Origin of the sequence: Arthrobacter sp. SO5 (assembly GCF_020532805.1) — a bacterium.
Lineage (GTDB): Bacteria > Actinomycetota > Actinomycetes > Actinomycetales > Micrococcaceae > Arthrobacter.
The window spans coordinates 1-57,178 of sequence record NZ_MQTQ01000041.1 but is presented as its reverse complement, the minus strand read 5'-3'; the positions used below and the strand labels follow the sequence as shown (position 1 = coordinate 57,178).

Genomic DNA, 57,178 nt, shown 5'->3' with positions numbered 1-57,178 from the left:
CGCCCGCGGGGGTTCCGACGTCGACGCCGGAGCTGCCGCCCGCGCTGCGGGCGACGCCGGAGCTGCCGCCCGCGCTGCGGGCGACGCCGGAGCTGCCGCCCGCACTGCGGGCGACGCCGCGCCGGGAACGGGGATTGTCGATCTCGACCGGGAATTCATCGAGGTGCTGGCCCGCCAGCGCGCCGGCGAAGACCGGGCGGCGGCGGACTTCGTCGCAACGCCCGGCCGGCACCGCAGGGACTAGCGCCACCGACGAACTGGCGGGACGAAAAGACCCCGCGGTTTGCCCGCTAAGGAGCCCGCGGTCCCTGGGCCGGCCCGAAGCGGGAAACGTACACCGTTTGGATGATCTTTGGTGCCGGTGTTCCGCGGGGGCGGTGGATTTCGTAGAGTTGGATGGCAATGGCTGTCAGTCCCCGCTGCTATGACTGGTGCATTGCTGGAAGTTCCCTTTCCAGCTGTCTCTTCCGCCTCAAATATTCGCTATTTCCCAAAGGACCCGTGGGCATGCTTGTCACCCTCATGCGGCGCTTCTCCAAGCCGTATCTGCCGTACATCACCGCAGTCATCATTTTCCAGTTGGCCTCGACGATCGCGGCGCTATACCTTCCCAGCCTCAATGCCCAGATCATCGACCAGGGCGTCAGCCGTGGGGACACGGACTATATCTGGCGCACCGGCGGGCTGATGCTCGGTGTGGCCCTGGTCCAGGTTGTTACCGCGATCGCCGGCGTCTACTTCGGTTCCAAAGCCGCGATGGCATTCGGCCGGGATCTGCGCAGGGGTGTTTTCCGCAAGGTCAGCAGCTTCTCCGCCCGGGATGTGAATGTCTTCGGCGCGCCGACGCTCATCACGCGCGGCACCAACGACGTCCAGCAGGTCCAGATGCTCATGCTGATGGCACTGAACTTCATGGTGGCCACGCCGATCATGTGCATCGGCGGGATCTTCATGGCCATCCGCGAGGACCTCAACCTCTCCTGGCTGGTGTGGGTTTCCGTACCCGTGCTGGTTGTCGTAGTGGGCTACCTCGTGGTCCGGCTGATGCCGCTGTTCCGTACCATGCAGACCAAGATCGACCGGCTAAACGGGATCCTGCGTGAGCAGATCATCGGCATCCGCGTGGTCCGGGCGTTCGTGCGAGAGCCCCACGAGGCCCAGCGCTTCGGTGCAGCCAACAAGGAACTCACCGACGTCTCCCTGAAGATCGGCGCCCTGTTTGTCCTGATGTTCCCCGCGATCGGCATGATCCTGCACGTCTCCACCGCCGCCGTGCTCTGGTTCGGCGGCCAGCGCGTCGACGCCGGCGAGATGCAGATAGGCTCGCTGACGGCCTTCCTGCAGTACCTGCTGCAGATCCTGATGGCCGTCATGATGGGGACTTTCATGGCGATGATGATCCCGCGCGCCTCGGTCTGCGCGGACCGCATCGGCGAGGTGCTCGACGTCGAACCGTCCATCCATGAGCCTGCCGCCCCGGTGGCTCCGGCTGAAAAGGCAGGCCGGGTGGAGTTCCGTGACGTGTCCTTCGCCTACCCGGGAGCCGAGGCGCCGGTGCTCAGCAACATCAGCTTCACGGCCGAACCCGGCCAGACCGTTGCGATCATCGGTTCCACCGGGGCCGGCAAGACCAGCCTGCTGGCCCTGCTGCCGCGCCTCTACGATGCCGAGTCGGGTGACGTGCTGCTCGACGGCGTCCCGGTCACCGAACTGGACCGGGCGGAGATCACCCAGCGCGTGGCCATGGTCCCTCAGCGGCCCTACCTGTTCTCCGGAACCATCGAGCACAACCTGCGATTCGGCAAGCCCGAGGCCACGGACGAGGAGTTGTGGGACGCGCTGACCGTGGCGCAGGCCGCGGACTTCGTGCGCGAGAAGAAGGACGGCCTCGGCGCACGGATCGCCCAGGGCGGCACCAACGTCTCGGGCGGGCAGCGCCAGCGGCTGTGCATCGCCAGGGCCCTCGTCACCACGCCGAAGGTGTTCCTGTTCGATGACTCGTTCTCGGCGCTGGACGTCGCCACCGACGCCAGGCTCCGCCGAGCACTCAAGGCGAAGACCGCCGATGCCACGGTGATCATCGTGGGCCAGCGCATTTCCACCATCGCCGACGCAGACCAGATCCTGGTGCTTGAGAAGGGCCGGATCGTGGACCGCGGCACCCACGAGGAGCTGCTGGAGCATTCCAGCACGTACCAGGAAATTGTCGAATCCCAGCTGACCGCGGAGGCCGTGGCGTGAGCACCAACGAAAAGACCATGCCGGCCGGTAAACCAGCGCACACCACGGCTGCGGACGCAACCCTTTCCAACGCGCCGGATACCGCAGGTGCGGATGGGCCGCCCGACGACGACTTCTACGAAGAGGAATTCACCCCCGGCGAGGCCGATGGCGGCATGTTCGGCGCCGTGCCCGCCAAGAAGGCCGAGCACTTCTGGCCCTCCGCGAAGCGGCTGATGGGGCTGCTGAAACCGGAGCGGGCCGGAATCATCGTGGTCCTCGCGATGGTGACTGTCGCCGTCGTCCTGAACGTCATCGCCCCGCGGATCCTGGGCCAGGCGATGGACGTGATCTTCGCGGGAGTGGTGGGCAAGCAGCTCCCGGCCGGGGCCACCAAGGACCAGTTCATCGCCGGCCTGCGCGCCCAGGGCCAGGACAACTTCGCGGACATGCTCGCCAGGATGGATGTGGTGCCCGGCGCGGGCGTCGACTTCCAGCAGCTCGCATACCTCATCAGCGTGGTGCTGGTGATGTACTTCGTCGCCAACATCTTCCTCTGGCTGCAGGGCTACGTGTTGAACATCCTCGTCATGCGGGTGGTCCGGAAGCTCCGTGATGACACCGAGAAGAAACTGAACAAGCTGCCGCTGAACTACTTCGACACGCGCCAGCGCGGCGACATCCTCTCCCGCGTCACGAATGACGTGGACAACATCCAGCAGGCCCTGCAGCAGGCCTTCGCCCAGCTCGTGAACTCTGCGCTGACGGTGATCGGCATCGTCATCATGATGTTCATCGTGTCGTGGCAGCTGGCACTTATCGCCCTGGTCGCGCTCCCGCTCTCGGCTCTCGCCGCCGGCATCATCGGCTCCCGCAGCCAGAAGCTCTTCGCCGCCCAGTGGAAGAATACGGGCGAGCTCAACGGCCAAATCGAAGAGTCTTTCTCGGGCCATGACATCGTCCGGGTCTTCGGCCGCGACGCCGACATGCTGGCCCGCTTCGACGAGCGGAACGAGGAACTCTACCGGGCCAGCTTCGGCGCCCAGTTCGTGTCCGGCATGATCATGCCGGTCATGCAGTTTGTCTCCTACCTCAGCTACGTGGGGATCGCGGTCGTCGGCGGCCTGCGCGTGGCCTCCGGCGGGATGAGCCTGGGCGACGCCACCGCGTTCATCCAGTACTCGCGCGAGTTCACCCAGCCGCTGGGCCAGATGGCCGGCATGGCCAACATGCTGCAGTCCGGCGTCGCCTCCGCCGAGCGGGTGTTCGAGTTCCTCGACGCGGAGGAGCAGAACGCCGAAACTGCCACCGAACACCTTCCGGCCAAGACCGACGGCCACGTGGATTTCCGGCGCGTCACCTTCAGCTACTCCCCGGACAAGCCACTGATCGAGGATCTGTCCTTCACCGCGGAGCCCGGAAACACGGTGGCGATCGTCGGTCCCACAGGTGCGGGCAAGACCACACTCGTGAACCTCGTGATGCGCTTCTACGAGCTCAACGGCGGCAGCATTACGCTCGACGGCGTCGACGTCACCCAACTAAGCCGTGCCGAACTGCGTTCCAAGGTGGGCATGGTGCTGCAGGACGCGTGGCTGTTCGGCGGCACCATCTACGACAACATCCGCTACGGCAAGCTGGACGCCACCGAGGAGCAGGTGCTGGAGGCAGCCCGGGCCACGTTCGTCGACCGCTTCGTCCGGGCACTCCCGGACGGCTACGACACGATCATCGACGAGGAAGGCAACAACGTCAGCGCTGGCGAGAAGCAGCTCATCACCATTGCCCGGGCCTTCGTGGCCAACCCTTCGCTGCTGATCCTCGACGAAGCGACGAGTTCGGTGGACACCCGCACCGAGGTGCTGGTGCAAAAAGCCATGGCGGCGCTGCGCACGGACCGCACGAGCTTCGTCATCGCTCACCGGCTCTCCACCATCCGCGACGCCGACACCATCCTGGTCATGGAGGCCGGCCGGATCGTGGAGCAGGGCCGGCACTCGGAACTCCTGGAACTGAAGGGCGCCTACTACCGCCTGTACATGTCGCAGTTCGCCGGCGAGGACGCCGAGGCGTTTGCCGAGGATCCGATGGCGGTGCGGAGCTGAACGCGGCGGCCGGGTCCGTTCCCGAGGCCCGCCGCATCGAGGTGCAGGTGCCGATGCGCTGGGGCGACATGGACGCCTACGGCCACATCAACAATGTCCAGATTGTTCGGATCCTGGAGGAAGCCCGCATCGCGGCCTTTGGGCCGCCCCGCGGCTCCGGGCTGCCGGGGATCGAGCCCTCCGTGCCGCTCTTCAACGAGGTGCCGGAAGGAACGCTGGCCCTCGTCGTGGAGCACAAGATCCGCTACGTCAAGACCCTCGAGTACCGCAACGTTCCCGCCGTCGTGCAGCTGTGGATCGGGGCTGTGAAGGGCGCGAGCTTCGACATCCACTACCTGGTGCAGGATCCCGCTACCAGGGAAGACTGCGTCCGGGCCACGAGCCACCTCGCCTTTGTGGATGAGGCCACCGGACGGGTGCTGCGGCTGACCCCGGAGCAGAAAGAAAAGCTCTCGCCATTTATGGCCGCCCAATAGGTCCGATGGACCCTACCCCGGGGTTCGGATGGAACCTTAGGATGAACTACCGCTGGAGCGACCTCCCAGAGCATCCCTCCGGAACTGGCCGGCCTGGAAGACAACCTGGAATATATAGGAGCACAGATCATGGTGAACAAGAGCAAGAAGAGGGCCCAGAAGAGGGCCCAGCAGAAGACCTGGAAGGAACTCTCGCCCATAGGGAAGGTCGGAACCATCACCGCGGCCGTCGTCCAGCTCTCGCTCCTGATCGCGGCCCAGAAGGACATTTCGCGCCGCCCGGCAGAGCAGATCCGTGGCAGCAAGGCCCTGTGGCGGATGGCCACCCTGGTCAACTTCGTCGGCCCCGGCAGCTACTTCACCTTCGGCATCAAGCGCACGCGTGCCGCCAAGTAGCCGGGAGCACTATCTACCGTTCAGTAACCTTGGGGCTGCCCGCGATGCGGTCGATCGGCTTTAGCCTGTAAATTGAACGTATGACCCCAGCCAAAAAACCTGCCATGCACCGCGCCCTCGGCATCTCCAGGGAGATCGAAGACGCGGCGTGGTTTGTTTTGGGTCCCGGGCTGCTGGGGAAACCCTCGGCCCTGGACGGGCGCACCAAAACATGGTCGGTGCAGGCCGCAGCGGAGCTGCTGGTGCGCCTGGAGCGCGGGGTGCCGGACTCCAAGGCGCCCATGATGACCAACCTGCGGCAGAACCTTGACGGCGCAACCCGCGGTGCCAAGCAGTTGGCCGTCGAACTGCTCTTCCTGCAGTCCCTGCCGCTGGCGCATGAAGTGAAATCACTCAAGGTCAAGCGCGCCCGGGTGGCGGAGGCCGCGTCCTGGCTGGAGCCGCCACTGGAACTCCCCAGTGAGCTCTACGCGGGGATGACGGACCACGGCGTGATCCGGGACCGGACAGCGGAATTCAACTGGACCATCTGGGACCAGCTCAAATGGCTGTGCCGCTTCGTGCAGCACGTTGCCCAGCGTCCCGCCGGCGTCGTCGCGGCTGCCGTCAAGGACCCGCTGGCGTTCCACCAGCTCGTGGCCGGCACACCGGATGATCAGCCGGCCATCCGGCGCAGCATCGAATTCCTGGTCTGGCCCAGCTACTTCGAACCCGTCGTGGCCGACGTTGAACGCCAGGAGATCCGGGACGCTTTTGCCTCGCTCGTGGGAGGCGCGAAGGGCGACAGCGACGAGGAGATTTCCGCGGACATCCAACGCATCCGCCTGCACCTCGACGAACAGGCAGGCCAGCGCATCGACTGGTACTCCCGCCAGCTGGTGAGCCAGTGGCGGAAGGTGGGCGACCCCGGCCGCCGGGCCTGGCTGCTGCGCACCCACCACGACAACACCGAACTGCTGAACGCCTGGCAAGGCGAGGAGACGCTGACACTCGACGTCGAGCACCTCCGCCTGCTGGACCCGGGCGTCACCGCCGGGCTGGTCCAGCATGCCGTGGACGAGGACTACAAGCACCTCGGCTATGTGGAGCGCGAGGACACCAAGACCGCCGTGTTCGCGTTTCTGACCGTAATGAAGCCAGGGGACCTGACCCTGTACCAGAGCTCCGGAACCGTCCGCGTGGGCGTGGTCCTCGGCGAGCCGGAGCACCACGAGGACAATCGCCGGCTGCACCGCAAGGTCCGCTGGTTCGACGAAACCCATGACATCGCCGAGCTGCCCCGGCACGTGCAGCGGCAGCTGGCCACCTCCGGCATCATCGTTGACATCACCCGCGTCATCCAGGCCCTCGAGGCGCTCCTGCCGGCCGAAGCGGAGGCGGAGCCTGGCGACGGCCCTACGCCGGACGCCGTCGTCGAACCCGCGTGTGAAGGTTTCCGCCCGCTGACGGAGGACTTCGCTGAATCCATGCACATGGACCTGGAGCCGCTGCAGGAAATCGCGGAACTGCTCGAAGAAAACCGGCAGCTGGTGCTCTACGGCCCGCCCGGCACCGGCAAGACCTTTCTCGCCAAGCAACTGGCCGCCCAGCTGGCCGGCGACGCTGCCGACGAGCGGGTCAAGTTGGTGCAGTTCCACCCCTCGTACGCCTATGAGGACTTCTTTGAGGGCTTCAGGCCGGACAAGACCGACGAGGGCCAGGTGTCCTTCAAGCTGGTCGCCGGGCCGCTGCGCCGGATCGCCGAAGAGGCCGCCAAACCCGGCAACGAGAGCAAACCGTACTTCCTGATCATCGATGAGATGAACCGGGCCAACCTCGCCAAGGTGTTTGGCGAGTTGTACTTCCTGCTGGAATACCGCGACGACCGGATCTACCTGCAGTACAGCCCCAACGAGCCGTTCACGCTGCCGGACAACCTGTACATCATCGGCACCATGAACACCGCGGACCGGTCCATCGCCATGATGGACGCAGCCATCCGGCGCCGTTTCTCCTTCATCGAGCTGCACCCGAAGACCGAGCCCGTGAAGGGAACCCTGCTGCGCTTCCTACAGGCCAGGGACCTGGATACGACGCCGGCCGTGCTGATGGACGCCCTCAACGACGCGATCGACGAGTGGGACCGGGACCTCATGATCGGGCCGTCCTACTTCATGAAGCCATCCGCGCAGACGCCCAAGGGCCTGCGTCGGATCTGGAAGTTCGAGCTGATGCCGCTGCTCGAGGAGCACTACCACGGCCAGCTCAACCGGGCACAGCTGGAGGAGCGGTTCGGGCTGGACCAACTGCTCGGACGCCTTGCGCGCGTCTAGCCTGGCCGCCTCGCCGCTCCGCCGGATCGTCCTTGATGAGCTCTCCTGCGGCATCGTGGACCGGATCGATCCGGGCAGCGCTGCCTACATCAACGGCAGCGGCCTGGCCAAGGTGTCACCCATGGGCATGGGCCTGTACCGGATTGAGCCGGTCGGAAAAGTCGGCTCCGTGCGCACCCCCACGGTGCAGCTCGAGGTGCGGCCGAAGGAGCGGCTGGGCCTGGGCAGGCTCCTGTTCCTGCTCGGCTACGCAGGAAACCAGGGCTTCCGTGACGATTCCGTCGCGGCGTCTGAGGAACCGGAGCTGTGGAGTGCACTGGCCGCGTCCCTGGCGCAGCTCGCAGAACGCGCGCTCAGCCGCGGCGTGCTGCAGGGCTACCTGAACGTGGAGGAATCGCTCAGGACGGTCAAGGGCAGGATCCGCATCTCGGACCAGATCTCCCGCCGGCCCGGAATGCTCGTGCCGCTGGAGGTGTCCTACGACGAGTTCACCGAGGACATCGCGGAGAACCGCATCCTGCGCGCCGCGCTTGAACGGATGTCCCGGGTGCCCGGTGTGCGCCCCGAAGTGCTGAGCCGCCTGCGCCGGCTCAACGGCAAGCTCGCCGCTGTCACCCGCCTGCAGTCCGGCGCACCCCTGCCGGTGTGGCGCGCCAGCCGGATGAACGCGCGGTACCACGAGGCGCTGAGGCTTGCCGAGGTGATCCTGCGCAACGCCTCGGCGGAGGCCGGCGACGGCAAGCAACAGTCGGCGTCGTTTGTGGTGGACATGTCCACGGTGTTCGAGGACTTTGTCGGGACGGCACTGCGGGAGGCCATGGCGGCCTATCCGGGGGAGATGCGGCTCCGGTACAACGCCCTGCTGAACGAGGCTGTCCGCGACACGGATCGGATCGTGGTGCAGCCCGGCGCCGTCCACCTGCTCGGTGGCCGGCCGGTGATGGTCTACGACGCCAAGTACCAGGCCGCGGCCGACGTCGGGGCGTCACTTTCGGCGGACCACTACCGGATGCTGGCCTACTGCACCTCGCTTCGGGTCCCGACGGCGTGGCTGATTTATCCGGGCGCCGGAGAAATCAAACTGCGCCGGATCCTCAATACCGATATTGATGTGGTGGAGTTCCCGCTGGACTTGTCCCTGCCCCCGGCCGAGATCCTGGCCTCAGTCGCGGATCTCGCGCAGCAGTCCTGGGGCGAAGTGGTGCGTCAGGCGACGATCAGCCGCTGAGGGCTTCTACTGACGGCGGCGGCTGACGGCGGCGGGCGGAGCCTGGCAGCTACCCTGCGGCATCCTGCGGGACCGACACGGACAGTAGGTGGCTCAGGAGGGCCTTCTCCGGCCGGCCCGGGTTGGCCGCGATATGCCAGCGAATTTTTTCGCGCACCTCCGCTTCCTCGGGCTTGGTGTCGGCGAGAACCGCGTCGATTATATCGGCTACCTGCCGACGCAGGGGTTCGAGATCAGGATCGACCCCGGGGAATGGTTGATGTTCCTGTATTCGGGAATTGGAGTGTGACTTGGCCGGCCAAGTTGTGCCTTTCAGCGACTCATTCGACATCAGCAAGTAAGGCATCTGGTGCTCTCCCGGGAGGTTAGGTAGGACGCATAAATCGGAACCGGATTCGGTCCAATTCCCCGGAGGTAAATTTAGCTCAGACAGCCTGGTCTGACTCGTTGAGCGATACAACAGATTTTCATGTCTCTTTCAGTGAATCGCGGGTCACCGTCGCTTATGCGTGCCGGGGCGCTAGGGTTCCGTGCCGGGCCCGGGCGCCGGGGCCCGAAGAAATGCGTCCAACTGCTGTTCCAGTGACGATGGCTCCTTGAGCTCGCATTCCCAGACAGTGAGGACCTCCCAGCCGGCGTTTTCCAGCTGATGGCGCTGGTCGTCGTCGCGGTTTCGGGTGCGGGTGCGCTTGGTTTCCCAGAACTCGGCGTTGGATTTGGGGGCATGCTGACCCACCCGACAATCGTGGAGGTGCCAGAAACACCCGTTGACGAAGATGACTTTGTGGCGGCCCGCGAACACCAGGTCCGGTTTACCCGGGAGCGGTCCGCCGTGCGCCGTGCCGTGGAGCCGGTAGCGGTAGCCCTTGGCGTGCAACAGACGCCGAACCAGCAGCTCGGGCTTGGTGTTCTTTCCCCGGATGCGGGACATGTTCCAGCTGCGCCGCTCCGGTGTCAGCTTGTCCGCCATGGTTTAAGTCTAGGCGGGCCGGCGGTGGCTAGATCTCCCGCTCGGCTAGAGCTCCCGCTCGGGGTGCTCGCCAAACTGGAAGTGCCGGCCCGTCAACTTCGTTGGCTCGATCTCAACGTAATAGTCCTTCACCGTGGGCACCCAGGGTTTGAGACCCAAGGCCTCCGCGACGGCGATCTCCGCGGACGTCTCCAGCACGCGGGCGGTACCGTGAAGGACCACGGACCAGGCCTCGTCGGACAGGATCCCGTCCGTTTCGAAAAGCACCTTGGAATTGATGGTCACTTCGGCCAGCTTGTTGCCGGGAGCCGTGCGGAGGTACAGCTTCCTGCCACCCACCGCGTAGTTCACTGGGAAAATGTCGGGCTCTCCGGCCACGGTGACCACCAGCCTGCCGTGCTTAGTGCCCTCGATCAACTTCCAGTTCTGCTCGTCAGTGAGGCTGAGGATGGGGTTTCCGTCTGCATGTTCGAACATCATGGCTACATTGTTCTGTCCCATTTAGAAAAAGGCTAGGGCCTTAAGGGAATACTGGCGTCCGAGGTGAGCGCAGTGGGTTCGTCCCTGTGGCGGGCACGGCACCCCCGGCTGGACCGCTGCTGGTGGCGCGTGTGCGGTGCGACTCCCCTCGGGTGGGAGCTGTGGATAACTTTGACGACCAAAATGTGACGTCAGTTACTCTTAAGCCAGTGTTTGGATTCAGGCGTCTTGATTTTCTATCGGGGGAGTAGCTGACCATGACATCTCGCACTTCGATCTCCGGCCGCCGGCGTTCCTGCGCCGCAGCGTTGCTTGGATTGTCCCTGGTGATGGTTGCTGGCTGCAGCGGCGGCGGAACAACGCCCGGAGCAACCGCAGCGCCCGCGCCTCCGAGCGCATCGGCGTCGCCGTCGGCGAGTCCGAGCGCCAGCCCCACCCCCACTGCCGCGTATAAACCGGCGGACGCCTCCGGCAAAGCCCAGAACGTCCCCGTGCCCGAGTTGCCGGAAGCAGCCAAGGCGGAGACGAAGGAAGGTGCCATAGCATTCACAAAGCACTGGTACACGCTTCTCAACTACGCATATCAAACCGGAGACTTCGGACCCATGGATGAAGTCACGAGCGCCTCGTGCAGAATGTGCGCGAAAGTTCGCCCAGGGATTCTTGAATGGAATGCGGACAATCGCTGGATTGCAGGAGGGCTCGTCAATCCGAAGGGAGCCTACACACAATTTGTAAAGACAATTGAAGGCAACTACCAAGTAACCACTCAACTGGAGCAATCATCCGGGTTTCTCCATCGTGCTGACGGCAGCATCGAAAAGTCAGTACCTGCATCACAGGTGCTAGCGGACATTTTGATACTCCGATTTGACGAAGACCACTGGACAGCGCTGGACGTTGACCGGCTCGGTGCATGATTCGGTATCAGAACCTATTTCGAAGGACATATGTCGCTTCGAAAATTCTCGCTGCCGCTCTTGTGATTTTCGTGTGGACAAGCTCGGCCGCTCATGCCGATATGTCGGACGTTTTTTGGAATTCCGGCGGCGTAGGGGTGTGGCGATATGACGCCGCCTCGGGGGTCTGGGTGGACGCGCCGAGCGCTGTTCCAGAGAGCCCCTATGAGTACAGGTTCGATTATCTCTGTCTGGTGAACAACAACGACTTTGACGTTTCCTGCCTAGCAGCCGCGACTGAGTGTCGTGCGGGTCTGAATGGTCGACCTGTTCGATGGTGGTGGAAACTTGTCGTCGCGGGGCCAAACGACTGGAGCCGCATCGTGCCAGACAGTTGCGTGTATCGGGAAAACCCCGAAGATGTCCTGGGCAAGATCGCAGCCCAGATACAGGAAAAGTTCCAGCAGCTTCCTGTCAGCGCTGGCCAGTCGGTTATGCAACCGAGTCCCCATACGTTGAAGGGCGCAGAGACAAACTTCTATGCCGAAGCCAGTGAGCAAGCGTTCACCGTCGACATGCTCGGCCAGAGTGTTGCCGTCGTCGCCAAGCCGGTCCAATATACGTGGAGCTATGGCGACGGCACGTCCCTCGGGCCCCAGACGGCGGCCGGCGGCCCGTTGCCCCAGGACCGCTGGGGCGAAAAGACGGCAACCAGCCACGTCTACCCGCAGACCGGCGACTTCTCGGTGGTGCTGACCACCCATTTCCAGGGAACGTACTCCGTCAACGGTGGCCCACCGCTGCCCATCCCCGGCCAAGGCCGGTTCAGCTCACCGCCGCAGACCGTCAGTGTCTGGCGCTCTATCACCCGGAATTACGCTGATGATTGCCTCCGGAATCCCCAAGGCCAAGGCTGTCCCGGCGTCGCATCGCCTGCTCCCTAGGCGCTCCGCAGGCCCTAGGACCGCAGTTCCCGGTCGACCCGCTCCATCCGTGCACTCACCAGTCGGCTGCGCGGATCAAGCGGCCCAAGGATCGTCGCTGCCGCGGACGCAGTGGCAGTGTCGGTCGAGCCCATATCGCTCGTGCACCACTGCAGCATCAACCGGGCATCACCGCTGGCGCGCACGGACGCCCCGAGGGCAACATTGAGCTCGTCGCGCAGGAGCCCGATGGACAGGTTCCCCGAACGGCTTAGGAGCTCCGCAGGATAGGCGGCAAGCGCCTCTGGAACCCTGCCCTCCCGCAAATGGGCGGCCACAACGGACGCATCCGTTACTACGCTGACCGTTGACGAGAAATGGTAGGGGTTGGCCTCGACCACATTGCCAAGGATGCTCCGTATCCGGTGCATCTCCGTCCGGATCGCGGCAGCGGTGCCGAAGTCGCCGTGAATTTCGTAAGCCAGTTCATCGGCGCTCCACCCCCGGTCGCGCGAGGCCAACAACGCCAGAATCTCTGCACGGCGGAGCGTCAGAGGGCGCGTCGCGCCGCCGTCGATCGACGCCGTAGGCGCGTCCCCCAACAGTCGCAGCATGAGCCGAGACCCGGTGCCGGCGTCGCGCAGTGCCCGGTCATCTCGTCCGTGCTGTAGACGCCGGCTGCCCGTGCCGCCGTCGAGAACCGCAGCCGATTTCAGCAACTCCTCGGCCAGGCGCACCCCGCAGCGCACCAGCCGCAGGCTGTCCGGCGTGACGGACTCGAACGGGCCTGACACGTCCAGGACACCAATGACCTCGCCCGTAAAGGGATCGCGAATCGGTGCGGCGCTGCAGGCCCAATCGTGATGGGTCCGCACCAGGTGCTCGGCTGAGAAGAGCTGTGCCGGGGCGCCGGTGATCAGCGCCTCACTGATGGCGTTGGTGCCGACACCGGATTCGGACCAATCGGCACCCTCCACGAACTCCAAGGAGTCGGCGAGCTTCAGCGACTGCCTGCTGCCAACGCGCCACAGCACCTCGCCGTGATGATCCGTCACGATCAGCAAATGCCGTCCGGTGGCTGTTTCGTCGGCCAACAGTTGCGACAGCGCGGGCATGACCGCGGCCAGTCGATGGCCCGTGCTGAGGGAGCGCGCTTCGGAAACTTCATGACGATGCAGGGGCAGGTGCTGGTCCGGATTGATGCCGAGTGCAAACGAGCGCTGCCAGGATTTGACGAGCGACGGCGACAGGAGCGGATTCGGGGTGCCGGCAATGGTGGCCTCGTGCGCCGCCCGGAGAGTACGGGCGTACTCAGCCGGCGCGGAAAACCTGAGGTCTGAGCGCTGCGCGATGGAGCGGGTGCCCTGGCGCATGCTCATTCTCCCAACTCGCCCTCGAATTCTCGCGGGCCGCTGCACTAGACCTGCCTCAGTGCCCGGCCAACAACGTGAGAGCTCCGTGTAACCCGATTGTAACCCCCCGCGGTCTTTACTTGTGATGCGAGTCACTGCGTGGACCAAGCGTCCCGCATCGGGAGCGGCCCGCCATGAGCAAAGGAAAGAGGAATCATGCCTGAGACACCAAACGGCGTCGTCGGGGCGTGGCTGGCGCAGTTCGATGACGCGCTGCGCAGCCGCAACACGGACGCCGCACTGGAGCTATTCGACGACGATTCGTACTGGCGCGACTTCGTCTCCTTCACCTGGAACCTCAAGACCCTTGAGGGCAAGGAAGACATCCGGCGCATGCTCGATGCGACGCTGGACGACGTGCAGCCAAGCAACTGGACCCTGGCCGAAGACGCCACCGGGGACGCGGACACCGCGGAAGCCTGGGTGAACTTCGAGACTGCCCAGGCCCGGGGTTACGCCCACCTGCGCCTGCGCAACGGCAAATGCTGGACCCTGCTCACTACCATGCAGGAGCTCAAGGGCTTCGAGGAAAAGAAGGGCGCCCGCCGGGAGAAGGGCGTAGCCCACGAGATCACTAAGGGCCGCAAGTCCTGGTTGGAACTGAAGGAAGAACAGGAATCCCGTCTCGGCTACGAAGACCAGCCGTACACCGTCATCATCGGCGGCGGCCAGGGCGGAATCGGGCTGGGCGCGCGGCTCCGCAGGCTCGGCGTGCCCACCATCATCATCGAAAAGAACGAGCGTGCAGGCGACTCCTGGCGGAACCGCTACAAGTCCCTCCACCTCCACGACCCCGTTTGGTATGACCACCTGCCCTACATCAAGTTCCCCGACGACTGGCCGGTCTTCGCGGCCAAGGACAAGATCGGCGACTGGCTGGAAAACTACACCCGGATCATGGAGCTGAACTACTGGTCCAAGACCGAATGCACCAACGCACGCTTCGATGAGTCCACGCAGGAATGGGTGGTTGAGGTGGTCCGCGACGGCGAACCGGTCACCCTGCGCCCCAAGCAGCTTGTCTTCGCCTTGGGCGTTTCGGGCTACCCCAGCGTCCCCGCGTTCGACGGCGCCGAATCCTTCCTCGGGGAGCAGTACCACTCGTCCAAGCACCCGGGCGGCGGAGACTGGACCGGGAAGAAAGCCGTGGTGATCGGCTCCAACAACTCGGCCCACGATATCTGCGCCGACCTCTGGGAGCACGGCGCGGACGTCACCATGGTCCAGCGGTCCTCCACCCACATCGCCCGGAGCGAATCCCTCATGGACCTCGCCCTCGGGGGTCTGTACTCCGAAAAGGCACTGGCCAACGGAGTCACCACGGAGAAAGCCGATCTGCTGTTTGCCTCGTTGCCCTACCGGATCCTGCCCCAGGCCCAGATCCCGGTCTACGCGGAGATGGCCGAGCGGGACGCGGAGTTCTACTCGCAGCTGGAGGCTGCCGGGTTCGACCTTGACTTCGGCGTCGACGGCTCCGGCCTGTTCCTCAAGTACCTGAGGCGCGGCTCCGGTTACTACATCGACGTCGGCGCCTCGCAGCTGATCATCGACGGCCGGGTCAAGCTCGCCAACTGCGAGGTCGGCAAGATTACCGGGAACGCCGTCGTGCTGGCCAACGGGGCGGAACTGGATGCCGACGCCATCATCTACGCCACCGGCTACGGGTCAATGAACGGCTGGCTGGCCGATCTGGTCTCACCCGAAGTGGCCGACGCCGTCGGCAAGTGCTGGGGATTTGGTTCGGAGACACCCAAGGATCCGGGGCCGTGGGAGGGGGAGTTGCGCAACATGTGGAAGCCCACCAACGTGGAAAATCTGTGGATCCACGGCGGCAACCTCCACCAGAGCCGCCACTACTCCAACTATCTGGCGCTGCAGCTCAAAGCCAGGATGGAGGGGCTGCCGACGCCGGTCTTCGAGTTGCAGCCCACGCACCACACGCGCTGACCCGGGCACGCCGTGACAATCACCGGCGCGGCACCCAGACTGGGGCTACGGCCCTGCTATGAAAATCCAACGACGTGCCGTGGATGCGCCCGATCGGGCGCATCCACGGCCTGGAATGCGAAGGCGACACCATGAAAGCAGCACGATTCCATGCCCGCGAGGATCTCCGGATCGAAGACATTCCCGAGCCGGAACTGCGCCCGGGAACGGTGAAGATCGCCGTGGCCTGGTGCGGTATCTGCGGCACCGACCTCCACGAATTCCTCGAAGGGCCCATTTTCACGCCGCCGCCCGGCCACCCCCACCCGATTTCCCACGAGGAAGCCCCGGTCACCCTGGGGCACGAGTTCTCCGGCACCATCGAGGAACTGGGGGAGGGTGTGACCGGGCTCGCCGTCGGAGACAGCGTGGTGGTGGAACCATATATCGTCTGCAACGAATGCGGCCCGTGCCTCAGCGGCCACTACAACCTGTGCACCAAACTCGGCTTCATCGGCTTGGCGGGCGGCGGCGGGGGCCTGAGTGAGAAGGTCGTCGTCGACACTCGGTGGGTCCACCCCGTCGGCGACATCCCGCTGGACGAAGCCGCCCTCATCGAACCCCTCGCGGTGGCCTATCACGCCGTCGGCAGGGGCGACGTCAAGGCCGGGGACGTCGCCGTCGTCGGCGGTGCGGGCCCGATTGGCCTGCTGACCGCAGCGGTCCTCAAGGGCCTGGGCGTCACAACGATCGTCACCGAGCTGTCGGCGGCCCGGAAGGAAAAAGCGATGTCCTCGGGAGTCGCGGACCATGTGCTGGACCCGAGCTCCGATGACGTCAAGGCGCGGGTGCTGGAACTGACGGCCGGTGCGGGGGCGGACGCAGCCTTTGAATGTGCCGGCGTGAATGCCGTGCTGGACACCATGCTCGACGTCGTGAAGCCGGCCGGCGTCGTGGTGAACGTCTCGATCTGGGGACGTCCGGCCACCGTGGACATGCAGAAGGTCGTCCTGAAGGAAATCGACCTCCGCGGCACCATCGCCTACTGCGGCGATCATGAGGCCGCGATCAAGCTCGTCCAGGAGGGAAAGGTTGACCTGAAACCCTTCATCACGGGACGAATCGCCCTGGATGATCTCGTGGACAAGGGCTTCGACACCTTGATCCACCACAACGACACCGCGGTCAAGATCATCGTCCACCCGCAGTGATCCGGGTCCCACCCGGAATAGTTGCAGGCGCCGCGCAGTTGCCGTCAGTGAACCCAATCCCTGGTGAAAGGAACTGCGCATGCTGTTTTCCCCGATGACTCTCGGCGAGCTGGAACTGCCCAACCGACTTGTGATGGCGCCGCTGACCCGCGTCCGCTCCGGTAAGGAAGGCATTCCCGGCCCGCTGGTTGTCGAGCACTACCGGCAGCGGGCATCCCTCGGCCTGATCGTCAGCGAGGGCACGTATCCCAGCCGCGCCGGCCGGGGATTCCCGGGCCAGCCGGGCCTGGTGACCGAGGAACAGCTTAAGGGCTGGGCCAACGTCACCTCCGCCGTGCACGCCGAGGGCGGCCGCATCTTCGCCCAGGTCATGCATGCCGGGCGCGTCACCCATGAGGACACCAACGGTGGCCACCAGGTGGTTGCGCCCAGCGCCATCGCGATCGACGGCGAGACCCGCACCTATGAGGGCAAGAAGTCCTTCCCGGTTCCGCACGCCTTGGGCACCGACGAACTCCCGGGCATTGTCCAGGAATTCGTGACGGCGTCCCGCAACGCGATCGATGCAGGGTTCGACGGCGTCGAGCTGCACTCCGCCAACGGGTACCTGCTGCACGAATTCCTGGCCCCGTCCGCCAACCAGCGCGACGACATCTACGGCGGGACCGCGGAAAACCGTGCGCGGTTCGTCATCGAAGTGGCCCAGGCTGTGGTCGATGCCATCGGCGCAGACCGTGTGGGCATCCGCATTTCGCCGGAGCATAACGTCCAGGGCGCCGTCGAGCTCGACGCGGCAGACGTCCGCGCAACCTACGGCATCCTGGTGGATGCCTTGGCGCCGCTCAAGCTCGCCTACCTGAGCGTCCTGCACAAGGAGCCCGCCAGCGAACTGGTGCAGGATCTGCGCACCCGCTTCGGCGGAACGTTCCTGCTGAACACAGGTTTCGGCGTCGTCACGACCCGCGAGGAAGCCACGGCGCTGGTCGCTGATGGCCACGCTGACGCCGTCGTCGTCGGGCGCCCCGCCATCGCCAACCCGGACCTCGTCCGGCGCTGGCGTGAGGGGCTCCCGGTCAACGAGCCGGACCAGTCCACGTTCTACGGCGAAGGCGCAGAGGGCTACACCGACTACCCGGCCTACCAGAACTAGGCTCCCGGGCAGCAACTCCAGCACCGAGGGACATGTCCATTCGCGGCGACGGTCACCGCGGGACATGTCCACTCGCGGCGACGGTCACCGCTGAACACGTCCAGCCGCGGCCACAAACAGTGGGCAGAACGCCGTTCTGCCCACTGTTTGCATTTAACAATGAGCATGTCCCTTGGTCACGGACGTGAAGACTGAGCATGTCCCGTGGGGTGGGGCGAAGACTGAGCATGTCCCCTGTCAGATGGCAGTGACCGACCGCTGGCACAGGCCGATGAATCCGCCCAGTTGCTCCAGGCCTTCGGGATGCGCGGGGAGATAATTCGTCAGTTTGGGGGCGCGGATGATGACGGCGCGCCACTGCCCCCGCGACACCGCCACGTTGATCCGGTTTCGCGAGAGCAGGAATTCCATGCCGCGCGGAGCTTCGGCCACCGCCGAACACGCCATGGATACAATCACGACGGCGGCCTCCTGGCCCTGGAACTTGTCCACCGTGCCCACCCGGGTCCCGGACAGGCCAGCGCCGTCCAACGCATCGCGGATCACGTTGACCTGGGCGTTGTAGGCGGCCACCACCAGGATGTCGGCAGCGTCGAGGGGCCGGGTGCCATCCTCAGAGTGCCAGGCCAGACCCACGTGACGCCGCACCTGCCGGACCACTTCCGCGGCCTCCTCGGGCGAGGACGTGATGTTGCCGCTGTGCTCCACCAGCACGGTCTCGATCCCGGCAGGGACTCCCTCGAGCCGCCGGAGGTCCGCGGCCGGGGCCGAGCGGAGCTTGCCCTCGTAGGAGAGTTCGGAAACGGCCCGGCACAGCTCAGAGGTCATCCGCCACGAGTCGGCCAGGAAATAGCCGAGTTCCGGCGGCAGTGTGGCATGACCGGCGGACACCCAGCCCAGAGCGGACTCGTCCACGGGCTCGGGATGGGAGCCCTGGCTGACCTGCGGCAACTGCTGCGGATCGCCGAGCAGCAGCAGCCGGCTGCTGGCCTGCGCCACGGCCAGGGTGTTGGCCAGGGAGAACTGGCCGGCCTCGTCGATCACCAGCAGGTCCAGCGAGCCAGCCGGGACGTTGGCTCCTGTCATGGTCCAGGCTGTCCCTCCGATGAGTGCCCCGCCCGGGGAGGCGAGAAGCCGCTCCACATCCGACGCCGAGCGCTGCCCCCAGGGAAGTGATTCCCCGTGCTTCACGTCTTTGGCAACGCGGAGCGGATCGACGCCGGCCTTGGTCACGGCTGTGTTGAGCAGGTTTTCCACCACAGCGTGGGACTGTCCGACCACGCCGACTTTCCAGCCGCGGGCCACTAGCCGGGCGATGACATGGGACCCCACATGGGTCTTGCCGGTTCCGGGCGGACCCTGGACCGCGACATAGGAGTGGTCCAGGGCTCCGACCGCCTCCGTGATCGCGTCGACGAACCGGTCCGGGCCTTCGCCTGGCGCGGGCAGCGGGGCACCGGAGGCCAGTCGTGGCGGAACCCGGCGGACGAGATCCAGCGCCGGATGGCGCGGGAAACCGGACTGCCCGGCCTGCAATGCTCCGGCGACGTCGTCGGCCAGGGCCGCCAGCGCGTCCTCGAGGCTCTTGGTCTGGATCGGCTGGTCCTCGGTCAGCGCGATCGGGACCTGGCTGTACGGTTCGATGGTCTTGCGGAGCTTGTCCCGGATGACCACGGTGTCCTTGCCGTCCTCGTGGCCCAGTTCCAGGATCTCGGTCCCGAACCAGCCGTTGCGGCCGGTACCGTCGATCCCCGTGCCCGCCAGCCCGGCCGGAAGCGGTGGCTCGTACATGCGGAACCACGTGCTGCCTTCCCGGAGGTCCGAGCCCGGGCTGACGGTGCCAATCAACTTCACCCGGCGCTCGGGAAGCTTGGCGCCGTCCTTCCACCAGTCCTCGAGCACTTCGGCGTCCTCGACCAGGAAGACGTTTCGGTCCTGCTGGTGATGGGTGTCCGGGCCGTTCTCGCAACGGTCGAAATGCGCCCACCAGAACGCCTTGCGTTCGCGCCGGTGATAGCTGACGGCTGCAGCCAGCATCGCAACCGCGTTCCGGTCATCCTCGGACAGCCCGACGCCGGAATCCGCCGATTCGGCCAGCGCCACTTCCAGCGGGTCCAGGTCAGCGGTGTACGGCGCGGAGCCCGCGCTCACGCCGGCGGCCGCCGATGAGGCTACGCCGGGCGCGCCGTCGCCGGCCGGCGTGATGCCGTGCTCCCGGGCCAGGCCCAGGAGCCAATTCCGGAGTTCCAGCGTGGAGAGGCAGTCGTACTCGTTGTAGTCCGAGATTCCCCCGAGGATCGTCTCTGCCTCCTCGAGACGGTTGTCATCGCGGGCGTCGCAGTAGTGGGCATAGGCAACCACGGACGCGCCGGCATCTTTCACATCTCCCGAGCGCAGGTTCGTCCCCATATAGAGCGGCTCGAGTTTCTTGATGCTGTAGGAGTTCTCGGAGATGCGGATGCTGTTCCGGACGGTCTGGTAAAGATCCACCAGGAGCCCGTCGCGCAGCCACTGGTCCACAGTGTCCTCGCCCGCGACATGCATCACGGAGAGCTTGCGGAGGGCGGTCTTCTCGTACGCGGCGTAGTGATAGACGTGCATGTCCGGGTAGTCCTGCCGGCGTTTCTCCACATAGTCCAGGAAGTCCAGGAAGGCCTGTCTCTCGGCCTCCCGGCTGTGCGCCCAGAAGGGCCTGAACACACCGGGGGCGCCGGGGCCGGTCGGTGCTTCGATGACGCCGAACAGGTACTCCAGCCCCCAGACCCCGGTGGCGCTTTCCTGCCAGAGCGGGTCGCCCTCGAAATCGAAGAAGATGTCGCCCCTGCTGGGCTCCGGGAGCTCAGCCAGGGTGTTCTCCGGGATGACCGCGTAGCGGAGGACATGATCTTCGCCGTCCTTGTGATACCGGACAGCGCCGTCCGCAGCGCCTACCCCGCTCTGCATCCGGGCTTGTTCCTGCAGCCGCTGGAGCGAGGCGCTCGCGGTGGCAAGCGTGGCGTGAGCCAGTTCGGTAACAGTGAAAATATTCATCTCGTGGAGTGCTTTGCGCTGGGCAGAGTTCATCCGCGCCACGAGCAGGAGATCGTCCGTGGCCTTGACCATCTCCTGGCAGTAGTCGCAGCGGCCGCACGCCAGGATGCCGGGGGTGCCCCAGCGCGCCGTGCCGGGTTGTGCCCTGTGTGCCGAGGTTAGGGCAAGGAAACGCTCGCGCCGTTCGCGGTAGACCGGCAGGATGTCCGCCAGCTTGTGGTGGCTGCGGACGAAGTCGAAGCCGCCGCCCGGGAGCGGGACCGTGGCGCCGAGGACCAGCGTCACGACCGGGCCCGGAGTTATCCCGGCCTTCAACAACTGCTCGCCGTAGGCGGCCAGCTGGAGCAGCGCTGTGACCTTCGCATGGCGGGCCAGTTTGGAGTCGAACACCGCGCAGCTGCCGTCTGCCTGGCGGACCAGGAAATCGGAGCGGCCGTGGAACTGGCCGTCAAAGAAGGCCGCTTGGAACACCACGTCGGCACCCGAACGCAGGGCGTCGATGGATTCCCGGTGCTTGGCCTCCAGGGTGGCGCGGTCCATGGCTTGCGCCGGCACGACGTCGTACACGCCACGCCCCGCGACCGCATCCCAGTGGCCGAAATCTTCGATGAAAGCGTCGAGGACCTTGCGCTCGTGGAGATCGCCCAACACGGCCGCGTGCTGAAGCATCTCGTCGACGTCGAAGACAGCTTTGGGGGACCGGCCCAGTTTCTCGTCGAGCTTCCGGAGCAGCTGGTACTCGCAGCTGGCGGCCGTGACGAGGTCGCTCGCGGAGAAGACCAGATCCGGTGCGGACCCTTGCGCTTCCGGTTCAAGAAAAAACACTGTGCCCCCGATGTTGGTGCGCCGCTGGACTTATGGCACTGCTGGACTTACGGCCCCGCTGGTTCAGCCGCGCCGTCAGCGTGGCCGGGCCGTCTGTTCTTCAAGCTATCAAAGCCCTCTGACAATCTTGCGGGCGCCCGCGCGAATCGGGCTGGTTCCTGTCGGAGGCCCGGCGTAGAGTCTGAGGACAATGACTGAACAACAGCCCTTCGAGTTGGTCCAGCGCTACCCGCATTTCGAGTTGCGCCGCTATCCCGCGCATGTGGTGGCCGAGGTGCAGGTCACGGCGACGTTTGACCGTGCGGGCAACGCCGCGTTCCGCCACCTCTTCAATTACATCAGCGGCGGCAACGCTGCCCGGCAGTCGGTGTCAATGACCGCCCCTGTGGTCCAAGGCTTCGGCCCGCCACAGAAGATCGCCATGACGGCACCAGTCGTCCAAAGCGGGTCCTTGCCGGGAGGGGACGACGCCGCCGACTATGCCGTGGCCTTTGTCTTGCCGGCCGGGATGACCGCGGAGACCGCCCCGGTCCCGACGAATCCGGACGTCAGGATCCGGGCCGTGCCGGGCTCCCTCACCGCCGCCCTGGTCTTCTCCGGGAGCGGATCAAAAAGCGCCTTCGAGAAACGGAATCAGGGCCTGCAGGAGGCGCTCAAAGTGGCTGGCCTGACCGGCGTCGAACTTCCGCGGTTCGCCCGTTTTGATCCGCCCTTCAAGCCGTGGTTCCTCCGCCACAACGAGGTCCTCCAGGACGTGGTGGCACCCCTCCCCGCAGCCGAAGGGGCCGCCAGCACGCCCGGCCCCTGACCGCGGTAAGGCAAAATGGCAGGGTGACTCAACTCCCGCAGCGCCGTTCCCCGTCCGCCTCCACACCGTCGCCCAAGACCCAGGCTCCGCACACCCAGGAGTCCGGCGTCGCCGCCCAGATCGCGGCGGAGCTCGTAGTTCAGGCCTGGCAGGTGAAGGCGGCCGTCGACCTGCTCGACGCCGGGTCCACCGTGCCGTTCATCGCCCGGTACCGTAAGGAAGCCACCGGGACGCTCGATGACACGCAGCTCCGCGACCTGGAGGAGCGGCTGCGCTACCTGCGCGAGCTGGAGGACCGCCGTCGAACCATCCTGGCGGCGATTGCCGCCCAGGGGGCGCTGACCCCGGAACTGCAGGCCGCCGTCGTCGGGGCCGACACGAAGTCCCGGCTCGAGGACATCTACCTTCCCTTCAGAACTAAGCGTCGCACCAAGGCGCAGATCGCCCGCGAGGCCGGGCTGGAGCCGCTCGCGGACACGCTGCTGAAACGCCCGGAGCTGGACCCGGAACGCGAAGCCGCCAAGTACCGCAACGCCGAACACTCCATTGGGGACGCCGCCGCGGCGCTCGCCGGCGCCCGCTCCATCCTGGTGGAGCGCGTCGCGCAGGATGCGGACCTGGCAGCGGCGCTCCGGGAGCGGCTCTGGACCCAGGGCCGGATGGTGTCGCGCGTCAAGAAAGGCAAGGAAGGCGAAGGCCAGAAGTTCAAGGACTACTTCGAGTTCTCCCAACAACCGTCCGGGATGCCCTCGCACCGGGTTCTTGCGCTGCTGCGGGGGGAGAAGGACGGCGTGCTGGAGCTTAACCTCGCCGAGGCGGAACCGGCCGACGACGCCGCCCTCACCGCCGCCCGCGGGCGCTACGAAGCCGCCGTGGCCAGGTTCCTCGGGGTCGCCGACCGCGGCCGGCCCGCCGACGCGTGGCTGCTGCAGACCGCACAAGTGGCGTGGCGCTCACGCGTCCTGGCGCGGCTGACAGGTGACCTGCGCAGCCGCATGTTCGCCGCCGCCGAGGACGAGGCCGTCCGCGTGTTTGCCGCCAATCTGCGCGACGTGCTTCTCGCGGCGCCGGCCGGAAACCGTGCGACGCTGGGTCTTGACCCGGGACTGCGCACCGGAGTTAAAGTCGCGGTCGTCGACGGTACGGGCAAAGTCGTCGCGACGGACACCATCTATCCGCACGCCCCGGCGCGGAAATGGGACCAGTCGTTGCGGACCTTCGTGGGCCTGGCCGGGAAGCACGGCGTCGAACTCGTGGCGATTGGCAACGGGACAGCATCCCGGGAGACGGACAAGCTCGCCGGGGAACTGCTCAAGCAGCTCTCGTCCGGGGCAGAAATCGTGCCGCAAAAAATCGTGGTGTCCGAGGCCGGCGCCTCGGTCTATTCGGCCTCGGCGCTGGCCTCGGCCGAGCTGCCGGGCATGGATGTGTCCCTGCGCGGTGCCGTGTCCATCGCGCGGCGCCTGCAGGACCCGCTCGCGGAGCTTGTAAAGATCGAGCCGAAGTCGATCGGCGTCGGGCAGTACCAGCATGACGTGACGGCCGCCAAGCTGGACCGCAGCCTGGACTCCGTCGTCGAGGACTGCGTGAACGCCGTGGGCGTGGACGTCAACACCGCTTCCCCGGCGCTGCTCAGCCGCGTCGCCGGCGTCGGGCCACTGCTCAGCGAGAACATCGTGGCCTACCGGAACGAGCACGGCCCGTTCAGCAAGCGCAGCGAACTGAAGAAGGTTCCCCGGCTCGGCGCCAAGGCCTTTGAACAGTGCGCCGGCTTCCTGCGGATCAGCGGGGGAGCGGAGCCGCTGGACGCCTCCAGCGTGCACCCGGAGGCGTACCCGGTGGCGCGGAAGATCAAAGCTGCCGCCGGCGGAAAGGGCCCGGCCGCCGGCAGCTACGCCGGCCTGAACCCGCAGGACTTCGTCGACGGTTCCTTCGGCCTGCCCACGGTGCAGGACATCATCGCCGAACTCGAAAAGCCCGGCCGGGACCCGCGCCCGGCCTTTGCCGCGGCAACGTTCTCCGAGGGCATCGAGAAGATTTCCGACCTCAGGCCCGGCATGATCCTGGAAGGAACCGTCACGAACGTGGCCGCATTCGGCGCGTTCGTCGACGTCGGGGTGCACCAGGACGGCCTGGTGCACGTCTCCGCGCTGGCCAACCGCTTCGTGTCCGATCCGCGGGAAGTGGTCAAATCCGGCCAAGTGGTGCGGGTCAAGGTACTGGAGGCCGACCCGGACCGGAAACGCATCTCACTGACGCTGAGGCTCGACGACGAACAGCCGGCGCCGAAGCACCCGGCCGGAAAACCGGCGCCCGCGCGCAGGACTCCCGGCAGGCAACCGCAACAGTCCACGCCCGTGCCGGCTCCGGCCAACACCGCGATGGCCGAGGCGCTGCGGAAGGCCGGACTCGGACGGTAACCTGACCGCTCATCGCGGATTCCCTACCGTTCGCCGCAGGAATCGTACGTTGGCTGATGATCTGCTCCATGATTGCCGGAGGCAACGGACAACTTTTGGGGGTCCTTTGCCTCTAGATCGCTGGACAGCGGTGTCTTGGACGAGCAAGGGGAGCAAAATATGGGTTGGCTGGACCGCGAACGAACGATCGCCCCGCCGGGATTCAACCGGTGGCTGGTGCCTCCTGCAGCGCTCGCGGTGCACCTGTGCATTGGCCAGGCGTACGCCACCAGCGTCTATAAAACGGCCCTGGTCAAGCACTTCGGCGCCAGCTTGACCGAAATCGGCGTGATCTTCTCGATCGCGATCGTGATGCTGGGCCTCTCGGCCGCCATCATGGGCACCTGGGTGGACAAGAACGGCCCGCGCAAAGCGATGTTCACCTCCGCCGTGTTCTGGGCCAGCGGCTTCCTCATCGGTTCCCTCGGCATCTTCAGCGGCCAGTTGTGGCTGGTCTACCTCGGCTACGGTTTCATCGGCGGCATTGGCCTGGGCATCGGCTACATCTCCCCGGTCTCCACCCTGATCAAATGGTTCCCCGACCGCCCGGGCCTAGCTACCGGCATGGCCATTATGGGGTTCGGCGGCGGTGCCCTGATCGCCAGCCCGGTGTCCACCGCGCTGCTGAAGATGTACGACCCCAACTCCGGCGCCAAAGGCTGGGTAGCCAACGGCGACTCCGTCGGCAAGCTCTTCCTGACCCTCGCCGTCGTGTATCTGGCCTACATGATGTTCGGCGCGTTCACCATCAAGGTCCCGGCCGAAGGGTGGAAGCCGGCCGGCTTTGACCCGGCTAAGGTCAAGACCGCCACCCTTGTCACCGCCGACAACGTCTCCGCCAGGAACGCCGTCAAGACCCGGCAGTTCTGGCTCGTCTGGATCGTCCTGTTCTGCAACGTCACCGCCGGCATCGGCATCCTGGAGCAGGCCGCTCCGATGATCCAGGACTTCTTCCGCCAGCCCGACGGCGTGTCCCTGGTAAGTGCCGGCGTCGCCTCCGGCTTCGTGGGGCTGCTCTCTATCGGCAACATGTCCGGCCGCTTCGCCTGGTCCGCCACCTCGGATGTCACGGGCCGCAAGCGCATCTACATGTTGTTCCTCGGCGTCGGCGCGGTGCTCTACACGGTGCTGGCGCTGGCCGGCTCCACCACGACGGTCCTCTATGTGGCGCTCGCGTTCGTCATCATCTCCTTCTACGGTGGCGGCTTCGCGACCGTTCCGGCCTATCTGCGTGACCTCTTCGGCACTTTCCAGGTCGGGGCGATCCACGGCAGGCTCCTCACGGCGTGGTCCGCGGCAGGCATTGCCGGCCCGCTGATCGTCAACGCGTTCCTGGACGCCCAGGGCAAGCCCGGCCAGCTGACGGCCGAGTCTTACCAGCCTGCCCTGCTGACCATGGTGGGGCTGCTGGTCATCGGCTTCATCGCGAACCTCCTGGTCAAACCTGTGGACGCGCGCTTCCACGAACCCCGCCCGGACCGTGTCCGGTCCGAAGAACCTGCCCTGGAGGCCTGAAATGAGTACTGCACAGACACCGGTGAAGCCGTCCACCGGGAAACTGGTGATCGCTTGGGCCCTCGTCGGCGTGCCGCTGGCCTACGGCGTGTCCGAGACCCTCACCCGCGTGGCGGCCCTGTTTGGCTGACCCGGCCGCGTTCACCCGCCCGGACCCGTTCACCACGCGGCCCACACTGCAGGGCACCTTCGGGATGAGCGCATCCACGCATTGGCTCGCGACGGCGGCCGCCCAGGCCGTGCTGGAACGCGGCGGCAACGCGTTCGACGCCGCGACTGCAGGAGCCTTCGTGCTCCACGTTGTGGAACCGCACCTCAACGGGCCGGGCGGAGACATGACCGGGATCTTCGTCACCGCGGAGGAGCCTGACAGGCCCGTGGTCCTGATGGGCCAGGGCCCGGCGCCGGCCGCGGCCACCGTAGAGCATTACCTCGCCGAGGGCCTGGAGCTCGTTCCCGGCTCGGGGGCGTTGGCCGCCGCGGTGCCCGCCGCCGTCGACGCCTGGCTCCTGCTGCTGCGCGACCACGGGACGTGGGAGCTGGACGCCGTGCTGGAATTCGCGATCGGCTATGCGAGGGACGGCCACCCGATGCTGGGCCGGGTCGGAACCACCATCGCCGCGGTGTCCGCGCTGTTCGAGGCGCATTGGCCCACGTCGGCGGAGCTGTGGATGCCGGGCGGCCGAATCCCGGTTGAGGGCGAGCTGGTGTGGAACCCGGCCTATGCCCGCACCCTGGAACGGCTCGTGCAGGCCGGAGTCAAGGAATCCACCCGCGAGGCGGGAATTGATGCGGCCCGCCGCGAGTGGCGGGAGGGCTTCGTGGCCCGCGCCATGGTGGATTCGGTTCAGTCCCCGCACCGGCATTCCTCGGGCATGGATCACCGCGGAGTGCTCGCCTTGGACGATCTGGCCGGATTCCAAGCCGGGTATGAGGCCGCCGCCTCCGTCGAGTTCCGGGGCCACACGATCGCAAAGACCGGGCCCTGGGGGCAGGGTCCGGCGCTGCTGCAGGCGTTGGCCATTCTCGACGGCTTCGAGGACCGGTTCCTCGATCCGTCCACCGAGCTCGGGGCACACACCATCCTGGAGGCGCAGAAGCTCGCGCTCGCGGACCGGGAGGCGTACTACGGCGACACGGACGTGCCGCTCGATTACCTGCTGTCGGAGGACTACTGTGCCGGCCGCCGTGCCTTGATCACGGAGCGGGCGTCCCACGAGTTCCGGCCCGGCACCGTGCCCGGGCGGGAGCCGTATCTGCCGCCGCTGCGCACCGACTACACCCCGCCTGCACTCGTGGGGGCGGCCTCCGCGGCCGGACTCGGCGTCGGCGAGCCCACCGTGGCGCCGAGTGGGGAGACTCGGGGCGATACCTGCCACATCGACGTCGTGGACCGCTGGGGCAACATGGTCTCGGCCACGCCGTCGGGCGGCTGGCTGCAGTCCTCGCCGGCCATCCCGGACCTGGGGTTTTGCCTCGGCACGCGGCTGCAGATGACCTGGCTGGAACCGGGCACACCGTCCACCCTGACTCCGGGCAAGCGGCCGCGCACCACCCTGACGCCCACTCTCGTGTTGCGCGACGGCCATGCCGTGACCGCATTGGGCTCACCCGGCGGGGACCAGCAGGACCAGTGGCAACTTCCGTACTTGCTCCGGACCATCGTCGGAGGGTACTCGCCCCAGGAGGCTGTCGACGCCCCCACGTTCCACACGACGTCGATGCCCGGGTCCTTCTGGCCGCGCACCTGGGAGCCCGGCGGCGCCGTCGTCGAGGACCGGCTCGGTGAGGACGTTATCGCGGGGCTGGAACGCCGGGGGCATGTGGTCACCCGGGCCGGTGACTGGGCGCTGGGGCGGCTGTCCGCCGTCGTACGGGATCCTGAGACCGGAGTGCTGCAGGCAGCGGCGAATCCGCGCGGCGCGCAGGGGTACGCCGCCGGGCGTTAGCGGCGGCCCGTCGAAGCTAGGCACCACCGCCGGTCAGCCGCTGTGCGCGAGCCGGTCCATGAAGCGCACCGACTCCGCGACGATCTGCTGCTGCGCCTGTTCGCGGGAGATGCCCGGCTCGCCGTCCCCGGGCTGCTCTCCATAATCGCCGAAGAATGCGTGCACGCCGCCTTCCACCGTGGCGTAGACGGTGGTGGCCGGGAGCATGGGCTTCGACGCGGCGATCTTGTCCGGGGTGGTGAGGCCATCGTTAGTGCCGGAGATGGAGAGCGCCGACAGCTCGCCGGAATCCGCCATGTTGTCCGCGGGGTACGAGGCGAACAGCAGGAGTCCGGAGACATCGGGGTTGGACTTCGCGAAGGCGGACGCGCTCACGCCTCCCAGCGAATGGCCACCCACAGCCCAGGAGGTGACCCCGGGATGCCGGTCCATGGCTTCATGTGCCTGGCCCGTGTTCAGCAAGGAGATACCCAGGGGCACTTTCAGGATGACCACCAGATAGCCTGCGTTGGCGACCGGGCCCAGGATGTCCTGGTAGGCGCGTGCATCAACCCGCGCCCCCGGGTAGAAGACGAGACCCGCGCGGGCCGTACTCTGCGGGGCGAGGGTGATGGTGGTGGCGTCTTCGGTGGTGGTTGTCCTCGCGGTCCCGGTTGTCCCCATGGCCTGGCCGGCCGTAGCCCCGGGCTGGTACGCAAACGGGTTGAGCCACGCCAATCCCGCGACGAGTCCCAACACGACAATCCGGCCCGCCAGTCCGCGGGCCACCTGCCAGCGTGACACCGTGCGCCGGGGATGTGTAATTCGTTTCATCAGTCTGAACATCCAGAAAAGGCCCAGTACGACGGCGGCCCCCAACAGCGCGGGCAGCGCTGGATGTCCGCCGAGGACTGCGCTGTTGCCAAACAACATCCAGAGCGGAACCACCGTCAGCGCCAGAGTAGTGAAGGCGCCGCTCCAGTCCAGGACCGCGGACGGCAGGCGCGTCGGCTCGGAATCCGCGGACGGCGAGTACCCGGACGTCGGTCTGGCATCGTTCACACCTCGATGTTATCTCCATTATCGAGATATCAGGCAAGGTTTCGACCTCGCCCTAGATCTATCGATCACAGACCCGCCAGCTTTTTCCAACAAGGAATCAGGCTGCGGTGCCGAGATTAGCGGGACGGAAGTAGTAGTTGCGTCGGGGTTTTTGGTGTGGGTCGATGTGGGGTGGCGGGATGAACCAGGGGATGCCGGTGCGGTTCTGGATGGTCCAGTGTTCTTTGTGGATCACGTGGTGGTGGTGTGAACAGAGAAGCACGCCATTCTCCGTGCCGGTCGTTCCGCCGTGGGCCCAGTAGCTGATGTGGTGGGCTTCGCACCAGGTGGCCGGAATGGTACAGCCGGGGAAGGCGCAGCCCTGGTCGCGGGCGGTGAGCGCTTTGCGGATGTGCGGCGGGAAGACCCGTGAGGCCCGGCCGATGTCCAGGATCCGGCCTTCGCTGCCGAGCAGGACCGGGATGATGTCCGCGTCGCAGGCGATCTTCCGGACCGTGGAGGCGGTGACGGGACCTGTGAAGAGCAGGTTTCCGGTCTGCGCTGTCGCGTGGCCGGGCTGGAAGCGACCGTCGGCGTGGGAGGGACCTGCGGCGCTGTTCTGCACGATTGTGTCGCTCTCGCTGTGTCCGAGCTTGGCGAGGAGGTCGCGGTAATCGATGGTGACCATGACCTGAGGGCGGAGTCCTCCTGCGGCGGGCAGGGTACCGGTCGCGAGGGCGACTTTGCAGGCGCCGGTGAGGCCGTCGAGGAGTTTCTGCGGGCGCGTGCGCAAGTCGAACGGGACGTCCGCTTCGGTACCGGGCTCTCCGGCGCCGTCCGCTGCGGCAGCATCCGATTCGAGAGGAGCCGCCGTGGCATCCGGGCCCCCAGCGGGGTCCGCGGGGAGTGCGCTGGTGCGGGGGTTGGTGGCGGTGTTCATGACGGTTAGCAGGTGCTCGAACTGTTCGGCGGTCGCGAAGATCTCCAGGTGCTGCAGGCCGTGGCGGGGTTTGCGGATGAATGCGCCCTGGAGCTGGCGGAGGAGTTCTTCGGAGGGCTCGGCGCCGTCCTGGTCCAGCGCATCGGTCCAGCTCCGGGCCACCCGGGCCAGGAAGTCCGGGTCGTTCTCGACCGCGATGCGCGTCAGTGCGTGTTCCATCCCGGCTGCGGCCGCGGCATCGCAGACGTGCCGGACACGGTCCAGGGCCAGGGTGATGATCGTCGAGGCCCGGGAGGCGACCTCACCGGCGGCGACGGCGGAGCCGAGTTCCCTGTGGACGGGCGGGAGGGGTTCGCCGGTGAATCCCTGCCGCGGCAACAGGCATTCGGCGAGGCAGAGCCGGCGGCGGGCCTCGGCGGCGCTGATCCGCAGCCGCGCCCGCAGGAACTCCGTGGTGTTCCGGTACCCGTCATCCACAGCGGCACCACCAGCAACGGCAAAAGCCGGGCTGTCAGCGGCTGCCGGGGCGTCCACAGCGGCTGCCGGGGCGTTAGCGGCCCCCGGGGCCGCCGCCTCAACGGCCACACTGTCCGGCCCGGCAGTACCCGGCCCGGCTTCCGTGAAAGCGCCCGCGCCGGTGGCCTCGCGCCAGCCGGTGGTCCATGAGGTGCTGGCTTTCGCGGCGTTGGCCGCTGCCTGCTTCCGGGTCCGGTCCACGGCCCCGGCCGCCACGAGCTGCAGATAGTCCGCGACCCGCGAGAGTTCCTCCACGGTGCCGGCGAAATCCGAGGCGGCCTGGAACCCAAGCAGCGCCGCGTCATCGGCCGCCGTCAAAGCCATATCCCGGAGTATGGCGAGAGCCTCAACCACACCGTCACCACCGGGCTGTCCGGCCCGGTAGGTACCGCAGCCGGTGCTGCGTTCAGCGTCCCGGTCCGTGTCCTGGAAAGGAATGAAATCCCTGACGGTTTCCATGAAACGAAATTTACCGCAGAGCTATGACATTCTTCGTGTCCGCTACCCTGACGTCAAAATCCCGTCGTCAGCAATGCGAACTTGCGTTAGAGAAGTTTGGCTTAAGGTTGTACGTCGAACTCGTCGACAACGACGAAACGCAGGCTCATCAAGTGGCAAACAAAATCGTCAAGAAGCTCAGCCCCAGCATGCGGGGCATCGCGGCCGACCCGTCCCCAGTCCACTGTTCCAGTCGTGGCCTGCTGCCTCCCAATCGACGCACCTGCACTGACCAAGGCCCCGGATGCTGCCCCGACGAGAACGAGCCCCACCGGGCCACCCACACCGGTGCACATCAGCGCAACGCCGGCGGCGACCAATACGGCGGCGCCGATATATTCCCGGTTTTCGTTGATCCAATCCCCGGCAGCGGCGAACGCTCCCCGCGAGGAGCCGTCGTGGGCCTTCAGTTCGTCGTCGGTGAGCGGGCGCAATCCGGTGGCGTCGCGGGTGTAGGTCGTGGTGGTTCCGTACGCATCGGTGAACCGGGTCCGGTTCCCGTCGCCGTCGTACTCCCAGTACAGGCCCCGGCCGCCGCGGGTGCGGGATGTCAACCGCCCACAACGGTCAAACCCAATTTTGTGCTCCACGACGAGCCCGTCAGTGCCCGCGTAATCGGTAATGACCACGCGGCGGCGGAGCATGTCCCGGTCAATCGAGTCCGGGAGTTTCCCGTCCACCGAGGTGGTGGCTTCCTACCCGGCGGCGTCGTACGTCCAGGTGGTGGTGTGCCCCGCCGGGTCCGTCTGGGACAGCTGCCGCCCGGCCGGGTCGTAGGTGGCGGTGCCCACGCGGCCGATGAGCTGAACCCGCTCTACGCCAGCCCCGCCTCGGGAAAGCCCTCGCAGATGCTCGCCGCGGTGACCGGCGGCGAGAAGCGGGTACGGTTCTCCGACGGCTGCGGCGGGGCGCTGGCGGTGGACAGCGCGGGGCTCACTGTGACGGCCCTGCAGGTCACACCCCGGTGCACGGTGCGCGCCAGCGTCGGGAACTTCACCGAGCTGCAGTCCCGGAGCTTCGGGATCACGTCCCGCCAGAACTCGTCGGACTGAGGTGCCCCGCGCTGCAATTGCCAGGAGGATCAGTGGGGACTCAGGGCCCGTCCTCCAGGGTCCGGGGCCGGCCAAATTGTGTGAAGACGCCGGGGGAGAACAGCGCCGATTCAGGTGGTCCGGAGACGGTAATGCCCGCTGCTGAGATGAGTTGGTCCTCCAGCACTGTCACCTGAGCCCTCACCAGCGGCCACGCGGTGTGCGTATTCGGAACGTACAGCGTCCTGCCCCGGAATCGGGTGTGCAGACCGAACCGCGCCGTGAGGTGGACGGACAGCGGATCCGTGGCTTCGACGTCGAACTCCGGGGCAACCGCGAAGTCGCTCCGCGCGCCACCCCGAAACCGGCGGACCGAATAACCGGTGGACGGGTCCGGCAGCCTGGCCGCCCGGAAGCGGTCCCGCGACCAGACATAAGGAATCCCGGCCGCCCGCGCAGTCAAGACCACCGCCAACCGGGACGCATCGAGGCTGAGGAAAACCACCCCCCGGGTGCCGTCCGGCTCCTTGGAGTAGAGGCGCACATTGATCTCGTTGAAGCTTCCGAAATAGGGAATCCCGGGTCCGCGGCCCAGACCGGCGCCCTGCATGCGGAACCCGATCAGCCCCACCCAGGCGGACCCGTCGAACTCATCCGGCACCACACCGGGTGGCATAAATGCCGCTGCGACGGCATGAGGGATCCGCCAGTGCAGGAAGACGGCGTCGGTCCAGTGCTGGCCCATGATGACGGGGGCCGGCAGCCCGGGCGCCTCCGGCCACGGGTCAATGTCCACGCGAATCCTCCTAGTTCAGGGCCCGTGTGCCGGCCGGAAGAGACCCTCCGGCCAACAGTTCGGCGGCGGAGTCGGCCAGGGCGGTCAGCGCCACGCGCTGGGTCCATGGGCCGTAGGAGATGCGGGCCACGCCAAGTGCCTGGAGGGCGGCGGGGGCCAGGGACCCGGGCACGTTGATGACGGAGACCTTGTTCCAGCCGATGCCATCCACGAGCGCGGTGACGGTTGCCTCGTCCAGCAGGCCCGGCACGAACACGGTGGTGGCGCCGACGTCGAGGAAGGCCCGGCCCCGCTCGATGGCGTCAGCCAGCACCGCAGAGGGGTCCTGGTCCTTGCCCTTCAAGAAGGCATCGGTGCGGGCGTTGAGGACAAAGTCGATGCCTTCGGCTTCTGCGGCGCGCACCACGGAGCTCATCTGGGCCACGGCGTCGGCCAACGGGCGCATCTGGTCCTCGATATTGGCGCCCACGATGCCAGCACCCATTGCCCTGCGCACGGTCTCGCCGGGATTCCCGTAGCCCGCCTCAAGGTCGGCGCTGACCGGGAGCGAGGTCGCGGCGGCGATCCGCCGGACGGCGTCGATCATTTCATCGAGCGGGATTTCCTCGCCGTCCGGGTAGCCGTGCGACGCCGCGATCGAGTGGCTGGCCGTCGCGAGCGCGGTGGCGCCGGGAATTTCGGAGACCGCCTTCGCGGAGATAGCGTCCCAGACGTTGATGACCTGCAGGATTTCGGGGGCTTGGTGGAGGCGGAGCAGCTCGGAGGCTTTGGGAGCAAGAGAACGTACGTTTTCAGTCATTCCCCGAGCCTAGCCCGGGACGGCGACGCCCGAAAGGGGGTCAGCCCGCCGCGGAGGAGGTAGTGGAACCTGCCGGCTGGCTCTGCCACGGCCAGCGGCCGGTGATTTCCAACTCGAGGGAGAAGCTGAGGAAGGTCCGAATAAGCACAATAATCGCCAGTACGCCGACGCTCTCGAACGTCGGCGTGACGGCGACGGTCCGGATGATGTCCGCCGCTACCAGGAGTTCCAGCCCGAGCAGGATGGAGCGGCCCAGCAATTGCCGGTACGACCGGTACACGGACAGCGGTTCGGAGCCGGCCGGGCGCCGCCGCACCTGGTATCCGCGCAGTGCCAGCGGGATGGAGACGATGGCACCGAACACCATCACGGCCACACCGGCGAAATCCATGTACCCGCCGACCGTCTCAATAGTGTGCTGAAAATCCATGGTTCCCCTCGCAGAAGTGGGTGGTGCAATTCAAAGCCCCCGGTCAGGGGTGCCGGACTCCTTCTCCGGCAAGAATAGCCCGGTAACCCTCGCGGAAACTGGGGTATTGGAACTGGAACCCCGTGTCGCGGAGGAGGCCATTGCTGCAGCGTTTATTGCCTCCGCGGGAGGGCTCGCCGCTCTGCCGGCCGCCGCTCTGCCGGTCACCTTGAGCCGCGCCCGACGGCGGCCGGGGAAGTCCCAGCTCGGCGGCCAGGAAGCTCAGCACGTCGCCAAGTTCGGCCGGTTCGTTGTCCACGCCCAGATACACCGGTCCCGGGACGGCATCCATGGTGCACAGGTGGACGATCGCGGCGGCGGCGTCGTCGCGGTGGATGCGGTTGGTGAAGCGGGGCTCAACTGGAATCACCGCGGCGCCGCTGCGCACCTGGTCGATCAGCCGGGTGCGTCCGGGGCCGTAGATCCCGCCGAGCCGCAGCACCACGGGCGTGATGCCGCTGCCGCGTAGGCGGTTGTAGAGCAGTTCCTCCGCTTCACGGATGATGCGCCCCGAGAAACCGCCGGGTGTCGGCGTCGTCGTTTCATCGATCCAGTCACCGCCGGCGTCGCCGTAGACGGCGGTCGAGGAGACAAACAGCACCCGCCGTACGGGAGCGCCGGAATTCAGCACAGCGTCCAGCACGTTCGATATCCCGTCCACATAGGCCGCCCGGTAGGCAGCCTCGGTGGGGGAGTCCGCCGCAATGGCGACGACGACGGCGGTGGTGTCCGCCGGGAGGGGCGGCAGTGCGCCGGAGCTCAGGTCAGCCGCGGCACCTTTGATGGCGGCCGGAAGTTTCTCCGGCGAGCGCCGCCAGCCCACCACACGGTGGCCGGCCGCGTCGAACCGCAGCCCGGCCTCGGTGCCCAGATCGCCGCAACCGGCCATAAGTACAGTCATAGGGCCAGTCTGCCAGTGTTCTTGAAACCCGGTGAACCGTTCAGTACGGCCTTGAGGAAAACTTGAAGTGATCTTGTTTTCCACCGAGGCCCTGCCTTGAAAGGAGCCCGGCATTGTTGTTCTTGTCAGCCTTTGGGGGCCGGCGACAATAACCACCAAGCTCAGGGCCCATGGCCCGGCTCTACGAACGGAATCTCTCATGGGTCTCAGCCTCAAGTCCACGTCCAGCAAGGTCCTTGCCTCCGCCGCACTCCTCGCCGCAGCAGCCGGCGTTGCCGGCATGGGCACCTACGGTGGGTTCACGAGCAGCACGTCCGCCTCTGCGGCCGTGGCCGCCGGCACCGTCAAGTTCGACGTCGGTGCAGCCGGCGCGACAAACCGGCTCGCCGTCGCGGCCTCAGGAGCAGTTCCGGGCGACACCATCCAGCGTGCGGTGACCTTGACCAACAGCGGTGACCAAGACCTGGCCGCAGTTACTCTCACCACCACCGCCGGTGCACCGTCCTCCAAGCTGGACTCGGATCCTGTGAACGGCCTGCAGCTGAAGATCGATGGTTGTTCTGTGCCGTGGACCGAGGCGGGCACGTCTCCTTCATTCACCTACACCTGCACCGGCACCACCACGGCTGTTCTGGCTTCCCGGGCTGTGACCGGCAACGCCATCGCGTTGACCGGACTCGCCTCGGTGACCGCGACGAAGGCCGATAACCTCCGGGTAACGCTCACCGTGCCGGCCTCCGCGGACAACACGTTCCAGGGCCTGAACAGTGTTATGAGTTTCGCCTTCACCGCCATACAGCGCGGCGCCGCCAACAAGTAACTACTACCGCCCAGTAGCGTTTCACAGGAGCCCAGTTCGGCCCGGACCCGGCCGAACTGGGCTCCTTCGCTAGACCCGCACCATCCACGCCGGCAGGGAAAGGACCCCCGTGAGCGACGTCATCTCCATGAGCGTTCCTGACCAGAGTGAACTCGCAGCCACTCCGGGCCGCGGCCGGCGGCGGGCCTCGACGCCGTCGGCAACCGTACGGCGCCCGGCGTCGAAGGCCATTGCCGCAGTGGGCCGGGCCGTCCTGACGCTCACCCTGGTCGTCGCTGCCCTGCTTTTCCTGTTCCTCGCGGTGGGACCGCGGTTCCTGAACTACCAGACGTCCACCATGCTCACCGGGAGCATGTCGCCGGGGATCAACCCGGGCGATGTTGTGGTCAGCGTCCGGACTCCTGTCGCCGACCTCGAGACTGGCGACGTCATCACCTACAGCATTCCCGTTGACGATCACCGGATTGAAACCCACCGGGTCACCGGCCTCAACCGCGACGACGCCGGCGTGACCTCCGTGACCACCAAGGGGGACGCCAACCCCGGGCCGGACCCGTGGACGGCTGTCCTGTCCCAGGACTACGTGTACACCACCGCGGGAATTGTCCCCTACCTCGGCGACGGCATCCGGGCGCTCCGCCAGCCACTCGTGCAGACTGTCCTCCTCTACGGGGCGCCAGCCCTGCTCGTCGGGGTGCTCCTGACCTCTATCTGGGGAAAGCCTGCCGAGCCGGCCAAGCCGGACAACGAGGCAGCGGAGTCGAGCCAGTCATGAACTACGGCAACGGCATGGTCCTGGACACCGGGCAGTTCGACCGCCTCGCCGTCGAACTGGAGTCGAGGTCCTATGCCGTTGGCTTCGTCTGCCGGTTTCTCGAACGCTTGCCGGACCGGCTCACGTGCGTCCACCAAAGCCTGTTCGAGGGCAAGAGCGAGTGCGCTTTGGCCGCGATCCGCAGCGTCGCGACGTCGGCGGCGATGGCAGGGGCGATTCAACTCGAAGGCCGCAGCCGGGCGGTGGAGCGGTGCATCCGCGCCGGAGATCTCGAGGCTGCCTTGGCTGCTGCCGGGGAACTCGACTCCACTGCGGCCGACTTCGCCCAGCACCTCGGGGCACTCCTTGAGTCCTCAGTGCCGGCCCCGGGCGAGCCCTGGACCCGCCCCGAGTCCTAGCTGGCGTCGGGGGTTGCTGCAGCCGGCGTCCAGCCGGGAACCACCGGCACGGGGAGAATAAGTGAAACAGTGGTACCGCCGTCGGGGGCGGAGCTGATCTCCAGCCGTCCACCGTGGGCCTGGGCGATCCGGACACACGTTGCCAGCCCCAGCCCGAAACCGGGCGGGTCGTCGGCGCGATGCAATCGCACCAGGGGCTCCGTGACATGTCCCCGCTCTTCCGCCGGAATGCCCTTGCCGTTGTCCGTGACACGCACAGCAACCCCGTCCTCGACGGCCTCGGCCGTGACCCGAATTCTCGGCGGGACGTCAGGGCGCCGGTAAGCCACGGCATTCTGGATGAGATTCTGCAGGAACATGCGCAGCTGTTCGGGATCGGCCTGCAGCACGACGTCGGAAACCCTGATTTCCGCCCCGGCCTCGCCGAGGCTGAAAGCCAGGTCCTCCTCAACTCCGTGGACCAATGCCGCGAGGGACACCTGGCCGGGCCGGAGTGCACCCCCGATTCGGGAGAATGACAGAATATCGTCCACCATGGCCAGCATCCGGCGCGAGGTCCTGCCGATAATGCGGAAGTCTTCGGCCTCCGCCGGGTTCCGCAGTTCACCGAGCTCGGTGAAGCCGATGACGCTGGTCAGCGGGTTGCGCAGATCGTGGCTGATGCGTCCGGCGAACGATTCCAGGAGTGCGTTGCTGTTTCGGGCCTCTGCCAGGCTCCGGGCGAGCATGCGGGCGTGGTGCTGGAGCTCAAGGACCTCAACCACCTGGGCGGCGATGATTTCGAGCGCCGTTTGCTGGTCCGGGGAGAGCTCGGCGGGGGCGGGGGAAAAGACGCACAGCGAACCCAGCGCGAACCCCGCAGTCGTGATGAGCGGGACCGACGCGTAGAACCTGATGGAAGCCACGCGCCCGGTGACAAAAGGGTGGTCATGGAACAGTGGGTCCCGGGACGCGTCCGGCACCACGGTGGTCTCGCCGCGGAGGAAGACCCTGGCGCACATCGAATCTTCACGGGAACACACGCCGGGATCGATCCCCACCGCCGCAATATGATGCTGCTGGTCGGCAGTGATGATGTTGACGACGCCGGATGGGATGCCGGTTGAACTAGTGGCCAGGACCAGCAGTTTCTGGAGTTGGCCGAGCGTGTCGGGGGGAGTCCCTGCGCCGGTCCGGACGCCGACGGGTTCGAGGTGCGGCAGCCCGTATTCCGTGAGCACGGCCTCCCGGCTCGCGCCGGCTTCGGTGTCTGACGAGCCGGCTGCCGCAGAGCGGGCGGGCGATGCCGGGGACAGCTACACCACCTCTTCGGCTGGAGCCATCCGGTAACCGACTCCGCGCACTGTGCGGATGAACCGAGGTTCCCGGCCCTTGTCGCCTAGCTTCCTGCGCAGGTTGCCGATGTGTACTTCAACGAGGTGCTCGTCCATGGCCCATTCGTTGCCCCAGACCTTGGTCAGGAGGGCTTTGCGGGTCCATACCCGGCGCGGCGCACCGGTCAGCGATTCGAGAAGGTCGAATTCCGTGCGCGTCAACACCAGTTCGGCGCCGTCCAGCGTGGCAGTCCGGGCCTCGGGCTCCACAACGAGTGGCCCATGCCGCAGGACGCCGGCGGGTTCCGGGACGCCGGCGGAATCCGGGACGCCGGACAATTCCGGGGTGCGGGCGGCAGCCGGGGCGCGGCGATCGCGTCCGGCCGCACCGGCGGTTGCGGATGGGGAGGCTTCCGCCGTGGCGGGTCCGACGTCGGTGGCCCGGCGTTGCGGCGTCCGGCTCGCCTCCGAACCGGTAGTGGAACCCGATTCGGCGCGGCGGTCAGCAGTTCCGGCCGGCAGGAAGTCAGTGGCGCGGCGCTGGGGAGTGGGGCGCTGCGGGGTAGGGCGGTGCCGGCGCAACGCCGCGGACACCCGGGCCTGGACCGTGCGGGGGCTGAACGGTTTTCCAATGAAGTCGTCGGCGCCGGTTTCCAGGCCAATGAGTTCGTCGATCTCGTCCACCCGGGCCGTGATCATGAAGACGTAAGCGTCGGAGAACTTGCGCAGCCGGCGGCACACTTCCACACCGTCCAGATCAGGGAGGTTGAGGTCCAGAGTGACGATGTCCGGCTGGTGTTCATTGATGCTGAGTAGGGCTTCGGCCCCGGAGGCAGCCTCGATAACGGCGAATCCCTGCATCTCCAGAGTCCGGCGAATCAGCAGGCGGACGTCGCTGTCGTCATCGACGACAACAGCGCGGAGTTGTCCCGGTGCATCAAACATGAACCCAGCTTCTGAGAGGGATAAGTACGTCACGCCCGCCCCACGTGTCACAGCCGTTTCAGGCTAACACGGTTTGATCTTGAGCAAATGTTGATCCGGAACCCGGCTTCGACTTGAGGCGGCGCTGTCAGAGTTGAAGCCAGGAGATCACCCGCCAGCCAGAAAGCACCAGTGAACGTCGTCCAGCCCAGTTCAGCCACAGCAGCCCCGCGGCTCTCGCCCGTATGGCTGGTGCGCCTGCGCCGCCTGCTGGCCGTGCCGGTAGCCGTGGCCCTGGTACTGGGCGCCCCCGGTCTTGCCTACGCGACCTTCACAGCGAAAACTGGCTCGTCGATGGCCGTGGGGACGTATTCGATACCGGCACCTGCGACGGCGACGGGCTCCGGCACCTGTAACAAAGGCCCTCGCGGCGCCACCGCCAACATCACGAGCTTCGCGGCGGTAAGCAAGGCAACGTCGTACATCGCCACCGTGACGGCGCCGGACGGCAGTACCTCCAGCCAGACGGTCGCCCCCGGCGGCTTTGTCCTTAGCAGGACGTCCTCGAAGGCCGGAACTTTCACCCTGGAAATCAAGGCCCGGGTCGGCAGCTGGACCGGGGCCGCTTTCCAGCTGACGCTCGTCTGCCCATAGCCGGCGCCGGCGCCGGCCACAGCATTCCGGCGCCAGGCCGGCCACAGCATTCCGGCGACGTCGACGGCCGGGGACTACCGCGCGGGAATCGGGAAGAACACCCGAGGATCCTGCAGCAGCGCCGGGTAGTCAAAGGCCGAGCGGTCCAGGATCTCGTCCACCTGGAAGTTGCGGGCGAACTGGCCGTCCACGGTGATCGGACGGCCCAGGACCTTGCCGACGGCGAAGGACGCGCCGCCGTCGAACGGGATGGCTACGGTCGAGTTGCCCGGAAGCGTCTTGAACGCTTCTTCCTGCTGCTGGCGCTTGCGGGTGGGCTTCTTGACGAGCTGTTTCGGCGGGAGCTTGCGGACTTTGGGCCGTCGGGACCCGGAATCGGCGTAGACGAACTGGTAGTCCTCTTCGCTTGCGGGGGCGGCCTTGGCCTTGCCCGCGGGCGGCAGGCTGACGGTGTCCAGTTTCCCCGGCTCGGTGTCACCGAGCGGCAGGCGAAGGACCCACATGCGGTCGCCGGAAGGGTCTTCCGGCTGCAGCTCAAGCGTGGGTTCGGGCCAGACGTACTCCAGGTCGTGCTCCGTATCCGGGAACAACGGCGTGTAGAACCTGGGGTCCTTGGCGATCAGCCGGGAGCGGTGGCTAAGGTGCAGCTCCGGGGCACCGAGCCAGGGCGGCATCGGAATCTTGGCCGCATAGTCGGGGTGCGCTGCCTGCGGGGCAAATTCCATAATCTTCTCCCGGGTGCTGTCCTCGCCGCCGCGGGCCGTCCATTCGTCCACCATGGTCAGCCCGTAGAGGGTCAGTGCGGGAACATACCCCATCCACATCCGGATGGCCGGGTGCGACTGCCAGCCATACTCCGGGATCACCAGCGCACGCAGGATCTGCAGCGCTTCAACGCGTTGCTTGCCGAGCCGTTCGCGGTCCAAAACCGCGGCGCTCTGCTGGAAATCGGGGAAGGGGAGAAAAGTCTGCATCTCTCCAGTTTGAGGCCACAGCGCCGATGCACCAATTGCGGGCGGCGGCGGGTGAGCGCGTTCACATTTTGACAGGGGACAGACAGCTCTGGACAGCGGCGGGTAAAATAGCACAAAACACCCCTGCTGCACGGAAGGCACGCCCCATGCCGACGAAGCGAGTTACAGAATCCGCGGCCCGGCCCGCGCCCGACCAACTGCCCAAGTACGGACAGCTGCCCAAGTACGGACAAATGCTGAGCCCCGAAGCGAACGGGATTCTGGTCCTTGAGGAGTTCACCATCGATCCGTCGGCCGCCCGCACGGAGCAGTACGGGTTCCGGATGGCCTTGGCCAACGTGGCGCTGACCATGCGGCGCATCCTGGCTTTCCGGCTCTTCATTGCCATCGTGGCGATCGCCAATCTTCCCCTGTTCCTGCTCTCCAGCGGCTGGGAGGTTTACGTCATCTCGCTCACCCTCGTGGTGGCTGTCCATGCGGCAGTGTCCTGGTTGAACCGCGAGGAACCCAAGATCCGCCAGCGCCGGCTGCTGGAAATGCACGTAAACCGGGAACAGAGTGCCAACTACCGCAAGGTGCGGGATGCCGTGAAATACGTGATCGACGCTCCCGCCCGCATGAACGAAAGCCTTTACCTTGAGCTGCTGGCTGCAAAGCGGGTGGCCCTGCACCTGGCGATGGGCACCGTGGCGTTGCTGGATACCAGCGACGACGCCGCGTGGAAAGTCCGGATTGTCCGCGAACTTCCCCGGGCCGCCTCATCCTGACGGCTACGGCCGCACCGAACAGCTCACCCCAGCACAGCTAAAGCACGACGCCGGAGGATCCCCCTGAGGGGAAGCTCCGGCGTCGTGCTTTGGCGCTGTTGCCGGGAGTGAGGCAGGCTACGCCGGAAGCTGGAGTACCTGGCCCGGGAACACCATATTGGGATCGCTGATGGTCGCGGCGTTGGCGTCGGCCAGCACGTGCCAGCCGCCGGCAATGTTGAGCTTTTCGGCGATCTTGCTCAGGGTCTCCCCACTCTGGATGGTGTAGGTCTCGCCACTGAGTGGTACCGCCGCAAGGTGGCGTGGCGCCGGTGCGGCGGCCTGGGGGGCTGCGTTCCGGACGGGCGCTTGGGCCGCCGGGGCAGGAACGGCTGCCGGTGCAGGAACGGCTGCCCGGGCCTGCGCAGCCGCCGGGACCGGCACCGCCGCCGGTGCTACGGAGACGCTCTGCGGTGCTACGGCGCCGCCGTTCAAGCCGAGCTTCGCGGCGCACGCCGGCCATGCTCCCCAGCCCTGGCCGGCCTGCACCCTCTCGGCGACGGCGATCTGCTGCTCACGGCTCGCACTGGCCGCGGACCCCGTTCCGCCGTAGGCGGCCCAGGTTCCGGCGCTGAACTGCAGTCCGCCCGCGAAACCGTTACCTGTGTTGATGCCCCAATTGCCGCCGCTCTCGCACTGGGCCAGGGAATCCCAGGTGGACGTCGGGGCCGGCCCGGGGGGAGCTGCGTTGGCGGCGGTGGCGGACAAGGCGAGGCCGGCGATCGAGACGGCGGCAAGAGTGACGCCGCGGCGCGCGGCAGTGCTGAAGGTTGAAGTGATCATGGTGACAGATGCTCCTGAGGGCCACCGGCGCTCGGTCCGTCCCCGGACGTTATCGCGCCCCTGCCCGCCCCTGACGATAGAGGTCATTTCGGTGTCTGCCTGTGGGCAGTATCTGGTGGTAGCAGCACCGGGCATGCAATGCCCGGACTCGGGCATTCAGACAAGGCTAAAACAGACCCTCGCCGATATCAAGACGTTACCTGTTGCGGCGTGACGCGGCCGGCTCAGTCCCCGAGCACTGCGGCCAGGTACGGCGCCGTCCGGCTCTTGGTGGACCGTGCGACGGCGGCGGGCGTCCCGACCGCGATGATCTTGCCCCCGGCGTCGCCGCCGGCCGGTCCAAGATCGATCACCCAGTCCGCTGCGGCCACCACGTCCATCTCGTGTTCCACCACGATCACCGTGTTGCCGGCATCGACCAGCCGGTGCAGCTGCGCCATCAGGAGTTCGACGTCGGCCGGGTGCAGGCCGGTGGTGGGCTCGTCCAGCAGGTAGAGCGAGTGTCCGCGCTGGGCGCGCTGCAGTTCGGTGGCGAGCTTGATGCGCTGGGCTTCGCCGCCGGAAAGCTCCGTGGCCGGCTGTCCCAGCCGCAGGTAGCCCAGGCCAACCTCGCGCAGGGTCTGCAGGCTGCGCGCGGCTGCGGGGACCGCGTCCAGGAACTCAGCGGCGGCGTTGACGGTCATGCCGAGGACCTCCGCGACGTTCTTGCCGCGGTAGGTGACTTCGAGGGTTTCCGGGTTGTAGCGCGAGCCGTGGCATTCCGGGCAGGGGCCGTAGCTGCCGGGCAGGAAGAGCAGTTCGACGGCGACGAAGCCCTCGCCCAGGCAGGTTTCGCAGCGGCCGCCCGCGACGTTGAAGGAGAAGCGGCCGGCGCCGAAACCGCGGGCCCTGGCCTCGTCCGTCGCCGCGAACTCCTTGCGGACGGCGTCGAACAACCCGGTGTACGTGGCCAGGTTGGAACGCGGGGTGCGGCCGATCGGCTTCTGGTCCACCTTGACCAGGCGGTCCAGCCGGTCCAGTCCCGAGACCGGGCCCACGCTGAGCGGCTCGGCGGACTCGGCGTCCGCGGACTCCAGGTCTTCGGGGGCAGTTACGGCGTCGGCGTCCGGATGCAGGTGGGCGCCGACAACCTCGGCGAGAACTTGGCTGACCAGGGTCGACTTGCCGGAGCCTGAGACGCCGGTGACCGCGGTCAGCACGCCGAGCGGGAAATCGGCGTCGAGTTCGCGCAGGTTGTGGCGGCTGATGTCGCGCAGCTGCAGCCAGCCGTCAGCTTCCCGGCGTGCGCCCGTTGCGGAGCCGCCGTCGTCGGCTGTCCTGGAACCGTCCGGTGTCCCCGACCCGTCCGGGAACAGGAAGGGCCGGGTCACGGACGCGTCCACCTCGGCGAGCCCGGCGACGGGGCCGCTGTAGAGCACCTCGCCGCCGCCTTCGCCGGCGCGCGGGCCGACGTCCACCAGCCAGTCGGCGCGGCGGACGATGTCCATGTTGTGCTCCACCACGAACACCGAGTTGCCGGAGGACTTGAGCTGGTCCAGGACGGCGAGGAGGGGTTCGGCGTCGGCCGGGTGCAGGCCCGCGGAGGGCTCGTCCAGTACGTAGATCACGCCGAAAAGGCCGGAGCGCAGCTGCGTGGCGATCCGCAGGCGCTGCATCTCGCCGGGGGAGAGCGTGGGCGTGGACCGGCCGAGGGCGAGGTAGCCCAGGCCCAAGTCCAGCAGCACGGTGACCCGCTGCAGCAGGTCCCGGGTGATGGCGACAGCCACCTCATTGCCCTCACCGGAGCTTTGCTTGCGCGAGGCGGTCCCGGCGGCCGTCAGCGCGGTGGTGGGGCGGATGATCTCGGCCAGTTCGCTCATGGGCACGGCGTTGAGTTCGGCGATGTTCCGGCCGGCGAAGGTCACGGCGAGGGCGGCGGGCGTCAGGCCGGCGCCGCCACAGACCGGGCACGGGCCGGTTTCCATGAAGCGCAGCACACGGTCGCGCATGGTGGTGCTCTTGGAATCGGCGAGGGTGTGCAGCACGTAGCTTTTTGCGCTCCAGAAGCGGCCCTTGTACGGCTTCGCCACCCGGTCGCGCTGGGGCGTCACTTCCACCACGGGCTGTTCCTCGGTGAACAGGATCCAGTCGCGGTCCTCCCTGGGCAGCTTCCGCCAAGGGGTGTCGACGTCGTAGCCGAGGTGGGTGAGGATGTCGCGCAGGTTCTTGCCCTGCCACGCGCCGGGCCACGCGGCGATCGCCCCGTCGCGGATGCTCAGTGCGGGATCCGGGACCAGGGACGACTCGGTCACGGTGTGCGCGATGCCCAGCCCGTGGCATTCCGGGCACGCGCCGGCGGCGGTGTTCGGGGAGAACGCGTCCGAATCGAGTTGGCTGGCCCCGTCGGGGTAGCTGCCGGCGCGGGAGAAGAGCATCCGCAGCGAATTGGACAGCGTCGTGACGGTCCCCACGGTCGAACGGGAACTGGGCGTCCCGCGGCGCTGTTGAAGCGCGACGGCGGGCGGCAGCCCGGTGATCATTTCCACCTTGGGGTTGTGGCCCTGCTGGATCAGCCGCCGGGCGTAGGGCGCCACGGACTCGAAGTACCGGCGCTGGGCCTCGGCGTAGATGGTGCCAAACGCCAGGGAGGACTTGCCCGAACCGGACACCCCGGTGAACGCGACGATCGCATCGCGGGGCACATCCACGTCCACGTTCCGGAGGTTGTTTTCCCGGGCGCCGCGCACCCGGACAAAACCGTCCGTGGGATGGCTGGCGCCCACGCCTGGAATGGCGGGGCCGGACGGATCGGAAGCATGCTGGGCACTGTGCATCCAATCGACTCTATCGGTGCCTGCCACCAGCGGGCATATCCTTACCGAATGGAAACTAACGACGGCGCCGCCGCCACCGAAGGCGCTGCACCGGACAGCCCAGCAGCCGCCACCCCCGAGGTCCCCGAATTCGCCGAGGTCCCCGAGGGGGTTCACGGCCCGCTGCCAGTCGCGGAACTCCACCTGCACATTGAGGGAACCCTCGAGCCCGAGCTGATCTTCGCCCTCGCGGAACGCAACGGCATCCAGCTGCCGTATGCCGGCCTGGACGAGCTGCACTCCCGCTACGAATTCACCGACCTGCAGTCCTTCCTGGACCTCTACTACGCCAACATGGCCGTGCTGCAGACCGAACAGGACTTCGCGGACATGACCCGGGCCTACCTGTCCCGGGCAGCGCTCGCCGGGGTCCGGCATGCGGAGATCATGCTGGACCCGCAGGCGCACCTGTCCCGCGGGGTGGCCCTGGAGACCTGCGTCAACGGGGTGGCCTCGGTGCTGGCAACCTCCCGTGAGGAGTTCGGGATCTCCACCCTGCTCATCGCCGCGTTCCTGCGGGACCTTTCCGAGGACTCCGCGCTCGAGGTGCTGGACCAGCTGCTGGCCATGAACGCGCCAATCGCGGGCATCGGCCTCGATTCGGCCGAGGTGGGCAACCCGCCGGCGATGTTCCAGCGGCTGTTTGCCAGGGCCAAGGACGCCGGGCTGCGCCGGATCGCGCACGCCGGGGAGGAGGGCCCGCCGTCGTACATCATCGATGCGCTGGACCTCCTTGACGTGGAGCGGATCGACCACGGGATCCGTTGCATGGAGGACCCCGAGCTGGTGGAACGGCTGGTGCAGGAGCTGATGCCGCTGACCGTGTGCCCGCTGTCCAACGTCCGGCTCCGCGCCGTGGACACCCTGACGGAGCACCCGCTGCCGGCAATGCTCGCAGCGGGCCTGAATGTGAGCGTGAACTCGGACGATCCCGCATATTTCGGCGGCTACGTGGACGACAACTTCGCGCAGCTCAAATCCGTGATTGGCCTGTCCGAGTTCGACTGCGTGCGGATGGCCGCGAACTCGATCCGTTCCTCCTTCGCGAGCGAGGAACGCAAGGCCGAGCTGCTGGCCGAGCTGGCAGCGTCCGGGCACTAACGTTCAGTTGCTTGATCACTCCTGGTTGCTAAAACCGGCGGATGGGCGCCGAAACTGATAGGGCAACGGGGGGTCAGGTCTGATAGGGCAACGCGGGTCAGGTCGACGGCGAGGGGCCGGCGAAGAGGCCGATCAGCCCGTCGACTTCCCAGGCCGCGGTTGCGGGGTGACGGAAATGCTGGTGGGGCTCAACGGTATAGCTGGTTCGCCGCCCGCTCCGGACGCGGTGAACGTATCCTCCGTCTTCGAGGTCCTTGAGGATTTGGAGGGTTGAGCGCGGGGTGATGCCGACCCTCCCGGCGATATCGGCAATGCGGGATTGCGGGTCGGCGGCCACCGAAAGCAGGACGTGCCCGTGGTTCGTGAGAAAGGTCCACGTGGGACGCGTGGGTGCCGGCAGCAAGGGCGGCTCCGGGCCCTTGTCCGGTTCCTGCGGGGAGGCTGTCATGGTTGTTCCTTGCTCATGGTTTCCGACGGCGCCGCCGCCTCCGGCTCGGCCGGGGCTGCGGGGCCGCGGCGCTTGCGCCACAGTGATTCCAGGGCGGCGATCTCCTCGGCCGACGCAGTCCCGAACGGGGGGTGCGCCGGCCCCACCGTCTCCCTGCGGCCCTGGCCGCGGGTGGCCCAGAGGCTCGCGCCGATGGATACCCCGAGGATAGTGGCGATGACGGCCAGGGAGATCGGGGTGGGGATGTAGTAGATGTCGATTTTGAGGAGCATTTTGATGCCTACCCAGATCAGGACGAGCGCGAGTCCGATCTTGAGGTAGATGAAGCGGTGGATCAGGTCAGCGAGCAGGAAGTACATGGCCCGCAGGCCCAGGATGGCGAAGGCGTTAGCGGTGAAGACCAGGAACACTTCGTCGGTGACGGCGAAGATCGCGGGGATGGAATCCACGGCGAAGATGATGTCGGTGACCTCGATGAGGACCAAGACGGCCAGCAGCGGGGTGGCCAGCAGGACGCCGTTCTTGCGGATCAGGAATCGCTGTCCGTGGAAGTCGTCCGTCATGGGCACGCGCCGGCGGAAGAGTTGCAGCACACGGGACTTTTCCGGGTCGAGGTGTTCGTTGCGGTGGCGGATCATGTTGTAGCCGGTGAGGAGAAGGAACGCCGCGAAGAGGTAGAGCACCCAACCGGCGCTCGCGATGATGGCGGAGCCCGCCGCGATGAAGATGCCGCGGAAGACCAGGGCGCCCAGGACCCCGAAGAACAGCACCCGGTGCTGGTATTCCCGCGGTACAGCGAAGTACGTGAAGATGATCGCCCAGATGAACACGTTGTCCACGGCGAGGGATTTCTCGATCAGGTATCCGGCGAAGTACTGCTGGCCGAACTCCGCACCGTAGATCTGCCAGATCAGGGCGCCGAAGCCGACTCCGAAGGCGACCCATACCCCGGACCACAGCGCGGCTTCACGGACACCGATGACGTGCGCCCTGCGGTGCGCGAACAGGTCCACGGCCAGCATGAGGATAATCACGGCAAGAACGGCCAACCAGGCCCAAAAAGGAACATTCATCAGGGAACACCCGTTTCCAGTCAGTCCACACCAACTGGAGGTCTTTCCCGGCCCCTAGGGACCTGTCCCGCCGGGCCGCTCAGGGTCGGCCGTACTGACGACGGGACATTCAGGGGATACTCCCCTCCGTCCAATGAGTGAAGCATACTTCACCTATAACGGCAAGGGGGGCTGGGCGCGGCCTCCGGACACTAGGCAACAAGCAACGCGGGGTCACTTACGGCCCATCCGGAGCCCCCGGATGGGCCGTAAGTGACCCCGCGTTGCTCCGTGGAGCGCCGCCTGCTCAGGGTCACCCCCGGGGGAGGATGCGCCGGGCGCCGGTGCCCGGCAGGGTTCTCCTATGACGACGACCGGACAACGGCGGACGGGCCGGCTGCGCCAGCTGATGCCCGGACTCGACGTCGCCGCGACGTACCAGAAGAGCTGGTTTGGCAAAGACGTCGTCGCCGGAATCGTCCTGTCGACGCTGCTGGTTCCCCAGGGCATGGCCTACGCGGAGCTGGCGGGGCTGCCCCCGATCACCGGGCTGTACACCACCGTGCTTTGCCTCCTCGCCTATGCGGTCTTCGGCCCGTCCCGCATCCTCGTCCTGGGCCCGGACTCGTCTCTCGGGCCGATGATTGCCGCGACCGTCCTGCCGCTCGTCGCCTCCGACGGTGACCCGCAGAAAGCCGTTGCGCTCGCGTCGATGCTCGCCCTGATGGTCGGCGTCATCATGATCCTCGCGTCCGTCGCCAAGCTCGGCTTCATCGCTGACCTCATCTCCAAGCCCACGATGATCGGCTACATGAACGGCCTCGCGATCACCATCCTGGTGGGCCAACTCCCCAAGCTCTTTGGGTTCTCGGTGAGCGGCGGAGGCTTTTTCGGGGACCTCGTCGGCTTCGTCCAGGGACTGGCCGGGGGCGAGGCGGTGGTTGCCGCGGCCGCCGTCGGGGTGTCCGGGATTGTGTTGATACTGGCGCTGCAGCGCTGGCTGCCCAAGGTCCCGTCGGTGCTGATCATGGTGGTGCTCGCGATCGGGGCGACGTCGCTTTTCGGCCTCGCCGACCGGGGCGTCTCACTCGTCGGGGAACTCCCGCAGGGCTTCCCCCCGTTCACCATCCCGTATCTGGAGTTCTCCGACATCGCCCTGATGTTCGCCGGCGCCCTCGGAATCGCGCTGGTGTCCTTGACGGACACGATCTCGACGGCGTCGTCGTTCGCCGCGCGCTCCGGCGAGGAGATCCGCGGCAACCAGGAGATGATCGGCATCGGTGCGGCGAACCTCGCCGCGGGCCTGTTCCAGGGCTTCCCGGTGAGCACCAGCGGCTCCCGGACCGCGGTAGCGGAACGTTCCGGCTCGAAGACCCAACTGACGGGCGTGACGGGTGCCGTGCTGATCCTGCTCATGCTGGTGCTGCTGCCGGGACTGTTTCAGAACCTGCCCCAGCCGGCCCTGGCGGCCATTGTGATCACCGCTTCAATATCCCTCGCCGATATCCCCGGCACCCGGCGGCTCTGGCGGCAGCGCAAAACGGAGTTCTACCTGTCCATCGCGGCCTTCCTCGGGGTGGCGCTGCTGGGGGTCCTTCCGGGCATCGCCATTGCGGTGGGGCTGTCCGTCCTCAACATCTTCCGCCGGGCCTGGTGGCCGTACGAGACCGTGATCGGGCGGGTGCCGGGAATTGAGGGCTTTCATGACGTGCACGTCCACCCCGACGCGATGCACCTGCCCGGCCTGGTGGTCTACCGCTTCGACGCGCCGTTGTTCTTCGCCAACGTCAGGCCGTTCCGCGAGAATGTCCGGCGGCTGGCACGCGCCGAACCCAAGCCTCGGTGGATCGTCATCGCCGCGGAACCCATCACCGACGTCGACACCACCGCCTCGGACGTGCTGCTCGAACTTGACGTCGAGCTGAACGCGCAGGGCACGTCGCTGGTGTTCGCGGAACTCAAGCACGGGGTCCGGATGAAGATCGAGCGCTACGAACTGACCCGCCAGATCGATCCGCGCCACTTTTACCGCACTATCGATGCCGCCGTGGCCGCGTATATGGCCGAGACCGGGGCCCAATGGAGCGCCGGGGACTAACCGGGAGTGGCCGGCCGGCGCCTCGGCCGGCGCCTTCGGAAGCAAGGCGGGGTCACTTTCGGCCCATGACGGACCACGGAATGGGCCGTAAGTGACCCCGCGTTGTATTTCCTACTGACGAGTACGGGGAGTTCAACCCTCGCGGACACCCGATTGGGCTGTCATAGTGGGTCACGACACACAGAGTTAACCGTTGCTGACTCGCGGAAACTCGACCATCCTTGGCAAAATGCAGGTGGATCAATTGCTTCTAGAGGAGACCCATGGGCGCGAACACTGCCGAAAACACCACCCTTCGACTTAAGGCCGTACTGGACGTCCTCGCCGAGGGCGTGTGGACGGATGAGAAACTGAACGCCGGAGCGGTGCTCGGCGAGGCAATCGCCCGCGTTCCGCTCAACGAGTTTGAGCGTGAGCTGCTCGGCGGCGGCATTCCCCGCGGCCACAAGACACTGACCACCGCCACGGCGAAGCTGGTCAAGGCCGGCTGGCTGGTCAAGGGCCGTTCGGGCTGGACCATCACCGAGGACGGCCAGCGCGCCACCGTCGCGTTCGCCGACCCTGCCGCGTTCGCCGCAGCGCTCGACGCCGGAACTCCCGTTCCCGCCGACACGCCGCTGCCGCAGGCGCCCGCCGGCAAGCCGGCACCGAAGGCCGCTGCCGCAGAGGACGTACCCTCCAAGGCCGCAAAGGTTGCAGCGAAGGTGGCCGACAAGGCCACCAAACTGGTCGAGGACGCGGTTGCGCCCGTCGCCAAGGCCATCCGGCAGAGCAAGGCACCCGCCAAGGCACCCGCCGAGGCACCCGCCGTCGCCGCGCCTGCCGCTGAGGCTGTTGCCCAAACCAGCAGCGTCCAGACCGTAGACCAGCCGGACGCCGTCGCCGTTGCCGGCGACTTCAACATCCTGCTGGGCGCGCCCGCAAACTGGGCGCCGCAGTACGACGAAGCCCAGATGGAACTGGACCTCGTGGACCAGCTGTGGAAGATCTCGGCGGACCTTCCCGCCGGCTCCTATAGCTTCAAAATTGCCCTCGACCGGTCCTGGGAGGAAAACTACGGCGCGTTCGGAGCCTTCGACGGCGCCAACCACGAGGTCCGCCACTCCGGGGGCCCGCTGGTCATCCACTACGATCACCGGACCCGCGACATCACCCTGCTGTAGCTGGCGACGCGCTTTTTTCCTGCCGACGCGCAAAAGACCCCTCGATACCGGAATTCCGGCGTCGAGGGGTCTTTTGCGCGTCGCGGGCGGGGGAGGGAATGGCGGTCCGCCCGGCTGCTGGCCGAGATCGATCAGGCTCCGGAGAAGTCCGTCCCGCACCCTTAAATCAACGCGGGGTCACTTAGCGCCCATCGGGAGCCCCCGGATGGGCGCTAAGTGACCCCGCGTTGCTGTTCAGACGTCGATGGTGCCCATGTTCGGGTAGCGCGCACCCGCCGCGGCACCGGCCGGAGCCAGCTCATCGAGCAGGGCCAGATCGCCGGCGGAGAGCTCGACGTCGACGGCGCCCAGGTTCTCACGCAGCCGCTCGCGCTTCTTGGTACCCGGGATCGGTACGATGTGCTCACCCTGGGCCAACAGCGAGGCGAGGGCCAGCTGGGCCGGGGTGCAGCCCTTCTCGCGGGCAAGCCCGGTGACGCGGTCCACCAGTTCCAGGTTGCGGGTGAAGTTCTCGCCGTGGAAGCGCGGGGAGTGGCGGCGGAAATCGTCCTCGGCGAAGTCCTCCTCGCTGCGCAGCTGTCCGGTGAGGAAGCCGCGGCCCAGCGGGCTGTAGGGGACAAAACCGATGCCAAGCTCGGCCAGCACAGGGAAGATCTTGGTCTCCGGCTCGCGCTCCCACAGCGAATATTCGGTTTGCAGGGCCGCGATCGGGTGCACGGCGTGGGCGCGGCGGACCGTGTCGGCGCTGGCTTCGGAGAGTCCCAGATGCTTCACCTTGCCGGCCTGGACCAGCTCGGCCATGGCGCCGACGGTCTCCTCAATCGGCACGGTTTTGTCCACCCGGTGCTGGTAGTACAGGTCGATGTGGTCCACGCCGAGGCGCTGCAGGCTGGCATCGCAGGCCGCGCGAACATATTCGGGCCTGCCGTTGATGCCCACCCACGAGCCGTCTTCGCGGCGTTCGTTGCCGAATTTGGTCGCCAGCACGACGCCGTCGCGGCGGCCGGCGATGGCCCCGCCCACGAGCTGTTCATTCGTGAAGGGGCCGTACATGTCCGCGGTGTCCAGCAGGGTCCCGCCGGCATCGAGAAAGGCATTAATTGTTGCGACGGACTCGCGGTCGTCGCCCTGGCCGTAGAACTCACTCATGCCCATGCAGCCCAGGCCGAGGGCCGAGACGGTGAGCGAACCGAGGGTGCGTGTTTCCATGGGGATCTCCTGAACCAGAGGGGGATGGAGGGCCGCGGGTCAGCCAAAGGGCGGCGGCGACCAGACCACTCTAGCCAGCTTCTTTGCCGCGGGCAACGGTCCGCGTTAGCTCATCGGCGGCGTCAAATTCCCCGGGAGGATCCCCGTGGGTTCTCCTGGGGGATCTTACGCTGCGGGCACAGGCTTATGCAGCCGAAGGATCGTGGCCGTGAGGGCTGTTACGGCACTGCACACCCCGGCGCCCCAAGCGATGTCGGTCACGGCCACCACAGCAGGGAAGTCCTTGAGGATGGCGAACGCGGTCAGCGCCCAGGTTGCATAGGTGAAGAAACCGAACAACGCCGCTCCGGCCACCCGGCTCCGAAGCGAGGCCCGCGGGTCGTGGGGTCGGACGCCGTAATGCACGATGCCCACCACGTAGACGACGTAGAACAGGACGACGCCCGGGCGGTTGAAGCTGGGCGCGAGCAAATCACCGATTTGGCTTTTGTATAGATTGTTTGCCACGGTGGTGATCCAGACGGCGTCGAGGCCGGCGAAGATGACGGCGGCAACCGCGTAGGCGAGCAGCCACTTCTTGGTTGGACCGGTCATGATGGTTCCTCGCGTCGGCAATTTGCGGGGCGTTCCCCGAGAGCGCGGGCAGGTGCCCGTGTCACAAATCCATGGTGCCACGGCTGGATCCCCGGCGCCCCGGCAATGCAACGCGGGGTCACTTACGGCCCATCTCGAACCCCGGGATGGGCCGTAAGTGACCCCGCGTTGCTTTAAGCGCAAGCGGGGCTGCTCAGAACCTGGTGGGGTCCGGAGTCGGCGGAACGGGCGGCGGCGGGACCGGCCCGGGGTCCGGGATCGGCAGCGGCCCCGGGATCGGCAGCGGGTCCGGCGAAGGACTCGGGCCGGGCGACGTCGGCCCTGGCTCGGGCGGGAACGGATCGGCCGGTTGCGGCTCGGGCGACGTCGGCACTGGCTCGGGCGGGAACGGGTCAGGCTCGGGGAGCGGGGGAATGGTCATGGCTCCGATTATTGACCGCCGGCCGCAGGCAGGGAAGACCCGGCCGGTTTTGTGCGGCTGCGCCTAGTTTTGTGCGGCTGCGCCTAGTTTTGCGAGGCGATGACTTTGTCCCGGTCCTCGAACACGTCCTCGCCCGGACCGGAGAACGCCCGGGAGCGCTGCACGGCCTCGACAGAGCCGGTGAACAGCTGGGAATCGTGCGGATCGGCGTGCTGCCGGGGCTGCTCGTCCGCGGCCGAGATCTTGCCGGGACGCCTGGTACCGACGGCACGGGACTCGGCCGCGGCGGGTGGCGCCGATTCGATGCGGACGTGCGGCAGCGCCGTCGGGTGGCCCTGTTGAAGGAACAGGACGAGTTCCTCGCGGATCAGGCAGCGAAGGTCAAAGAGCGAGGTGCTGTCCGCGGCGCTCACAAGGATGCGCACCCGGACGAACCCGGCCGTCGCGTCGGTGATCTGCAGGATGCCCACCCGCTCGTCCCAGAGTTCGGTGCCGGCCAGGACCTTCTTCAGCTCGGTGCGCATCTCCTCGACCGGGGCGCGCCAGTCGAGGTCGAATTCCACGGTGCCCATGACCTCGGACTGCCGCCGTGTCCAGTTCTCGAACGGGGTGGTGGTGAAGTAGGTGGAGGGCAGGATCAGCCGCCGGTCGTCCCAGATGTGGACCACCACGTAGGTCAGGGTGATCTCCTCGATCCGGCCCCATTCCTTCTGCACCACCACGACGTCGTCCACCCGGATAGCGTCCGTGAAGGCGAGCTGGATGCCGGCGAAAACGTTGACCAGGGACGTCTGGGCGGCGAGGCCGGCGACGATCGAGATGACGCCGGCGGAGGCCAGCAGCCCGGCGCCGAGGGCCTGGATCGCGGGGAACGTCAGCATCATGCTGCCCAGCGCGACCACCGCGATGAGGGCGACGGCGATCCGCCGGGCGAGGATCACCTGGGTCCGCAGCCGCCGGGCGCGCCGGTTGTCCGCCACATCCACGCTGTAGCGCGTGAGCACCATGGTTTCGATGATGAGCAGAACGGCAATCGCCAGCCAGGCCAGGGATGCGATGAGCGCGATGAGCAGCACATGGTCCACGTTGCGGCGCCATTCGACGTCGTCAGTGGTCATGGCCAAGGCGATCCGGACACCGATCAGGCAGAGCGCAAAGCGCAACGGAAGCCGGGCCACCCGCGACGTCTCGCGCAGGGCCACCTGCTTGCGGTTGATCCTGAGCACAATCCGGCGAAGCAGCCAGGACAGGACAAGTCCCGCGGCTACGGCGAGCACCATGGCCAGGAACGGCATTGCGGGGGTGATGAATTCTTGCATTGTTTAAGCTTTAGCAAGCTTGCCATTGGCAACTGAAATCGGCGCCCTGTCAACGTGGGTAGTGTCACGGCAAGCTCCGGCAGCCCAAAAGGGTCCAAAGTCCCTACCATCCGCCGAGGAAAGTTCGATGATGGTCCCACCACTTCATGTCCCAGGGGGAGGACGTCATGCGACGGACGACGGCGTCCTTCACTCTGTTTCTGGCCCTTGGCGTTGCCACGCTGCTGGCGGCCTGTGTTCTGCCGGCTGCGCCGCCGGGCTCGCGGTCAGGCTCACCGCCGGCAGCAAGCGGGGCCCCGCCGAGCCAGGCGCCCAGTACAACTGCCGCCATCTCCCCGACGGCGCCGGGGCCAACGCCGTCAGGTGCCACGCCGTCGGCGGCATGGCTGACGTTCACGTCACGGGCCGGGCTGTCCTTCGATTTTCCCGATGGCTGGAGTGTCACGGATGCGGCGGGGGAGATGCCGCTGAGCGGTGATTTTGTGGATGTGGTCAATGCCGCCGGCAAACCTATGGCGAGCCTGCGGACCAACATCGTCACCGGCGCGGAATGCGTCGACAAGCTCCCGTTCCAGGTCTACGATTCCGAGCCGATGCTTGCCCTGTCCGAGCCAGGGGTCGGCGACGGCGTCGGGCCGCGGTACGTATTTGAGTCCCGGGGAGATGACACTGCTCCGGGGCCCACGCAGACCACCATCGCGGCCTATGGCATCACACTGGTGCCCGACGAGGCCGCCGCCACGGCGTGCCCCATGTTTCACTTGTTCCTCTGGGCGCCGAGCGGAGCCTTTTTCGGCGGAACGTACAACCCGGACAACAACCGGACGCCCGGGGACGCGTCGCTGCCGTATTTGGAGAAGGCGAAGCTCTACGCAGGAACGCAGGAATACCAGGACATTCGGAAAATGATTACGTCGCTGCGGCCGGCACGATTGCCGGGGAAGTAGCCGGCGGAGTAGCCGGCGTGCCGCCCGGCGTGTCCGATGAAGCGGCCGGTGCATGCTCCGCGTCGGCGAGGATGGCGAGGGCGTCCGTTGCCCAGCTGATGGTGGCACGGGCGGAGTGTTCGCCGGCGGTGATGGTGATCAGCGCATAAGGAATGTTGGCACCCAGCTCTCCTCCCGCCAGCTCGGCCCGGGCCGCTGTCATGGACGCCAGTTGCTGTTCGGCCTGAACCCGGGCCTCGAGGATCAGCCGGCGGCAAGCCGCCGGACCAAGCTGGCGGCCGAAGAACAGGCGCAGGAGCACCCCGTTTCGCGGCTTGTTGTGCTGCGGCGGCTCGGACAGCAGTTCAAGGAGCCGGGCGGTGCCAGCGGCGGTTATGTCGTAGGGCGAGGATCGGCCGCTGACATCGTCCTGGCGCCTGACCAGCCCTTCGCGCTGCAGTTCCGCGAGGGCGGGATAGATCTGCCCGAAACTCTCGCTCCAAAAGTGACCCAGGGTGTTCTTGATTTCTTCCCTCAGCGCGTAGCCGGACATCGGCATGATGCTGAGCGCGCCGAGCACGGCGGTCTGGGTCTGGTCCGAGCGCGCCATCGGGGCTCCTTCGTGAAGATTAGTTGAGCAAACGGCTAGCCATGGCTGTCCAGGCAGAGCTAGTCTATCTGTTAGATACCGTATCTGGAAGATAGAAAAACATAGCGACGACACCGGGAGCAGGGCCAGTGATTGATGTACAGCGTGTGACCGCTCGACTTCCAGCCAGCCGTGCCGGCAAGACCGCGGCGGCAATTCTTCTCGGAGTCGCCGCTTTCCAGGGCGCCCTCGCCCTCGGGGCGCCCTGGGGAACGGCAGCCTACGGCGGCGCACATCCGGGTGTCCTGCCCGATTCGTTGCGAACAGCTAGCGCGGTGGCCTCCGGGGCGTACATACTGCTTGCAGCAGCAGCGGGAACACCGTTGGCTGGGCCTGCCCTTCGGCGGCGGGTGATGTACGGAACGGCGGGCCTCATGGCCGTGGGGGCCTTGATGAATCTCGCGTCCCCGTCCATTGTGGAACGCATGATCTGGACACCGGTGACACTCGGGTTGGGTGCGCTTCTCTGGACCGCGGCGAAGCACGACGCGCACCAGCCACGCTCTTCGTTCTGACACGCTAGGCACTGAAAGGCCCGCCATGAGGATCTTTCCTCGTCGTACGAACGCCTCCGCGCCGGACTCCACGCCGGCCTCCGCGCCGGACTCCGCCGAGGACGCCCCCGCCCCCGCACC

At 66.8% G+C, this 57,178-nt stretch carries 51 protein-coding genes (1 of these 51 cut by a window edge); 27 read left to right on the top strand and 24 right to left on the bottom strand.

What is annotated here, in order from left to right:
• From BJG92_RS07520 to BJG92_RS07490, 7 genes are all read left to right on the top strand, one after another.
• A protein-coding gene (locus BJG92_RS07520) for an MFS transporter (RefSeq protein ID WP_374199770.1) crosses the window boundary here: on the top strand, positions 1-244 show its 3' portion. The gene continues 1,586 nt to the left of window position 1, outside the view; 244 of the gene's 1,830 nt are visible here — the last part of the coding sequence; the start codon falls outside the window, past its left edge; the stop codon is at positions 242-244.
• Positions 245-507: 263 nt separating this feature from the next.
• The gene (locus tag BJG92_RS07515; protein WP_232083403.1) at positions 508-2,241 is read left to right on the top strand and encodes an ABC transporter ATP-binding protein; all 1,734 of its coding nucleotides are present in this window, start codon (positions 508-510) and stop codon (positions 2,239-2,241) included.
• Positions 2,242-2,396: 155 nt separating this feature from the next.
• Entirely contained in the window at positions 2,397-4,325 is a 1,929-nt protein-coding gene (locus BJG92_RS07510) for an ABC transporter ATP-binding protein (protein WP_232083483.1), read from the top strand.
• 53 nt (positions 4,326-4,378) lie between these two features.
• Positions 4,379-4,801 (top strand): thioesterase family protein, encoded by a 423-nt coding sequence (locus BJG92_RS07505; RefSeq protein ID WP_232083402.1) that lies wholly within the window; start codon positions 4,379-4,381, stop codon positions 4,799-4,801.
• Positions 4,802-4,930: 129 nt separating this feature from the next.
• Complete coding sequence (locus tag BJG92_RS07500) at positions 4,931-5,197, top strand: hypothetical protein (RefSeq protein ID WP_232083401.1); 267 nt, start codon at positions 4,931-4,933, stop codon at positions 5,195-5,197.
• An 80-nt stretch (positions 5,198-5,277) separates the two neighbouring features.
• Entirely contained in the window at positions 5,278-7,509 is a 2,232-nt protein-coding gene (locus tag BJG92_RS07495; protein WP_232083400.1) for an McrB family protein, read from the top strand.
• Positions 7,496-8,737, top strand: coding sequence for an McrC family protein (locus tag BJG92_RS07490; protein ID WP_232083399.1), 1,242 nt, complete (start codon positions 7,496-7,498; stop codon positions 8,735-8,737). Before BJG92_RS07495 ends, BJG92_RS07490 begins: the two co-directional genes overlap by 14 nt.
• Positions 8,738-8,786: 49 nt before the next feature.
• Here BJG92_RS07490 and BJG92_RS07485 read toward each other — a convergent pair whose 3' ends face one another.
• The 3 genes from BJG92_RS07485 to BJG92_RS07475 all read right to left on the bottom strand — a co-directional run bounded on the left by BJG92_RS07485 (position 8,787) and on the right by BJG92_RS07475 (position 10,187).
• Positions 8,787-9,083, bottom strand: a complete 297-nt coding sequence (locus BJG92_RS07485; RefSeq protein WP_232083398.1) for a hypothetical protein — start codon at positions 9,081-9,083, stop codon at positions 8,787-8,789.
• 174 nt (positions 9,084-9,257) lie between these two features.
• On the bottom strand, positions 9,258-9,707 hold the full coding sequence (locus BJG92_RS07480; protein WP_232083397.1) for a very short patch repair endonuclease: 450 nt from the start codon (positions 9,705-9,707) through the stop codon (positions 9,258-9,260).
• A gap of 45 nt (positions 9,708-9,752) precedes the next feature.
• A complete protein-coding gene (locus BJG92_RS07475; RefSeq protein WP_232083396.1) occupies positions 9,753-10,187 on the bottom strand; it encodes a pyridoxamine 5'-phosphate oxidase family protein in 435 nt (144 codons plus the stop codon).
• A gap of 257 nt (positions 10,188-10,444) precedes the next feature.
• Here BJG92_RS07475 and BJG92_RS07470 point away from each other — a divergent pair, with 257 nt between their 5' ends.
• A complete protein-coding gene (locus tag BJG92_RS07470) occupies positions 10,445-11,107 on the top strand; it encodes a DUF6318 family protein (protein WP_232083395.1) in 663 nt (220 codons plus the stop codon).
• Entirely contained in the window at positions 11,104-12,030 is a 927-nt protein-coding gene (locus tag BJG92_RS07465) for a PKD domain-containing protein (protein WP_232083394.1), read from the top strand. The genes BJG92_RS07470 and BJG92_RS07465 overlap by 4 nt, the downstream gene beginning before the upstream one ends.
• Positions 12,031-12,044: 14 nt before the next feature.
• Here BJG92_RS07465 and BJG92_RS07460 read toward each other — a convergent pair whose 3' ends face one another.
• Entirely contained in the window at positions 12,045-13,382 is a 1,338-nt protein-coding gene (locus BJG92_RS07460) for a GAF domain-containing protein (RefSeq protein WP_232083393.1), read from the bottom strand.
• A 195-nt stretch (positions 13,383-13,577) separates the two neighbouring features.
• Here BJG92_RS07460 and BJG92_RS07455 point away from each other — a divergent pair, with 195 nt between their 5' ends.
• The 3 genes from BJG92_RS07455 to BJG92_RS07445 all read left to right on the top strand — a co-directional run bounded on the left by BJG92_RS07455 (position 13,578) and on the right by BJG92_RS07445 (position 17,708).
• Positions 13,578-15,368, top strand: a complete 1,791-nt coding sequence (locus BJG92_RS07455) for an NAD(P)/FAD-dependent oxidoreductase (RefSeq protein WP_232083392.1) — start codon at positions 13,578-13,580, stop codon at positions 15,366-15,368.
• 131 nt (positions 15,369-15,499) lie between these two features.
• Complete coding sequence (locus BJG92_RS07450) at positions 15,500-16,558, top strand: 2,3-butanediol dehydrogenase (RefSeq protein ID WP_232083391.1); 1,059 nt, start codon at positions 15,500-15,502, stop codon at positions 16,556-16,558.
• 79 nt (positions 16,559-16,637) lie between these two features.
• Positions 16,638-17,708, top strand: coding sequence for an alkene reductase (locus BJG92_RS07445; RefSeq protein ID WP_232083390.1), 1,071 nt, complete (start codon positions 16,638-16,640; stop codon positions 17,706-17,708).
• Positions 17,709-17,945: 237 nt separating this feature from the next.
• Here BJG92_RS07445 and BJG92_RS07440 read toward each other — a convergent pair whose 3' ends face one another.
• The gene (locus BJG92_RS07440; RefSeq protein ID WP_232083389.1) at positions 17,946-21,563 is read right to left on the bottom strand and encodes a TM0106 family RecB-like putative nuclease; all 3,618 of its coding nucleotides are present in this window, start codon (positions 21,561-21,563) and stop codon (positions 17,946-17,948) included.
• A gap of 190 nt (positions 21,564-21,753) precedes the next feature.
• Between BJG92_RS07440 and BJG92_RS07435 the strand changes: the two genes are divergently transcribed.
• The 5 genes from BJG92_RS07435 (at position 21,754) to BJG92_RS07420 (ending at position 28,294) form a co-directional block, all read left to right on the top strand.
• Positions 21,754-22,371 carry a heme-binding protein gene (locus tag BJG92_RS07435; RefSeq protein WP_232083388.1) on the top strand — a complete coding sequence of 206 codons (618 nt, stop codon included), beginning with the start codon at positions 21,754-21,756 and terminating at the stop codon, positions 22,369-22,371.
• A gap of 23 nt (positions 22,372-22,394) precedes the next feature.
• Positions 22,395-24,791, top strand: a complete 2,397-nt coding sequence (locus BJG92_RS07430) for a Tex family protein (protein WP_374199769.1) — start codon at positions 22,395-22,397, stop codon at positions 24,789-24,791.
• 159 nt (positions 24,792-24,950) lie between these two features.
• Positions 24,951-26,345, top strand: a complete 1,395-nt coding sequence (locus tag BJG92_RS07425; protein ID WP_232083387.1) for an OFA family MFS transporter — start codon at positions 24,951-24,953, stop codon at positions 26,343-26,345.
• A 1-nt stretch (position 26,346) separates the two neighbouring features.
• Complete coding sequence (locus BJG92_RS18385) at positions 26,347-26,475, top strand: hypothetical protein (RefSeq protein WP_269461808.1); 129 nt, start codon at positions 26,347-26,349, stop codon at positions 26,473-26,475.
• Positions 26,476-26,539: 64 nt separating this feature from the next.
• Positions 26,540-28,294: a gamma-glutamyltransferase family protein gene (locus tag BJG92_RS07420; RefSeq protein ID WP_232083481.1), complete on the top strand. Its 1,755-nt coding sequence runs from the start codon at positions 26,540-26,542 to the stop codon at positions 28,292-28,294.
• 33 nt (positions 28,295-28,327) lie between these two features.
• On the opposite strand, the gene BJG92_RS07415 is transcribed toward BJG92_RS07420, so the two are convergent.
• The 4 genes from BJG92_RS07415 to BJG92_RS18605 form a co-directional block, all read right to left on the bottom strand.
• Positions 28,328-29,335: an alpha/beta hydrolase gene (locus tag BJG92_RS07415; protein WP_232083386.1), complete on the bottom strand. Its 1,008-nt coding sequence runs from the start codon at positions 29,333-29,335 to the stop codon at positions 28,328-28,330.
• Positions 29,336-29,432: 97 nt separating this feature from the next.
• A complete protein-coding gene (locus BJG92_RS07410; RefSeq protein ID WP_232083385.1) occupies positions 29,433-31,229 on the bottom strand; it encodes an HNH endonuclease signature motif containing protein in 1,797 nt (598 codons plus the stop codon).
• A 101-nt stretch (positions 31,230-31,330) separates the two neighbouring features.
• Complete coding sequence (locus tag BJG92_RS07405; protein WP_232083384.1) at positions 31,331-31,948, bottom strand: hypothetical protein; 618 nt, start codon at positions 31,946-31,948, stop codon at positions 31,331-31,333.
• 15 nt (positions 31,949-31,963) lie between these two features.
• On the bottom strand, positions 31,964-32,023 hold the full coding sequence (locus tag BJG92_RS18605) for a hypothetical protein (RefSeq protein ID WP_374199774.1): 60 nt from the start codon (positions 32,021-32,023) through the stop codon (positions 31,964-31,966).
• Here BJG92_RS18605 and BJG92_RS07400 point away from each other — a divergent pair.
• Positions 31,997-32,320 (top strand): hypothetical protein, encoded by a 324-nt coding sequence (locus BJG92_RS07400; protein WP_232083383.1) that lies wholly within the window; start codon positions 31,997-31,999, stop codon positions 32,318-32,320. The genes BJG92_RS18605 and BJG92_RS07400 overlap by 27 nt on opposite strands.
• Positions 32,321-32,360: 40 nt before the next feature.
• Here BJG92_RS07400 and BJG92_RS07395 read toward each other — a convergent pair whose 3' ends face one another.
• The 4 genes from BJG92_RS07395 to BJG92_RS07380 all read right to left on the bottom strand — a co-directional run bounded on the left by BJG92_RS07395 (position 32,361) and on the right by BJG92_RS07380 (position 35,264).
• Positions 32,361-33,044: a DUF2071 domain-containing protein gene (locus tag BJG92_RS07395; protein ID WP_232083480.1), complete on the bottom strand. Its 684-nt coding sequence runs from the start codon at positions 33,042-33,044 to the stop codon at positions 32,361-32,363.
• Between the two features lie 61 nt (positions 33,045-33,105).
• The gene (locus BJG92_RS07390; protein ID WP_232083382.1) at positions 33,106-33,894 is read right to left on the bottom strand and encodes an isocitrate lyase/phosphoenolpyruvate mutase family protein; all 789 of its coding nucleotides are present in this window, start codon (positions 33,892-33,894) and stop codon (positions 33,106-33,108) included.
• 40 nt (positions 33,895-33,934) lie between these two features.
• Positions 33,935-34,324: a DUF1622 domain-containing protein gene (locus tag BJG92_RS07385; protein ID WP_232083381.1), complete on the bottom strand. Its 390-nt coding sequence runs from the start codon at positions 34,322-34,324 to the stop codon at positions 33,935-33,937.
• Positions 34,325-34,367: 43 nt separating this feature from the next.
• On the bottom strand, positions 34,368-35,264 hold the full coding sequence (locus BJG92_RS07380) for an SDR family oxidoreductase (protein ID WP_232083380.1): 897 nt from the start codon (positions 35,262-35,264) through the stop codon (positions 34,368-34,370).
• A gap of 199 nt (positions 35,265-35,463) precedes the next feature.
• Between BJG92_RS07380 and BJG92_RS07375 the strand changes: the two genes are divergently transcribed.
• The 3 genes from BJG92_RS07375 to BJG92_RS07365 all read left to right on the top strand — a co-directional run bounded on the left by BJG92_RS07375 (position 35,464) and on the right by BJG92_RS07365 (position 37,257).
• Positions 35,464-36,084, top strand: a complete 621-nt coding sequence (locus BJG92_RS07375) for a TasA family protein (RefSeq protein ID WP_232083379.1) — start codon at positions 35,464-35,466, stop codon at positions 36,082-36,084.
• 109 nt (positions 36,085-36,193) lie between these two features.
• On the top strand, positions 36,194-36,859 hold the full coding sequence (locus BJG92_RS07370; RefSeq protein WP_232083378.1) for a signal peptidase I: 666 nt from the start codon (positions 36,194-36,196) through the stop codon (positions 36,857-36,859).
• Positions 36,856-37,257 (top strand): hypothetical protein, encoded by a 402-nt coding sequence (locus BJG92_RS07365; RefSeq protein ID WP_232083377.1) that lies wholly within the window; start codon positions 36,856-36,858, stop codon positions 37,255-37,257. Before BJG92_RS07370 ends, BJG92_RS07365 begins: the two co-directional genes overlap by 4 nt.
• Here the strand turns inward: BJG92_RS07365 and BJG92_RS07360 are convergent.
• Positions 37,254-38,477 carry an ATP-binding protein gene (locus BJG92_RS07360; protein WP_232083376.1) on the bottom strand — a complete coding sequence of 408 codons (1,224 nt, stop codon included), beginning with the start codon at positions 38,475-38,477 and terminating at the stop codon, positions 37,254-37,256. The two genes, BJG92_RS07365 and BJG92_RS07360, sit on opposite strands and share 4 nt — an antisense overlap.
• A 75-nt stretch (positions 38,478-38,552) precedes the next feature.
• The gene (locus BJG92_RS07355; protein ID WP_232083375.1) at positions 38,553-39,515 is read right to left on the bottom strand and encodes a response regulator transcription factor; all 963 of its coding nucleotides are present in this window, start codon (positions 39,513-39,515) and stop codon (positions 38,553-38,555) included.
• A 171-nt stretch (positions 39,516-39,686) separates the two neighbouring features.
• Here BJG92_RS07355 and BJG92_RS07350 point away from each other — a divergent pair, with 171 nt between their 5' ends.
• Complete coding sequence (locus BJG92_RS07350; protein WP_232083374.1) at positions 39,687-40,148, top strand: hypothetical protein; 462 nt, start codon at positions 39,687-39,689, stop codon at positions 40,146-40,148.
• A gap of 74 nt (positions 40,149-40,222) precedes the next feature.
• On the opposite strand, the gene BJG92_RS07345 is transcribed toward BJG92_RS07350, so the two are convergent.
• Complete coding sequence (locus tag BJG92_RS07345) at positions 40,223-41,122, bottom strand: MSMEG_6728 family protein (protein ID WP_232083373.1); 900 nt, start codon at positions 41,120-41,122, stop codon at positions 40,223-40,225.
• A 233-nt stretch (positions 41,123-41,355) separates the two neighbouring features.
• Here BJG92_RS07345 and BJG92_RS07340 point away from each other — a divergent pair, with 233 nt between their 5' ends.
• Positions 41,356-41,889 (top strand): hypothetical protein, encoded by a 534-nt coding sequence (locus BJG92_RS07340; protein WP_232083479.1) that lies wholly within the window; start codon positions 41,356-41,358, stop codon positions 41,887-41,889.
• 117 nt (positions 41,890-42,006) lie between these two features.
• On the opposite strand, the gene BJG92_RS07335 is transcribed toward BJG92_RS07340, so the two are convergent.
• Positions 42,007-42,711 (bottom strand): transglycosylase family protein, encoded by a 705-nt coding sequence (locus BJG92_RS07335; protein WP_232083372.1) that lies wholly within the window; start codon positions 42,709-42,711, stop codon positions 42,007-42,009.
• 224 nt (positions 42,712-42,935) lie between these two features.
• Positions 42,936-45,524: an excinuclease ABC subunit UvrA gene (locus BJG92_RS07330; protein WP_232083371.1), complete on the bottom strand. Its 2,589-nt coding sequence runs from the start codon at positions 45,522-45,524 to the stop codon at positions 42,936-42,938.
• A 48-nt stretch (positions 45,525-45,572) separates the two neighbouring features.
• On the opposite strand from BJG92_RS07330, the gene BJG92_RS07325 reads away from it, so the two are divergent.
• The gene (locus tag BJG92_RS07325) at positions 45,573-46,664 is read left to right on the top strand and encodes an adenosine deaminase (RefSeq protein WP_232083370.1); all 1,092 of its coding nucleotides are present in this window, start codon (positions 45,573-45,575) and stop codon (positions 46,662-46,664) included.
• A 97-nt stretch (positions 46,665-46,761) separates the two neighbouring features.
• On the opposite strand, the gene BJG92_RS07320 is transcribed toward BJG92_RS07325, so the two are convergent.
• Both BJG92_RS07320 and BJG92_RS07315 read right to left on the bottom strand, forming a co-directional pair.
• A complete protein-coding gene (locus BJG92_RS07320) occupies positions 46,762-47,112 on the bottom strand; it encodes a winged helix-turn-helix domain-containing protein (protein ID WP_232083369.1) in 351 nt (116 codons plus the stop codon).
• On the bottom strand, positions 47,109-48,185 hold the full coding sequence (locus tag BJG92_RS07315) for a TerC family protein (protein ID WP_232083368.1): 1,077 nt from the start codon (positions 48,183-48,185) through the stop codon (positions 47,109-47,111). The genes BJG92_RS07320 and BJG92_RS07315 overlap by 4 nt, the downstream gene beginning before the upstream one ends.
• A gap of 343 nt (positions 48,186-48,528) precedes the next feature.
• Here BJG92_RS07315 and BJG92_RS07310 point away from each other — a divergent pair, with 343 nt between their 5' ends.
• Together BJG92_RS07310 and BJG92_RS07305 are read left to right on the top strand one after the other, a co-directional pair.
• Positions 48,529-50,262, top strand: coding sequence for a SulP family inorganic anion transporter (locus tag BJG92_RS07310; protein ID WP_232083367.1), 1,734 nt, complete (start codon positions 48,529-48,531; stop codon positions 50,260-50,262).
• Between the two features lie 263 nt (positions 50,263-50,525).
• The gene (locus BJG92_RS07305; protein ID WP_232083366.1) at positions 50,526-51,425 is read left to right on the top strand and encodes a glycosidase; all 900 of its coding nucleotides are present in this window, start codon (positions 50,526-50,528) and stop codon (positions 51,423-51,425) included.
• Positions 51,426-51,659: 234 nt separating this feature from the next.
• Here the strand turns inward: BJG92_RS07305 and BJG92_RS07300 are convergent, their stop codons facing one another.
• The 3 genes from BJG92_RS07300 to BJG92_RS07290 form a co-directional block, all read right to left on the bottom strand.
• Positions 51,660-52,634 (bottom strand): aldo/keto reductase, encoded by a 975-nt coding sequence (locus BJG92_RS07300; RefSeq protein ID WP_232083365.1) that lies wholly within the window; start codon positions 52,632-52,634, stop codon positions 51,660-51,662.
• 165 nt (positions 52,635-52,799) lie between these two features.
• Positions 52,800-53,228 carry a DUF2177 family protein gene (locus tag BJG92_RS07295; protein WP_232083364.1) on the bottom strand — a complete coding sequence of 143 codons (429 nt, stop codon included), beginning with the start codon at positions 53,226-53,228 and terminating at the stop codon, positions 52,800-52,802.
• A gap of 504 nt (positions 53,229-53,732) precedes the next feature.
• Complete coding sequence (locus tag BJG92_RS07290) at positions 53,733-54,968, bottom strand: mechanosensitive ion channel family protein (RefSeq protein ID WP_232083363.1); 1,236 nt, start codon at positions 54,966-54,968, stop codon at positions 53,733-53,735.
• A gap of 167 nt (positions 54,969-55,135) precedes the next feature.
• Here BJG92_RS07290 and BJG92_RS07285 point away from each other — a divergent pair, with 167 nt between their 5' ends.
• On the top strand, positions 55,136-55,915 hold the full coding sequence (locus BJG92_RS07285) for a hypothetical protein (protein ID WP_232083362.1): 780 nt from the start codon (positions 55,136-55,138) through the stop codon (positions 55,913-55,915).
• On the opposite strand, the gene BJG92_RS07280 is transcribed toward BJG92_RS07285, so the two are convergent.
• Positions 55,878-56,504 (bottom strand): PadR family transcriptional regulator, encoded by a 627-nt coding sequence (locus BJG92_RS07280; RefSeq protein ID WP_232083361.1) that lies wholly within the window; start codon positions 56,502-56,504, stop codon positions 55,878-55,880. The two genes, BJG92_RS07285 and BJG92_RS07280, sit on opposite strands and share 38 nt — an antisense overlap.
• Positions 56,505-57,178 lie beyond the last annotated feature (674 nt).

Coding starts and splice junctions, on each gene's coding strand:
- BJG92_RS07310 (WP_232083367.1), top strand. CDS start 48,529: ATGACGACGACCGGACAACGGCGGACGGGCCGGCTGCGCCAGCTGATG.
- BJG92_RS07450 (WP_232083391.1), top strand. CDS start 15,500: ATGAAAGCAGCACGATTCCATGCCCGCGAGGATCTCCGGATCGAAGAC.
- BJG92_RS07425 (WP_232083387.1), top strand. CDS start 24,951: ATGGGTTGGCTGGACCGCGAACGAACGATCGCCCCGCCGGGATTCAAC.
- BJG92_RS07470 (WP_232083395.1), top strand. CDS start 10,445: ATGACATCTCGCACTTCGATCTCCGGCCGCCGGCGTTCCTGCGCCGCA.
- BJG92_RS07510 (WP_232083483.1), top strand. CDS start 2,397: ATGTTCGGCGCCGTGCCCGCCAAGAAGGCCGAGCACTTCTGGCCCTCC.
- BJG92_RS07335 (WP_232083372.1), bottom strand. CDS start 42,711: ATGATCACTTCAACCTTCAGCACTGCCGCGCGCCGCGGCGTCACTCTT.
- BJG92_RS07385 (WP_232083381.1), bottom strand. CDS start 34,324: ATGGATTTTCAGCACACTATTGAGACGGTCGGCGGGTACATGGATTTC.
- BJG92_RS07460 (WP_232083393.1), bottom strand. CDS start 13,382: ATGCGCCAGGGCACCCGCTCCATCGCGCAGCGCTCAGACCTCAGGTTT.
- BJG92_RS07455 (WP_232083392.1), top strand. CDS start 13,578: ATGCCTGAGACACCAAACGGCGTCGTCGGGGCGTGGCTGGCGCAGTTC.
- BJG92_RS07475 (WP_232083396.1), bottom strand. CDS start 10,187: ATGATGTTCGAACATGCAGACGGAAACCCCATCCTCAGCCTCACTGAC.
- BJG92_RS07290 (WP_232083363.1), bottom strand. CDS start 54,968: ATGCAAGAATTCATCACCCCCGCAATGCCGTTCCTGGCCATGGTGCTC.
- BJG92_RS07420 (WP_232083481.1), top strand. CDS start 26,540: ATGAGCGCATCCACGCATTGGCTCGCGACGGCGGCCGCCCAGGCCGTG.
- BJG92_RS07365 (WP_232083377.1), top strand. CDS start 36,856: ATGAACTACGGCAACGGCATGGTCCTGGACACCGGGCAGTTCGACCGC.
- BJG92_RS18385 (WP_269461808.1), top strand. CDS start 26,347: ATGAGTACTGCACAGACACCGGTGAAGCCGTCCACCGGGAAACTGGTG.
- BJG92_RS07295 (WP_232083364.1), bottom strand. CDS start 53,228: ATGACCGGTCCAACCAAGAAGTGGCTGCTCGCCTACGCGGTTGCCGCC.
- BJG92_RS07390 (WP_232083382.1), bottom strand. CDS start 33,894: ATGACTGAAAACGTACGTTCTCTTGCTCCCAAAGCCTCCGAGCTGCTC.
- BJG92_RS07305 (WP_232083366.1), top strand. CDS start 50,526: ATGGGCGCGAACACTGCCGAAAACACCACCCTTCGACTTAAGGCCGTA.
- BJG92_RS07325 (WP_232083370.1), top strand. CDS start 45,573: ATGGAAACTAACGACGGCGCCGCCGCCACCGAAGGCGCTGCACCGGAC.
- BJG92_RS07465 (WP_232083394.1), top strand. CDS start 11,104: ATGATTCGGTATCAGAACCTATTTCGAAGGACATATGTCGCTTCGAAA.
- BJG92_RS07300 (WP_232083365.1), bottom strand. CDS start 52,634: ATGGAAACACGCACCCTCGGTTCGCTCACCGTCTCGGCCCTCGGCCTG.
- BJG92_RS07315 (WP_232083368.1), bottom strand. CDS start 48,185: ATGAATGTTCCTTTTTGGGCCTGGTTGGCCGTTCTTGCCGTGATTATC.
- BJG92_RS07340 (WP_232083479.1), top strand. CDS start 41,356: ATGCTGAGCCCCGAAGCGAACGGGATTCTGGTCCTTGAGGAGTTCACC.
- BJG92_RS07515 (WP_232083403.1), top strand. CDS start 508: ATGCTTGTCACCCTCATGCGGCGCTTCTCCAAGCCGTATCTGCCGTAC.
- BJG92_RS07445 (WP_232083390.1), top strand. CDS start 16,638: ATGCTGTTTTCCCCGATGACTCTCGGCGAGCTGGAACTGCCCAACCGA.
- BJG92_RS07500 (WP_232083401.1), top strand. CDS start 4,931: ATGGTGAACAAGAGCAAGAAGAGGGCCCAGAAGAGGGCCCAGCAGAAG.
- BJG92_RS07280 (WP_232083361.1), bottom strand. CDS start 56,504: ATGGCGCGCTCGGACCAGACCCAGACCGCCGTGCTCGGCGCGCTCAGC.
- BJG92_RS07495 (WP_232083400.1), top strand. CDS start 5,278: ATGACCCCAGCCAAAAAACCTGCCATGCACCGCGCCCTCGGCATCTCC.
- BJG92_RS07505 (WP_232083402.1), top strand. CDS start 4,379: ATGCGCTGGGGCGACATGGACGCCTACGGCCACATCAACAATGTCCAG.
- BJG92_RS07355 (WP_232083375.1), bottom strand. CDS start 39,515: ATGTTTGATGCACCGGGACAACTCCGCGCTGTTGTCGTCGATGACGAC.
- BJG92_RS07320 (WP_232083369.1), bottom strand. CDS start 47,112: ATGACAGCCTCCCCGCAGGAACCGGACAAGGGCCCGGAGCCGCCCTTG.
- BJG92_RS07485 (WP_232083398.1), bottom strand. CDS start 9,083: ATGCCTTACTTGCTGATGTCGAATGAGTCGCTGAAAGGCACAACTTGG.
- BJG92_RS07375 (WP_232083379.1), top strand. CDS start 35,464: ATGGGTCTCAGCCTCAAGTCCACGTCCAGCAAGGTCCTTGCCTCCGCC.
- BJG92_RS07380 (WP_232083380.1), bottom strand. CDS start 35,264: ATGACTGTACTTATGGCCGGTTGCGGCGATCTGGGCACCGAGGCCGGG.
- BJG92_RS07285 (WP_232083362.1), top strand. CDS start 55,136: ATGCGACGGACGACGGCGTCCTTCACTCTGTTTCTGGCCCTTGGCGTT.
- BJG92_RS07345 (WP_232083373.1), bottom strand. CDS start 41,122: ATGCAGACTTTTCTCCCCTTCCCCGATTTCCAGCAGAGCGCCGCGGTT.
- BJG92_RS07435 (WP_232083388.1), top strand. CDS start 21,754: ATGACTGAACAACAGCCCTTCGAGTTGGTCCAGCGCTACCCGCATTTC.
- BJG92_RS07480 (WP_232083397.1), bottom strand. CDS start 9,707: ATGGCGGACAAGCTGACACCGGAGCGGCGCAGCTGGAACATGTCCCGC.
- BJG92_RS07410 (WP_232083385.1), bottom strand. CDS start 31,229: ATGGAAACCGTCAGGGATTTCATTCCTTTCCAGGACACGGACCGGGAC.
- BJG92_RS07330 (WP_232083371.1), bottom strand. CDS start 45,524: ATGCACAGTGCCCAGCATGCTTCCGATCCGTCCGGCCCCGCCATTCCA.
- BJG92_RS07395 (WP_232083480.1), bottom strand. CDS start 33,044: ATGGGCCAGCACTGGACCGACGCCGTCTTCCTGCACTGGCGGATCCCT.